The following is a 57,671-nucleotide window of genomic DNA, read 5'->3' on the forward strand; positions in this document are numbered from 1 at the left end:
TCAGGTCGCGACCCGGATACAGCGACAGCACTACCGAAGCGGTCGGAGACTGGCGATCACGCACAAACAAGGTTTCACGCGGCATGGCCAGGTGAACGCGCGCTTCCTTGACGGCATGCACGGCCTTGATGGAATTGGCCAGCTCGCCCTCCAGAGCGCGCTGATAGGTGACTTGTTCGGTGAACTGGCTGGCGCCAAAGCGACTTTGATCCAGCAGCTCGAAGCCGGCATTGCCACTGCGCGGCAAGCCTTGCGAGGCCATTTGCATGCGCACATCATGCACACGATCTTGCGGCACCAGAATGGCGGTACCGTTGCTGTTGAACTGGTAGGGCACGTTCATCTGGCCCAGGGCCGAGACAATCGCACCGCCATCGCGGTCGTCCAGATTGGAGAACAGTACCTGGTAGGTAGGGCCGCGGCTCCACAGCAAGAGGGCGACAATCAGAGCAATCAGTGCGGCACCCAGCCCGATCAGCGCTACCTTGGGCAAGGCGCGCAGTGTGTCGTAGCCAGGAAGTTTGTTCAGCAACTGTGCTGTCTGACTCATGGGTGAGGCAGAGGCAGGGTTCTGCATGGAATCAGGGGAGTTCAAATCAGGACGTGCTCAGGCAGCATTAAGGAAAGGGCGGCGGGCATGAAAGAATCAGGCGCTTATACCGGCATACTGGCAATTTCTTGGTAGGCGGCCACTAAGCGGTTGCGTACCTGGACGGTGGCCTGAAAGCCAACGCTGGCTTTTTGCAGGTCAATCATCACGTCGTTCAAGGAAATTCCGGGCTCGCCCATTTCAAAGGCCTGAGCCTGGGCATTGGCCTCGTTCTGCGCCTGGGAAACCCGGTTCAAAGAGCGGGCCAGCTCGGCGGCAAAACCACCGGGAGCGGCGCTGCTGGCCGAGGAGGACACAGAACTGGAAGCCCCGGCCGCTTGCGCAACTGCGCGCATCTGGGCCAAAAGGTTTTCAATGCTGGAGAGATTGGAAATCGACATATTCGCTTGCCAGAAAGTCAGGATGGGCCACGCGCACAGGTGCGGGCAGCTTGCCGTGCTTAATGTAACGTTTAGAACGCGAGGCTAAGCAGGGTATCTAAGCCCAAAAACAGGGGCTTTTCAGCCCTTATAAATAGCAGGCTCAAGTTTTTGGGGCGTCGTGCAAAGCCTGCAAGGCTTGTGTGGCCTGGGGATGGCCTTGTTCCAGGGCGTAGAGCCAGGCCAGCAATTCAGCCACGGCTTGATAGAGCTGAGGGGGGATATGACGGTCCAGATCCACCTGCATCAGCAGGCCGACCAGTTCGGGGGACTCGTGTACGTACAGACCGTGCTCGCGGGCGGTCTCGACAATTTTTTCGGCCAAGGTGCCGTAGCCTTTGGCAACGACACGCGGGGCCCCGTCTTTGGGCTCGTAGCGCAAGGCCAGGGCCTGCGGGCGATGGGAGGGGGAATCATGACTCATCGGGCAGGTCCTGCGGCAGGGTCGGGTCGGCTTCAATCTGCAATTGGCTCAGGATCAGGCCCTGGTCTTGCAGACGTTCGCGCAAGGGCAGGCTGTTCTCGTCCAGATAAGGGGCGGATTGATCGGCCTGAATATGGACCAGCAATTGCTGGTTCAGGAGGTTGAGCCGTAGGGTGATCGGCCCCAACGTGGGCAGGTCCAGTTGCAGGGTACTGGACCAATGTTCGGTTTCGTCCTCTGACTGGGCCTGGTGACGTTGCACGCTCCAGTTCATGTCGGCATCCGGCCAGGCCTGACCTTGCCATTGCAGGTTCTGATGGGCCAGCGTATCCAGTTGCTGACGCACCAGCAGGCTATTGGCCGGGTCCTGGGTGCCGGCCTGGGTCTGAGGATTCTGGCTTGTGCTGGTATGTGTTTCGGCCGCGGGGCGATTCAGGTTTTGCGGCTCTTGCTGTAATTCGCCAACGCTGCGTTGCCCAAAGTGCAGATCACTAAGATGAGACTCGTAGAATAGCCCGCTTTGTTGCAAGGCCTGGGGCAAAGCCTGGCTGAAATGCTGGGCCAGAGCAGCCGTGCTGCCTGTAGGCAGGGGGCTTGGGGTTGCGGCGCCGGTGGTCGTAGTGCCCGTGCTGGGCGTGCCTGCGGCAGTGCCTGTTCCCACAGCACTGCTGCCTGTTGTCATTGCACTGGTAGAGCCCGCGTTTGCACCGCTTGTTGCTGTGCTACCGGGCAAGGGCAGGCGCTGCTGAGCCACGGTGGCGATTGTGCTGGCGGTACTCTGTGCTGTGTTTGCGCGTCCCGCCGTCTGGGTATCACTGCCGGGGCGCGTGGGTTCCTTGCCGTCTGCCTGCATCGTGGGGCGGCCAGGTAACAAGGTCTGTCGTCCCTGGATAGCAGGGGCACGATCCGGAAAGCGCTCCAGCAAGGACAGGATCAATTGGGCAGTGCGCCCCAGGGTTGTGGGGGCCGAGCTCGTGGTGGCCGTATTGGGGCCATGTGGATTCAGAGCCGGGTCGGTCGAGGTTTGACCGCTTTGTGTGCGGATATTCCGGCTATCGCGACCCTGGGTGTGGGCGCGGGCTTGATCTACGCTTTGGCGTTGATCTCGAGCCGTTTGGTTTTCGGCGCGCTCGGGGCGTTGGCTGCCCGGTGTCTGGCTGATGGCGTCCGGTCGGGCGCCCGTGGCGATATTGCTTTGCTGTCCAGTGCTGATACCCAGAACGGCATCGAGCCGTTGAATAAGCAGCGTCCCCAAAGGGGAGGGGCCGCCTATGCTCATGGATGAACGCTAGGGCTGTAATACGCTTGCAACACGGTTTGCTGGCGCTTCATATTGCCCAGCAGTGCACCCAGACGCCCCAGTTCGGGGGTGGCCAGATGGCGGATCTGGGCGTCGTCTTCCAGAATTTGGGTCAGCAACTGACGGCGTGCCTGTTTTTCAGTAATAGACAGGTCTTCCATGTTCTTGAGCTTTTCCACGGCGAGTTGATAGTGTTCGGATTGTTCAAACACATCCTCCCAGCGAGCCGTTTGGGCAAGCTCCAGCATGTGACGGGTGATGCTGGCGATAATTTGATATTGATCGACGATCGGGTTAGAGGTATCGCTCATGTTCGTACCAGGCGCTAAAGGCGCAAAGGAGGTTGGAGGTGCAGGTCAGGAACAGAACCTGTCCCGCGAGCCCCGGAGTCAAGCTGGCTGCTTGGCACGTTGGGTATCAACATTGCTGCGCCAGGCATCGGCAATATCGGTCAGCAAACGCTCGGCCAGCGTCAGCTTTTCCGCGTCATTGCGAAGGTTGGCCAGCATCAGATTGTGCAAAATCAGGTCATAGGTAGCGACCAGATTGCGGGCCAGCTCTCCGCCCTTTTCGGTATCGACCGCCATTTTCAGGCCGCTATCGACAATATCAATAGCCTTCGATAAAGACTGCCCCCGCCCGGCAATATTGCCCTGTTCCATATGCAAGCGCGCTTGCAGCATGGCGGTGCGAGCACCGTTAAATAACAGGGTAATCAGATGTTCGGGACTCGCGCTCAGGACCTCGGTTTCCAGACCTACTTGAGCGTAGGCGCGAACCGATTGTTGGCCAAAGCGACGGGAAGGGGCAGGATAGCTCATAGGGGTTTATTTATTGCTGTTCATATTGCCCAGCATGGACAGTTGCTGGCTTAGGTAATTGCTGGTGCCTTGCATGCGGTTGATCATGACGTCCAGTTGGACGAACTGCTTGCGATAGGCTTCCATCTTGTTCTCGATACGCTGGTCAGCGGCTTCGAACTGATCTTGCAGTTTTTTGCCGACTTTCTCAGCGCCTTCCTGGGCATTATCAATACGGCCACCCTTCTTGATAAATTCCTCTGCTGCGGCCTCAACGCGACCGGCAACGCTGTGTTCGCCCACAAACATGTTCTTGACGTCGACCATATTGGTCTTCAAGACTTCGTTCAGCTTTTTCTCGTCCAGCTGCAGATCGCCTGTCTTGGGATCGATATTGATGCCCAGGCCTACCATGGAGCGGATCTCGCCTTCGCTGGGAACGTGCCCCAGGGTGGCGTCACGCATGGCATTTTGAGCCTCACGTGCCATGGAGTCGCCCGTCAGGGCGGCGCCTTTTTTCAGCTCAACGTTATAGGCTGTCAAGGAGCGAATTGACTTGTTGAACTTGTTGTACGCCTCGACATAGTCCTTGATTGCCTTGGCGGCCACGCTGTCGTCTTTGGCAACTTCTACATTGACCGGGTCACCGCCAGCCTTGTTCAGCGTGATCTCCAGGCCCTCAATAGTGTCTTTGAGGGTGTTGCTCTGGCTTGTGATGGCAATGCCGTTCACTGTCAACTTGGCGTTGAGGGCCTTGGTTTGCTCAAAGCCGCTGGCAGCCGGGTCGGCAGCATCAAAGGTAAGTACCTCGGCCAGTTCATCATTGCCACTGACGCTGATGGAGCTGATCGACGCTGCTTCACCCGTTGCACCGGCTGACAGTTGCAGGCGGTATGGCTCGTCCGGATCGCCAGTGTTGATAATGGTCGCTTTCATGCCCAACTCAGTGTCGGCATTGATCGCGTTCATCACGCCTTGCAAGGACGTGTCCTTGCCTTTCATGTTCAGGACGTGTTCTGTGCCATTGGCCAGGCGAACGGTAATTTCCCCGCCTTCGCCCATGGCCTCATCACGCGAACTTTGAGAGGCCGCCGTCAAGGTCTGGCGGGTAGCCAGATTATCAACCTTGATCACGTACTGACCGGGCGCTGCTTTGGAATTGCCGGTCACCTTGATGTTTTCGCTATTGGCGGTGACTTTGACCGCGCCAAACGAGTCTTCCGAGTTCAGGGCCTTGGCGGCGGTTTGCAGCTCTGCCAGACTGCTTTTGAGCTGACCGTAGGCCGAGATCTTGTTGGTATTGGCCACCTGGCGGTTCTGGATGACAGCAAGACTCTTCTTTTCCGTCTTGCGCAAATCTTCCAGCAGCTCGTCCAGCTTCAGACCTGAGCCCACGCCAATTGAAGAAATAGCCATATCAAATACTCCTGTAGTGTCCTATTTTGTCGCGAATGTGTCGCGCGCAAAGCCCATGTCAATGGGAAGTTTCGATGCCAGTTTGGTTTTTAAACCTTCACGCTGACCGCGTTGCCCTGCAATTGCACGATCATCTTGGCAATCTGGATCACCGCGTCAGATGGGACGGTGCGCAGAACCTCGCCGGTCGAGTTGTCCACAATCGAGACCACCAGACGCTGGGCCTCGTCGTCCATATTGAAGCGAATGCCGGTGGACCAGGCCTGCAAGGAGTTGTTGATCTGGTCCAGGGTGTCGTCCAGCGTGTTGACCATGCCGGGCACGGGTTCGCGTTTTTCGGGCCAGCGTTGCTGCAACTGGGTATCGGTACTGCTTTCCTTGATGGGGGTCACCGTGGTGGCCGCCGAAGGCGTAGGGGTGCCGGGATTTTGCTCCACTGGGGAGGCTAGGGGCACCAAGGCCGTCGTTTGAGATGAAACTGAGTTGATCATGACATCACTCCAGAAGGGGCTTGGTGGCAGGCCTGCTCAATGGGGGGGCTTGGCACCTGTAACGATCCAATTACGGCACCTGCGCCTGTATCTTTAGGAGATATTTTGGTTTTTTGCCGCTTCAGACCCGTTTAAAGCCTGAATAAGATGGCGAAAGACTGTTTGATTTGGGGACTGTCGGGCAGGGCGGGCAGGCAAAATAGCTCAATCTTTATTGTCCGGATTCTTGCCTGTCCATGCCTCGTTCAGAAGACGTCCTGGTTGAGCAGTACGCCCCATTGGTGCGCCGCCAAGCGCTCCAGCTTGTGTCGCGCCTGCCTCCCAGCGTTGAACTGGATGATCTGATGCAGGCGGGCATGATGGGCCTGCTGGACGCCGTGCGTCGTTACCAGGTGGTGGCCGAGGCCCAGTTTGACACCTACGCGGTCACCCGAATTCGTGGCGCCATGCTGGATGAGTTGCGCAGCCAGGATTGGCTGCCGCGTAGTGTGCGCAGCAAAGCGCGCCAGATCGAAGTGGCCGTCAGTACCTTGCGTCAGGAACTGCTGCGCGAGCCCACCGAGCCGGAAATTGCTGAAGCCTTGTCCATGAGCATGGACGACTACTACGAACTGCTGGATGAGGCGGTCGGCGTGCAGGTGATTCATTACGAAGACCTGAAACGTCATGCCGATCCTTCCGCTGATGCGCTGGAGTTTCTGGAAGACAGCACGCGCGAGCAGGCGTACTTCGATAATCCCCTGAACCTGCTGACCTCCCAGGGGCTTCGGCAAGCCTTGATTACCGCCATCGACCAACTGCCTGAACGTGAGAAGTTGCTGTTCGCCTTGCAGTTTGAGCAAGATTTGAATCAGAAAGAAATTGCTCTGGTGCTGGGTGTGACAGAAGGGCGCGTATCCCAACTGCGTAGCCAGGCCGTGACCCGTATCCGCGCCAGTCTTGCCAAAGACCAATGGGATGCCATTTCCGATAGCGCGGAATTTCAGGTGTTGTTGTAAGCCTGCGCTTGCTAGCTGCCAAGCTTTCACTTTTCGAATGATACAAGGGCCTCTTCAAGGCCTTGCTTCGTAAACGTTTGGATGCACCACACGTGCCGGGGTCCGCCTTGCGAGGTGATTTGCAGCATTGCTACAAAATCAAGCTTCTTAAGCAGGGCTATCGTCTGGTTTATGCCGTTGAGGATGATGTTCTGGTGGTTTTGGTCTTGGCGGTAAAAAAGCGGGAAGACATGGCGGTGTAGCGCGCTGCTATTCAGCGCTTAAGTGAGGATTTGGATTAAGTATCGAGTGGGCAGTAACGGCAGTTTGCTTCCGCTGTGATGTTTTGCTGTGTCTATTCAGGTAAAAAGCCAGCCCTAGGGCTGGCTTTTTTATTGCAGAGGATGCTGCTTACTTCTTGCGTTGCAAAATCCAGAACTCCCGGTAGTTAATGCCGTCATCGCACAGGCTGCCTTTGCGAATGACGGTAAATCCGGCACTGGCCATGGTGGTGGCTTTGGCCTCGAAATCCACTTCCGTACGTGTGGTCTCGCGTGTGCCCTGACTTTCCAGCAGGACCAGGCCGCCGGGTTTGCAGAAGTTGAACAGCTTGGTGCCAAATTCTGACAAAGGCACGCCAATCCAGTGATGCACCGCGCAGGCAATGACCAGGTCAAAGCGCTGTTTGGATTTGAAGTCATCAAAGGGCTGGCTGCTCAGTTCAATGTGCTTGTGCCCCAAATGTTCTGCCACCGCCTTGCCAACGTCAATGCAGCTTTGGCTGATATCAAATCCCAAGCCATGGGATAGATGTGGAGCCAGGCCCATCAGCAAGAAGCCATGGTTGCAGCCAATATCCAGGGCGCTGGCATTGGCGGGCAGCAGTTCTTGCAGGCCGTAGGTTTCAAGTCGCTGCATGGCCGGTCGTGAGCCTGCCAGTTTCAGCGGCTCAAAGCCTTGATAGGGCAGGCCGAAGTCGCCGAAGGCGTACTGCAGATTATCTTGCTTGTAACCTGCCCAGATTTGCTCGATTTTCTGGTGCAGGGCGGCAATGCTCTGCAGATCTGCCTGCGTGCTTTCGGGCAGGCGCGCATTGAGCTTGCGGTAGGCGTGGACGGTGTAGGGCGAATAGCGATAGGTCGCGCAGGCTTGCCACAGGTGCTCGCAGCTTTCATTGATCAGGCCTGCTTCGTACAGGCTATCGGCCTTGGCAATCAAGGGGCGGGCCAGTTCGGGACCCTGGCTGTTCTGCGCCAGAAGCAAGGCTTGTTCGTGCTCTTGCCAAGCCTGCTCCCATTGCTGGCTGTGCGCGAGCAAGCGGCCACGGGTGGCATGGTGCTGTATCTGCTCCGCTGTTGTCATGTGTGGCTTGGCAGACTGGCTGCGGGACAGGGCATCGTTCAGTTCTTCCGTGTCGGGCTTGACCTGTGCAGCCAGTGTGTCCCACCACTGTGCCTGAACGTCTTGTTGATCGGGGTAGCGAGCATACAGCGCGCGGGCGATGTCTGTGGCCTCCCACCACATGCCGGCGCGATTCATGATGTCTATATAGGTTTGGCGCAGGATCAGTTCGTCTGGAGCTTTGGAGATGGCTTCCTGAATCGTCACAATGGCTGAACGATGATGCCCTGACCAGGACAGGCATTCGGCGTACAGACTCTGAACGAGTGGGTCGGCTGGATATTGCTCGATCCACTTGCGTGTCTGATGGCGGGGGACAGGCAAGTCGCTAGTGTGCAGCATTTGACGGATATGCTGAATTTCGCGCAGATCCGGCCCATTACGTTTGAGCTCAAAGTAGCCTCGGGCTTTCAGGTAGCCTTCGGCTAGTGTCGGGTCGATTTGCAGCAGTAGCTCGTAACTGAAATCATGGATGTCGTGCACCGTATCCAGCAGGAAAGCCTGCTTGAGGATTTGTGTGGGGCTCAACTGGGCCTGGCGTTGATAGCTGGGGACCAGCAAGGCAGAGGCTCGGCGCAGTTGGTTGCCGGCAGGTTGCACGGCCAGATCCTGGCGGGCAGGCATGTGTTGTTCGAACTGCTCATCGATCAGACGCAAAAGACGGAAACCATGTTGCTCGGCCCATTGCAGCAAGGCGGCCAGATCCGTTTGTCCCTCTTGTGTTGTGACCAGGGCGACGCTGACCTGGATCAGCAAGGCATTGGCCAGGCGCTCAGTGCCATGTTCCAGGATCTTGGCATGGTCGTAGACGCCGTCCAGGATCAGATAGTCCAGCCAGTCCAATCCCTCAATGGTGTCCAGCGCATAGGTGGCGACGGGCAACTGAGCCAGCGTCATGGTTTTTTGGGCCAGATAGGCCGGGCCTTGTTGCTTGGCGACAGGAGGCAGGGTGCTGTTATAGGCCGCGTCCAGCGCCAAATGCAAGGTGCCGGGCTGACCATCTCCCAGCAGCGCCTGGGAAATGTAATGCAGGGATGGCTTGCTCAGTGCTTGCGCCAGTGGGGCGAGCTCACCAGAGGGATCGAAGCTGAGCAAGGTGCAGGCACCAGACTCGACCAGGTCCTGCGCCTTTTGCTGACGCAGCAGATACGAGGTGTTGTCCGCTACGGTGATCACCTGTGACAGCTGCCAGCTGAAGTCGGCTTCTGCCGGGCTGTTGTCAGGCTTGGTGTTGCGGACCTTCAGTTGGGCGGGCAAGTCGGCCATGTTGGCCTGCTGCTCCTGGGCCAGTTCCTGGCAGGTGGACTGATAGCGCTGAACCATAGGTGCCAATTGTTCGCGGAAGCGCTCGCCAAAGCCGATGAAGCGGTCGGTCATGGGCATGGCAACGTCAAAGGAGCTGATCGGGCCAATCTCGGCAGCCATGCTGGCGTTGGCTGCAACGGCATCTGTATAGGACTGCTGGCGCTCCAGGCCCAGCTGCTCAAACAGATTGTCCATGACAGTCTGGGGATCACGGACCAGGGCTTCATAATCAACCAGAAAGACGGGGTTGGGCAGGACCTGTGCCCAATGCGCCATCATGTGCTCGTAAAGTGCGATATGTTCGCCCAAGGTCGGCAGGTCGTAGCTGTAGTGGTTGCCCTCGAAGGATTTGTATTGCTGGCAGTACACCGTGGCACCCAGATCCAGCAGGCCGCGTACACAAAAAACAATAGGGGCTTTGGGTAACCACAGGCCGATAAAACCCAGGTTCCACAAGTCTGAGGGCAGGGTGGAGATGCTGACCTCTTCGTCATTTCCCAAGCTGCTCAGGTAGGTGTGCGCATCGTGCTGAATAGAACTGGGAGTCTGAGCGGTCAGATAGTTTTCAAGATTGTTTTGAAAGCGGGCCAGGACGTTTTGTCTATATTGGTCCAGTTGCAGGCTCTCGCCTGTCAGGCGCACTTTGGCGGCACTGCGGAACAGGGATTCGACCAGGCTTTTTCCTGAGCGGGAAAAGCCCGTGATGAAAATCTGTGGGGCGGACTGCACGCCAAACGGGGACAGAGCGTTGAACAGCTCCGCCGTAAAGTTCACTCGTAGCCCGTTAACTTGAGGGATCAAGCTTTTGTGAGGGCTGGCAAATGCCCCTTTTATGAGATTATTCGCTTTTTGATAATACGCGAATGCCTTGTCGGTCTCTTGCGCATCCAGCCAGATCTTGCCCAGGGTGGCCAGTACATTGGCACGGTCATTAATGGGCTGCTCTGCATCGTTCGTAAACGCTTCCAGGGCTTGCAGAATGCCGGGTTCGGGCGCCAGTTGAGTGAAAGGGGCCAGCTTGACATAGAGCAGCGCATCCAAGGGAGCGACGGCGTGCTTGAGCGCTTCCAGATAGGCATCGCGGGCCTGTGCCAGCAGCTCCTTATCTTTATAGATATCCCCTTGCAAAGCCCAGGCGCCTGCGTAGTCGGGGCGCACCTGAAGAACCTGACTGGACAAGTGCAAGGCCTCATCCAGTTGGCCCTCTTTGCGCAAACACATGGCCAGGCTCAATGTCAGGCTTTCATTGTTCTGTGGCTCCAGCGCCAGTGCCTGGCGATAAAGCCCAATTGCTTCTGGGAAACGCTCCAGGCCTCGCAGCGCATCGCCATGCCAGACCAGCAAGCGAAAATCGTCACCGTGTTTTTGGCGCAGTTTGATCAGCAGGGGCTCGACCTGGTCCCATTGATTGCGATCAAGCAGATTCAGGATGGTTTGTGCCGTCTGGGGAGAAATACCGCTTGCGGAGCGGTGCTGCTTGGGGCGCGTCATGGGGCTGAGTTCCTGCGGGATAAAAAGGCTCATTACATCAAAAAAAAACGCTCCCTTATCCGTGGATAAAGGAGCGTAATACCTGCTTGATCAAGCAGGACTAGCCAAGGCTAGACTATCGAGCGGCTTAGCGCAGCAGCGACAGAACAGTTTGTGGAACCTGGTTGGCTTGAGCCAGAACCGAGGTGCCAGCCTGTTGCAGGATCTGAGCACGAGTCATGTTGGAGACTTCGACTGCGTAGTCGGCGTCTTCAATACGCGAACGCGAAGCGGACAGGTTGGTAACCGTGTTGTTCAGGTTGGCGATGGTGGACTCGAAACGGTTTTGCACCGCACCCAGGTCGGAACGCAGGTTGTCCACGTCTTGGATAGCCTTGTCGATGGCTGCCAGTGGGGTGACTTTGGCCAGAGTGGCTTCGTCGGTAACTTCAGCGCCAGCCGTAGCGGTAACGGTGTTGGCCGTTGCATCACCGGTAACGGTGGCAGAGTAGGCTTTGCCGTCTTTCACGATGTAGTGAGCGTCAGCAACAGCGCCGGTACCACCAGCGGTGCCAGCAGTGCCCTTGATGGTCATCAAGGAGCCGCCGCCAGTAACGGTCACGGCAGTTTTGGAGTCGCCCATTTGAGCAGGAACGGCAGCGGTGCCAGTACCAGTAGCAGCAGCCAGTTCGAACGAAGTAGCGTCGAATTTCTTGGCCAGGCTGGACACGTCCAGACCTTCCAGATCCAGGGTGCCGGAGTCGATTTGCTTCAGGTTAACCGAGATGGTTTCGCCGTCGTTAGCACCAACTTGAATGGCCAGGGACTGGTCTTTGGCCAGAACTTTCACGCCGTTGAACTGAGTTTGCTCAGAAACGCGGTTGATTTCGGCCAGACGCTGGTTGATTTCAGCCTGGATCGAAGCCAAGTCGGTTTCGGAGTTGGTGCCGGTGGTAGCTTGCACGCTCAGAGTACGGATGCGCTGCAAGTTGTTGTTGATTTCGTTCAGCGAACCTTCGGTTGTCTGAGCGATAGAGATACCGTCGTTGGCGTTGCGGGAAGCTTGTGTCAGACCGTTCACGTTGGAGGTGAAACGGTTGGCAATAGCCTGACCGGCGGCGTCGTCTTTAGCGCTGTTGATGCGCAGGCCGGAGGACAGACGCTCAATGGCTTGACCCAGTGCGCCTTGCGATTTGCTCAGATTGCCTTGGGCAACGAGGGAAAGCGAGTTCGTATTGATAACAGACATGGTAACTCCCAATGTTGAGTAGAGCGGCGAAACGGTTTCGCCCTTTGCCCAGGAAAGCGTTGGCGTTCTGCTAGGCCCCAGGGGGCTGATCGCGCATTCGACACACTGCGTTCTTCCTGTACAGCACCATTAACGGATGGGGCAAAAAACTCTTTAGGGGCCTGTTGAGAAAATTTTCTCCACTTTGTCTTGAAGCCTTGAATTACGCGGCTTCAAGCATGACGACCCGGTGTGCCCAGCGGCCTGTTTGCTTTCGTTTTCCGACTCTGAATTCTGATTTTTCCATTTCGCTGCCTGGAAATGGAGCAGATAGCTCTGTGCCGCAGCAGACAATCCAGAGGCCTTGTTTGAATTGCGCAGTCAAAAAAAGCAGCGGGGCCATCTATTGACGGCCCCGCATTGTAAAAACTTAAAAAAAACTGGCTTGGGCGGATTCAAATAGCGAACCCGCCCTTGCGCTTACACGGCAATAGGCTTGCCATCCGCACGTTGGATGACGACGGTCGAAGAACGCGGGCGTACCGTGTTCATGCTGACTACCGTGGCGTCATGCGTGTCGTAGGCAGGCCAGTTCACGGGGTGCTGAATGTTCAGGAACAGACTGGTGTGGTCCGGTGTCATGGAAAAGCCCGTAATTTCGGCTTCGTTCGGGCCTACAAAGAAGCGACGCAGATCGGACTGGTTGCTGGCGTTGATGGCCGGGCCGGTGCCCGAGCTGTCCGCCAAGGCACCTGGAATCACGGCCAGCATCTGGTCGTTGGTGGCACGCGCAACATTGTTCTTGCGTCCGCCGTCGATGCCGTTGTCGGTCTGAATCCACAGAATGCCGCGGCTGTCGAAGCCCAGGCCGTCGGGGCTGGCCAACTGGTTCAGGTCGGTCAGGCCGGAGCGGTTGGTATCTGCGTCCGCACCCGAGTCCGAGCCGAATACGAAGATATCCCACTTGAACTTGTTCGAACCGGGTTCGTCGTGCCAGCGGATGATGTGACCGTTGACGTTGTTCAGGCGCGGGTTCGCGGGGTTGGTGCCAGTGGACGCGTTGCGGCTGGTGTTATTGGTCAGCGTCAGGTAGATGTCGCCATTGCTGGGGTGGGTGGCCGTCCACTCGGGGCGATCCATCGGGGTGGCACCGACAAAGTCAGCGGCGCCACGGGTATTGATCAGGATTTCTTCCAAAGTTTTGAATTTGTCAGCCAAGGTGCCGCCATCCTTGCCTTTGGTAGAGCCCGTCAGTGCCAGCCATTCGCCCGAACCGTCTTCGTTGAAGCGGGCGACATACAAGGTGCCCTTGTCCAGATACTTGGCGCCCACGGCCAGGCGATCCGTGCGTTGGGCGTCTTTAGGGTCCCAGTTGGCTTCGGACACGAAGCGGTACACGTATTCAAAGCGCGAATCGTCGCCACTATAGAAAGCCAGGGGTTTGCCGGCTTCGGGCTTGCTGTAGGCACAGCCTTCGTGAGCGAAGCGACCCATGGACGTGCGCTTGGTGGCAATGCTGCTGGGGTCGTAAGGGTCGATCTCGACCAGGTAACCAAAACCGTTGACTTCGTTGCGCCAGTCCTCGGTGGCACTGGCGCCTGTTTCGGTCACGTTAAAGCGGGCGAATTCGCCCAGAACTTCCGAAGGATCCTTGGCAGCCGTTTCCCACTGGTAGCGGCCAACGGGGCCAGCCGATACGCCCACGCGCTGCTGGTGAGGCGGGCGGATACCGGTGTTGACAAAGCAGGCTGCCCAGTTCTCTTCAGCGGTGATGTAGGTGCCCCAGGGCGTGGTGCCGTTACCGCAGTTATTGTTGGTGCCGCGCACTTGCGTGCCGTTGGGCGAGAAGGGGGTCTTGACCCAGTCCGTGCCACCCACAGGGCCTGCCAGTTTCATGGCCGTGGCCGAGGTGAAGCGGCGGTTGTAGCGCGAGTTCTGAACGATGTCCCAGCGGCCATTGGTGCGACGAATATGGATGATGGCCACGCCGTGGGCGTTGATTTCCTTGCGTACTTCTTCTGCCGGGCGCTTGCCATTGACCAGGGTCGGCCCATTGGGGTGCAGGGCTTTTTCATCAATGTATTCGTGGTTGACGGCCAGCAAGCCCTCGGTAGAGCTTCCTTCCAGAGGGAAGAAGTGCATGCCGTCATGGTGCATGCCCATGGAGTTGAGCAAGTCGTTGGAGCTGTTATTGCCGTTCTTGTCCCAGGGCAGGGCATTGTCATTGATTGGCGTACCCCACGGGGCCAGTACATGGGCGATGTAGCCGGGAGGTACGACACAGCCGTCGGTCATGGAGGTGGGCAGGGATTCAAAACCCAGTTTGACGCTTGCTGGTGGTTCCGGATCAGGGCCGGGACCGGGGTTCGGGTTCTCGCCGCCGTTATCAGTGGAATTGCCTCCTGTGCTGCTGCTATCGCAACCAGCCAGACCAAAGCTGCTCATGGTGGCCAAGGCGGCTGCCAGGCCACCGCGCATCACGGCGCGGCGAGTCATGCTTCGTTCCAGGATTTCGCTAAAAGGGGTGTTCTGACTAACGTTACGAACAGTCTTGTCGGAGATATGTTTGCTCATAGTGATAAATAGCGCCAAGGCTGAGTTGTGGGGGTAGCGCTCATGCTAGTGGCCCAAGGTGAAAGGACTATGACAACAAGCTGAATAACCGGGATGGTGATTTTTTGGCGGCTTACCCGTATCTGGTGAGGCTCGTTGGCAAGCGGGCAGGGTCAGGCGTCGTTTTCGCGATGCAGGTTTGGACGCCGGATCAGGCCGGAATTGGACTTTTGTTTTAATTAAAAAAATCAGTGCCTTGGCTATTTGGCCAATAACAATTTTGTTTTATGTACAGAGTCGTACATTTTTTATGTTTGTTTGCCGTAACCCTGTTTGCTTATTTCCCTATCTATTTAGAACACAAGGACTAAAGCGACCTTGAGTTCTTTTTGGTGTTCAGCAATCTTTAAGGTTCAAAGCTTGTTTTTTCCCTTGTGTACGCCCTATGAATGGGCATTTCCCACAGGCTTTGATACTTCCTATTTGTTGTACTATGTTTCTTTTTTTTCTTCGGGAACTCAATGAAGCAAGGGGTTTTACTGCGCAGTGGCCGTGCCGATGCTTTCATGGCTTTAGGTGAGGGCGGCCGACCGGTATTTCGCTCCGCTTTACAGTTGCGAGAAGCCTTGCGCCGTCGGGCAGGCAACTTCGCCGACCATCTGGCAATTCCGCAAAGCAATGAAACGGGTTCCACGCTGGACTGGTACAGCCCGGTCTCCGGCCAGGTCGTGCCCTGGACTGCAGCCACCGAGCAAGAACGCGAAGAAGGCTTGAAGCAATTAAGTGCTTTTCAGGCCCGGCTGAACGAAATGGCCCCAACGATGGATGCCCAAGAGCAAGAGGCTCTGGGCGACAAGGCTCTGTTTTCCAGCTTGCTGCGCCGCGTGCTTTATTTCCCGGACGACAACTTTGTTTATCTGGTCAACGGCAAGCCCGTGTTGACCTTCTGGGGATTTCTGCACCATGGTGCGGATCAGAACCAGGACCCCTTATTGCCGTTGAGGCCCACGCCTAAGCCCGCAGCCGTGGTGGCCCCGCCGGTAGTGCCGCCTGTCGAGCCTGTGGTAGCCCCTGTTGTGGCCCCGGTGGCCGCCAGTTGGTGGTCCCGTTGGTGGTGGCGTTTGCTGGCTTTGCTCTTGTTGCTGGCCTTGCTCTTGTTTGGTTTGCGCTGGTGCACCACGCCGGTCGTGCCTGACACACCGTTGGGTTCTTTCACCTCCAGCGTAGGCAGCTATTTACCCGAGAAAGTCCGTAATTGGCTGGGCTGGTCCTTGCCCAAGCTGGATGCGGGTGCCTTGCTGCCCAATGGCCGTGTTGATGCAACAGGAGTTCTTCCCACGGGGACTGTTCCCGTGGTTCCTGGCGCTACGGGTGCTGGCACCGCTCCCGGTGTTGACGCTCCTGGTGCCGTTGCTCCGGGGACGGATGCCCCTGCCGCACCGGATGCGGGACAGGCTTCTGACACCCCACCGCCCGCACCACCCGCCGACCCGACAGCAAACCCGGACGCCAATCCTCCGCCGCCCGAGTTGCCACAAGACCCGGCAAACCCGCCCGCTGATCCCGCTGCTCCTCCAACACCCGATACCAACCCGACTGCTCCGTCTACGCCTGCTGCAGTCCCGCCCGGTTCCTTGGTGGTGCCGCCCGATGCCTTGCAGTCTGGCAAGATGGATTTCCTGAATGGTCAGTGGGCTGCCCGCATGGGTGTGCAAGACAGTCAGACCGGCAAACCCGTGCAACTGCAATATCAGTTGAAAGACGGTGCAGGCAATGTGCAGATCAAGCGGGGTGATGGCGTTCAGTGTGAAGCCCCCGTGTCTGCTTCGTCGGAGCAGGGCCGCCTGATTTTGAATGCCAATTCCGCCGCAAAGTGCACGGACAATGCCGCTTACGATATGCCCAAGATTGTGTGCGACCCCGGTGCGGCAGGTGCTGCCGCCCAATGCGCGGGCATGTACGGCTCCAATGCCTTTCCTTTGATCTTGCAGCAATCCGAATGATGAGTGCTTGAATCTTATGTTGCCTGAATTACTCAAACACGATGGCTTGGTTACCTTGATTGAAAATACCGGAGTCCAGTTCATGGACTTCGGTTTTGACATCAATGCTCCCACTGTGGGCAGCAAGAAGCTGGGCACCTTGAACCATTCTTTCTTCAGCACGAACGGCCAGAACTGGCGCTTTCTGTTTGAAGGCTTGCAGTTTGGTCAGGAGCAAACCCTGTTCCATCAGCCCGAAGGCGAGGTTGGGGTGTACCAGGGCGGTGGCCGCAATGATCAGGAATGCGATGTCTCCCTGAGCCGTACTCTGGACCTGTTCGATGGCCTGTGGCTGCCTGTGCCCTATGTGCGCTTTGTGGCGCCGCATCGCTTTGACCATGGCCCGGCCAGTTGGAGCCGCCTGCGCGTGGTGCGCCTGGAAACGCCTGATCGCGACGGCAATACGCACCGTATTACGCTTGCCTGCGATACCAGTGTGGTGGACCTGACCGAGGGCGCGGCTTACCTGGCCCCCTTGCGTGAAGATATCAATGCCGGGGCCTTGTTCCGCATTGCCTGCGACAGCGCGCATATGGACTGGTTCCTGAACCGTGACTGGGTGCAGGAATGGTTGCTGGAAGTCTATAAAGACAACGTCAATAAAACGCGCAACATCGATTTTGGTGAAGATGTCAGCGCCTTGCACTCGGCACAGCTGCATTTCCTGAATTTGCTCAGCCTGTTCGCCCCACCGCATGAGTGCGTGGATGGCCGCTCCGAAGCCTGGGTGCGTCTGCCGGACATCAAGGTGTTGGCTGCCAACTGGCAAAGTGAGCAGGTCATTCCTGTGGATCTGGTGTTGGACGTGGGGAATTCGCGCACTTGCGGGATTCTGATTGAAAACCACGGTCAGGACGATTCCGGCTTGCGGCAGAACTATGTGCTGCAACTGCGGGACTTGTCTCATCCGCATCAGGTGTACAGCAAGCCTTTTGAAAGTCGCGTGGAGTTTGCGCAGACGGATTTTGGCAAGAACCACTTGTCCCTGAAAAGCGGACGTCCCACCGCCTTTTCCTGGCCCACTTTGGTGCGTGTCGGGGATGAGGCCGCACGTCTGGCTGCCCGCCGTCGCGGCACCGAGGGCACGACCGGGCTGTCCAGCCCCAAGCGTTACTTGTGGGACGAAAACGAATACAAGCACGGCTGGCGGTTCAGCCAGCAGTACGACCGCTCCGATGCAGAACCGCGTGCCCTGGCGGCACCGTTCTCCCTGCATATCGACGAGCGTGGCGAAGCCCTGTACACCCTGGACGAAGACGATCGTCTGCCGGTGTTCGAGCCTTTCTATTCACGCAGTTCGGTCATGACCTTCATGCTGACCGAGGTGCTGGCTCAGGCGCTGCTGCAAATCAACAGCCCGGCCCAGCGAGTACGCCAAGGTCACTCCAACAAACCACGTCGCTTGAGCAATATCGTTCTGACCGTACCGCCCGGCATGCCGCTGGTAGAGCGCAGCCTGCTGGCCGAGCGTTTGCGTCAGGCCATTGGTTTGCTGTGGACCAGCATGGACTGGTATCAAGGCGAAGAAGACCCTTATGGTCTGGAGCCTTCCGAGTCGGGCCGCATGCCGGAGAACCTGCTTGTGCCTCTGCCCGAGTTCCGGGTGGAGTGGGACGAAGCCACCAGCTCTCAACTGGTCTACCTGTTTACCGAAATTACCCAGAACTTTGCAGGCCATGCTGACGAGTTCTTTGACGCGGTTGCCGCTCCCTACAAGGAAGATCGGGAAACCCTGACGCTGGGCATTATTGATATTGGTGGCGGTACCACCGATATCGTGATCAGCGACTACACCTTGCGTCGCCCGGCAGGGGCAGGCGGTGGCAGCAATCTGACCATCTCGCCCAAGCAGCGTTTCCGCGACAGTTTCCGCGTGGCTGGGGATGACATCTTGCTGGACGTCATTCAGCGTTATGTGCTGCCTGCTTTTGAAGACGCCTTGAGCCATGCGGGTGTGGAAGACACGGATGTGTTCTTGTCGCGACTGTGTGGCAATGAAAAGGCCGATGCTGATAAAGCCGTTTTGCGTCAGCAACTGGCCCTGCAGGTTTTTGTACCACTGGGCCTGGAGTTCCTGAAACGCTACGAAGCCTACGATCCGCATGAAGACCCGCGCGCCGTCCAGTCCTTGCCGTGGGGCGAACTGCTGGAGTTCGAGCACTTGCAGGGCGATCAGGCCAATGCACCGCTGTCCCATGCCTCGGCAGGTTCGGCGGATGCTTTGCCACGAGTCTCCAGCAAGGTCGTTCAGTACGTTCTGGACGAGCTGCACAAACATGCCGGTCAACGCGTCGACCTGGAGTTGGCCAAGGTTGAACAGCCTTTTGATCTGGCTCATTTGCATCAAGGTCTGGTCAGCGGTTCCTTGAATATCAACGACCCCTTGCGCGCCTTCAGTGAGGTGCTGAACTACTACGATTGCGACATTGTGCTGATGGCCGGACGTCCTTCGCGTCTGCCGGGTGTCCAGGCCTATATGCGCTCGCAAATGCCGGTATCGCCAGCGCGTCTGCTGCCTTTGCACAATTACCGCACGGGTAGCTGGTATCCCTTCCATACCAATGGTCGGATCGACGATCCCAAGAGCACGGCCTCGGTAGGCGCCATGTTGTGCCTGCTTTGCTACAACATGAATATTGACCAGTTCAATTTCAAAGTATCGAATCTGCGCCCGCGTTCTACCCTGCGCCACATCGGGATTATTGACTCCAACAATCAGATCAAGGATCAGGACATCGTCTACAAGGACGTGCTCCAGATGGACCCCGATACCCGCGAGGAAATGGTGACGCTGGAGAGCGTCAGCAGCGAAGACTCGGACGGTTATCACCTCTTGATGCAGGGCAGTTACCTGCGCCTGGGTTACCGACAGCTGGATGTGGAGCGCTGGCCCGCTTCGCCCTTGTACTACCTGCACTTGAACGAAAAGGTGCGTCGTCAGATGGCCGATGCGCCCGACGACGATGGCCAACTGCCATCCATGGAAGTGACCTTGATGGTGGATAAGGCTTCCCAAGGTGGGCAAGGCCGCCGTTTGATCAGCGATCGTCTGAAGATCAAGAACTCGGCACCCCGAGACTTCAAATTGAGTGGCGTGTCCAAAGGGGCCGTCCGTATCCAGCTCAACACCATGCTGGAAGCAGGCCTGGGTGATTCTCCATATTGGCTCGATAGCGGGAGCGTAGTGCTCAAATGATGGACATGACGACCTTACAGCAGGATTTGTGCCAGGACTGGCAGAACGTATATCAAGGTGCCGGAGAGGCGATTGACTGGGTGATGCAGGCGCGCGCTTCGTCGCAACGCCTGAACGCACAGGCCGATAGCCTGGTGCTGGAACTGCGCCGTGCCCGCAATACCGCCCGCAGTCTGGGTGTGGTCTCGGGCCGCCCCATGACGATTGGTTTCTTTGGCCTGTCGCAGGCGGGCAAGTCTTATCTGATTTCCAGCCTTGCTGCGGGTGGCAATGGCCGTCTGGAAACCAATTACGGCGGTGAAACCATCGACTTCCTGCGCCACGTGAACCCGCCAGGGGGCGGTAAGGAGGCTACGGGTCTGGTAACGCGCTTTAGTCGCAATGCCACCGCAGGCCCTGATGCCTATCCCGTCGAACTGCAGATTTTCTCTGAAGTCGATATGGTGAAAATCCTGGTCAACAGTTATTTCAATGACTTTGACAAGGAGCAGATCGGCTACACCTTTGCCGCAGACCGCATCAAGGCCTTGATCGAATCGCTCAAGAGCCGTGCCGGTGCCAATGATGCTGGTTTGAGCGCCGATGACGCCGTGTCCTTGTGGGACTACGTGCGCAGCAGCTTTGGCAATACCACCCGCTTGCTGGACAGCACCTACTGGCCGGAGGTCATCAATCTGGCCCCCGCCTTGCGTCTGGAAGACCGGGCACAGTTGTTTTCCATCTTGTGGGGCGAGCAGGCTGAGCTGAGCGAACTTTATATTGGCCTGGCTAAAGTGCTGCAGGCTTTGGGCCATCCCAGCAAGGTCTACGCACCGCTGACAGCATTGATCCGTCGCGAAGGCGATGGCTTTGTACAGCAAGACAGCATCATGAACGTGGATGTGCTCGAATCGCTGGGCAGCCCCACGGAGAAAAGCCTGAGCGTCTTGCCCGTGCGTGAACAGGATGGCCAGCCCGTCGTTGCCGCCCAAGCGGTGGAAGTGCCTTTGGCTCATCTGGCGGCGTTGACGGTGGAGCTGACTTTCCCCCTGATTGGTGAAACCCAAGGCGGCGGCGTGGACAAGGTCGATCTGCTGGATTTCCCCGGTTACCGTGGTCGCCTGAATATTCGCTCCGTGCAGGACGCCGGTGCGGCGTCGGAAAGCAGTGGCGGCAACCCCGCCTCGCAACTGATTCTGCGTGGCAAGGTGGCTTATCTGTTTGAGCGCTATACCGATCAGCAGGAAATGAACGGCCTGGTCATGTGTACCGCTTCGGACAAGCAAAGCGATGTGAAAGATGTAGAGCCCGTGCTGACACGCTGGGTCCATCGCACTCAGGGTGCCACGCCGCAGGAACGCCAGAACCGTAAAGTGGGTCTGATGTGGGCCATCACCATGTTCGACAAGCGTATCGGTGCCTCCCTGATTCAGGACGACGCCCAGGTACGTGACAGCTGGGACGGTCTGATGAAGATGAGCTTCAAAGAGCGTTTCGGCCACTGCGAATGGTTGCAGCAATGGCGTCCGGATCAGCCCTTCTCCAACACCTTCCTGGTGCGCAAGCCCGGCATGCCCACACCCTTTATTGATCTGGACACCGAAAGCCGGGAGCTATCCATTACGGCATCCGTGGCCGACAAAATGGATCGCATGCGTGGCAGCTTTATTGAAAATCCGCTACTGGCGCAGCAATTAAGCGATCCGGCCGAAGCTTGGGATGCCATGCTGGCCTTGAATGATGGCGGCATGCAGCGTTTGCGTGCGTATGTGGCTCAAATCGGTGGTCTGGACTTCAAGCTGATGCGCTTGCAGGAACAGTTCCGAAGTTTGCATGACAGCCTGGTCAAGAAGTCCCTGCATTCCTGGTATAGCCAGGACGGCGATCAGCAATCGGTGGTCAAGGAAGCCCTGGCCAAACAGTTCCGGGAGGAGCTGCCTGCTTACCGCGCCATTGTGGGCGAGCTGCTGGCTGCGCTGCACCTGCCGCAAGATACCTTGCGGGATCTGTTCCTGAGCCTGGGTTCCAGCAAGTCCGAGCCGGACGAGCCGGGCGTTCTGACCCAGGAGCAGCCCTTCGAGCAGCAGTACGCCGATCTGGTGTACCGCAGCTGGGTCAGCCAACTGCGCGAGTTGCCTGCCAGTCGTACCAATCAAAACGTGTTGCGCATGCCGGTGGACTTGCTCTCCAGCCTGGTTGAAGAGCTGATTGTGGCCTCGGACCGTTGGGCCTTGCGCGACAAATTGCTGGCTGTGCTGACCAAGCGCCGTCAAAGCGGTGTGCGTCGTGAGCGTCTGGCTGATCGCCAGGTTTGCAATGTGGCCATGACGATCAGCGAGTTTGTGACCTGGTTCTACCTGAAAGGCGGCAGCGACGACTTCTTCAAGAGTCCCAAAGCCTTTGCCCAGGATGGCATGCCGGTCCTGCCGGCAGAGCCCCAGGATCACGGCGCAATTTTCTTTGAACAATGGTTGGCCGCTTTGGCCCATACCACTTTGCATAACGCCGGTTATGAAGGTGGCCGCGAACTGAGTCTGGAACAGAATCAGGCTTTGGGACGCATTCTGGAACGATTTACCGATAAGAGCGTGGCATGAAATTAAGATTTAGTTTGCAGGCTTTGGAGCCCGCGGTCCCTGGCCGCGCTCGTCTGTATGTGCGGGATCTGGATGAAGAGCTGGACCTGGGCGAATACTCGATCGCCATTCAGCGCAGTCAGAACAGCTATTACTTGCACTCGGCCCAAAGCTGGGATGCGTCCTTGCGCTGGTTGCCGCAACAAGGCTGGACCGAGCATGAAGAAGGAATTGCCGTTCTGCTGAACGCTGACATTGTGGATTCGCTGCTGGCCAATGCCAGTGATGCGTATCAAATCACTCTGGCCGATAGCACTGGCGAAGAGCTGGGTCGCAGCCCGCTGAAGCTGGACAAGGCGATCTTGCCTTCCACGGCCGGTGGCAATGCCCAGGCCATGGAATTGACCATGCCGGCAGCTGCTGCGCCCGAGCCTCCCGCTCCGGAGCCAGTTGTTGAAACACCGCCCGTGGTTGAGGTGGTGGAACCTGTGCCCGAGCCCGAGCCGGTCAAGGTAGAAGCACCTGCTCCCAAAAAGGAGACGGTTGCTCCTGTCGCGCCTCCCGCCAAAAAAGGTGGCATGGCCAAATGGATCGTCTTGCTTGTTCTTTTGTTGATTCTGGCAGGCGCTGCAGGCTACTGGTTCTACAGCCAATCCGCCAAGGGCGACAGCCCGGCCGTGCCCGATGCTCCAGAGTCCAGGCCTGCAGTGGTGGAAACAGACAATTGCACCATGGACAAGTTGGCAGACCGTCCCGGCCTGCAATTTGTGCAAGAGTGCGTCAAGGAGAGCAAAACCTCCGAGCAATGGCTGGCCGTAATCGAAGAAGCCAAAAAGGCGGAACAGTGTGACGTGGCCCAGCGTTTGTACGTGAACAAGGCACAGTCCGGTGATGTGAAAATTGCCATGGCTTACGCCCGTGAGTACGACCCCAAAGATCACCAGGCCAACACCTGCTTTAGCAAGCCCAATCCTGCTACCGCTGCATATTGGTATGAAACCGTCTTGCTGTCCGAGCCTGATAACGCGCAAGCCAAGGCCCGCTTCCAGGAGTTGAGTCAATGATGATGCGTCCCCTTGTTCGATTCAGTTTGCTTGGTGCTCTCCTGTTGGGCGCAAGCCAGGCACAGGCCGCGGCTCCCTTGCTGCAAGAGGGCAAGAAGACGCTGTATCAACGTGTTCTGACCACACCTTCCTGCCGCCTGTTCTCTTCGGAAACGGATCAGCAGGGCAAGCCGGTTCCTGCGTTCAGCCGCTTTTACATTTATCAGCGTACCGAGCAGGGCGGGGCAGAGCGCGTGCAAGTTGGCCCGGATAGCCAGGGAAAGACCGTAGGTTGGCTGGACAAGGCCTGCACGGTGGACTGGAAAATGCAGTTGACCCTGGCCTTCACCAATCCGGCCAACCGCGATCGCATGCTGTTTTTCAAGGATCGCGCCTTGCTGGAAAAAGTGCTGGACACGCCAGACCCGGCCACTTTGGTGGCCCCTATGCGCCAGGCTTTGCGTAAGGACTCGCAAACAGAGGGCGTATTGGCGCAAGAGCCCGAGTACTTTGTGGATGTGCAGGAACAGTTCTACCTCTTGCCCGTTTTGAGTGGCGAAGAGGTCATGACTGAAAACGGCTTCCGTACTCGTTTGCTGAATGTGGCGTCTGTCACCAAGCACACCGCAGATCAGAAAGAGCCGGAAGCCGCTAAACAAGAATCTGAGCAAACCCAGGATCAGGACGCCGCCCAACGCACGTCCCAGATCAAGGGCTTTAGTGCGGCCGTGGTCTTTGTAATTGACTCCACCATTTCCATGGACCCCTACATTGATCGCACCCGCGAGGCCGTGCGCAAGGTCTATAGCAAGGTGGAAGAGCAGGGCTTGTCCGATCAGGTCAAGTTTGGTCTGATCGCGTTTCGCTCCAATATGGAAGCCGCGCCAGGGATCGAGTATTTGACGCATGTGTATGCGGACCCCAATACCGTAACCAGTAGCGAGGACTTCTTGTCCAAAGTGTCGGACTTGAAGCAGGCCAAGGTATCCACCGTTGCTTATGACGAAGATGCCTACGCGGGCGTGCTGGAAGCGCTGGACAAGGTGAACTGGAACAATTTCGGCGCACGTTATGTGGTGCTGATTACCGATGCCGGGGCGCTGGAAGGCAATAACAAGTACTCTTCGACCGGACTGGACGCACCGCAACTGCGTATTGAAGCGGCCAAGCCCGGTGTGGCGATTTACACCCTGCATTTGAAGACACCATCGGGCAAGAACAACCATGCCAAGGCCGAAGACCAGTACCGAGAGCTGTCCACTTACGGTGGCACACAGACCTCGCTGTACTACCCGGTTAATGCCGGTGACGTGAACCAGTTCGGCAAGATGGTCGATAATCTGGCGACCGCGCTGACCGAGCAGGTCAAAGTGGCTTACCAGGGAGGGGATGCGATTGGCAGTGCGGCGCGTGCCCAGGAGACCGGCGACTCCACCACCGACCAGATGCTGACCGACGCCGAGCTGATCGGCCATGCCATGCGCCTGGCGTATTTGGGCAAAACCACGGGCACCACCGCGCCTGAAGTATTCCATGCCTGGATCAGCGACCGGGACCTGGTGCGCCAGAACATCCCGACAACCGACGTCCGTGTCTTGTTGACCAAAGCCCAACTAAGTGACTTGAGCGATGTGGTCAAACAGATTCTGGATGCGGCTAATGAAGGCATGATCTCGCCCACTGATATGTTCAACCGCCTACGTTCCGTAGCAGCGGCGATGGGGGCGGACCCCAGCACCCTGAAACAGGAAAAGGGCACCAAGCTGGCCGAACTGGGCCTGATGAGCGAGTACCTGGAAGATCTGCCTTACCAAAGCGCGGTGCTGACTTTGGATGAAGATACCTGGACCAGTTGGGATGCCTTGAGCCAGGAGAAATTCATTCGCGATCTGAGCACCAAGCTGCGCCACTACGAGCGCTATAACGCCGATGCGGATCGCTGGGTGTCCTTGGCTGAAGGCGCGGATGCACGTGATGACGTTTATCCCGTGCCTTTGGAGATGATGCCCTGACATGCTCCGCATTCAGCAGCTAGAGGTCTCCCGGGGGCAAGGCTCCCACGCTTTTCGTGTGCAACTGCCCGAGCTTGCTCTGGACGCAGGGCAGATTGTGGCCGTAACCGGCGTCAGCGGTTGCGGCAAAAGCACCTTGCTGGAAACCCTGGGGCTGCTCCTGCGGCCCGCTCAGGCCCAGGTTTTCACCTTGGGTCAAGAGGCCAGGGATATCAAGGCCTTGTATGCCAGCGGGCGCGAGTCTGAATTGGCCCAATGGCGGGCCAGAAACCTGGGCTTCGTGCTGCAAAACGGTGGTCTGCTGCCGTATCTTTCGGTTTGGGAAAACATGGTTTTGCCGCGCCGCTTGCTGGGCTTGCCGATCAAGGCGGACCATCTGGATGCGGCCATTGCTACCCTGAAACTGGAGCGGCTACTGAATCTGTACCCTTCAGCCTTGTCGATTGGGGAACGACAGCGGGTGGCCTTTTCTCGCGCTATTGCACATGCTCCCGGTCTGGTGCTGGCCGATGAACCTACTGCCGCTCTGGACCCTGAAACGGCTCACAATGTGTTCCAGCTGTTTTTCAGTCTGGCCAAGGAGCTGAACTTGGCGGTCTTGTTGGTCTCGCACGATTGGGACAGTTTGAGCCAGTTCGCTATTCCGCGTTTGCAAGCCAAGCTGGAACCGGGCTTGAGCATTTTTGTTCCCGAGGTTGCCGCCCCATGTTTGTAAACGTCTTTCGTCTGGCCTGGGCCGACTTGCGTTTTGACTGGCGCATCTCGTTTTGCATGGTTGCAGCCATGGTGGCCGTAGTGGCCCCTTTGCTGCTGCTTTTTGGCCTGAAGCACGGTGTGGTCACCCAGTTGCAGCAGGAGTTGCTGCAAGATCCGCGCAATTTGGAAGTGAAGATGTTGAGTAGCGGCAGCTTTGACCAAGCCTGGCTGAACACGCTGCGTGAAATGCCCGGCGTGGGCTATGCCATTGGCATGACGCGCTCCTTGAATACCCAGGCAGATCTGCGCCTGGACCGACGCCGCTTTCTGGAAAATGTAGAAGTACTGGCCAGCGCGCAGGGCGATCCCTTGTTGCAAACTCAGGCCCGTAACTTGTCTCCCAATGAAATCATCCTGACTCAGGAAGCCGCCCGTCGCTTGAATTGGACAGCGGGCGAGTCCGTACATTTGCGCCTGAGCCGCCGTCTGGATGGACAATTGGAGCAGGGCAATAAAGCCATGACCGTGGTGGATGTGCTGGCGGAACACCGCTATTCGCGTCCCGCCGTGTTCGTGGCCCCTGAAACCTTGCTGGCCCTGGAATACGCCCGCGATGGTTTTCAAATCCCCGACTTTTCCCTGCTGACTGGCAAGCCTTTGGCTGCCGATATGCCCGTGCTTTACGCCCGCGCCCGTGTCTATGCCAGCACGATTGATCAGGTTGGCGAGGTGGCAAAAGGACTGGAGCAGCAAGGTATTCCGGTCGCCAGCCGTTACGCCGATATTGAAAACGTGCGTGCTATCAACCGGGTACTTAGCCTGATTTTTGGTGTGATCGCTCTGACAGCCATTGTGGGCTGCGCCGCCTCCTTGGGTGGGGCCTTTTTGGCGAACGTGGATCGTAAACGTAAAGATCTGGCGGTCCTGCGTTTGCTGGGTATTGATAGCGGTGGCGTCATCCGCTACGTGCTGATTCAGGCCATTTTGCTAAGCCTGATCGCCTATGCCTTGGGACTGGGCCTGTATGGCCTGGGCAGCACCTTATTCAATCAACTACTGGTGGGAGATGGCCTGCAGACGGACTTCGTGTGTCGCATTACCTTGGCCCATGCCCTGTACGCCTTATTGATGGTGGCAGGGTTGGCTTGTGTGGTGGCGGCAATCGGAGCTTGGCGGGCCGTTCGTGTTCAACCTGCGGAGAGTTTGCGTGAAATTTAGACCATTGTTCAGTGCAGCCAGCTTGCTGCTGGGTTTCAGCGCTGTGGCGCAGGCAGCGCCCTGGGACGAGAAGTACTACAACCCCAAGCCAGCCGAAGGTGATGTGGTTCTGCCCATGCCTTGCGAAGGCGCCATGGTGTTTCGTCGTGTGGCCGTGCCCGTGGCCGGTCCTTTGGACGATATGCGAGTGGTGGTGGGGCAGGAAGCCGAGGAGTGGGGCTATATCGAACACAAACGCCCCGAGTTCATTGCAGGCAGCTTTACCGATAGCAAGGCGGGTTCGTCGCGTTACTACCTGATGGCCAAGTACGAACTGAACAAGTTGCAGTACCAGGCCTTGACCGAAGCCACTTGCCCTACGCCCAAAAACAACTTGGTGGTGCCGCAGACCGACATCAGCTGGATGGATGCGGTGCATTTCTCCGATCTGTACAACCAGTGGTTGCGCGAGAACGCCGCCGACAAGCTGCCCAAAGAAGATGGCTTGGCCGGTTTTGTGCGTCTGCCTACCGAAATTGAATGGGAATATGCCGCCCGCGGCGGCTCAGCCCTGTCCTCTGCCGAGTTCCGTGATGTGCGTTACCCCATGCCTGAAGGCATGAATGACTACGAGTGGTATGCCGGTGCCCAGTCCTCCAACGGGGCGGTTCAGTTGATGGGACGGCTCAAGCCCAACCCGCTGGGCCTGCATGACATGCTGGGCAATGTGGACGAGATCATTCTGGAGTCTTTCCGCCTGAACAAGCTGGATCGTCAGCACGGACAGGCCGGTGGCTTTGTGGTGCGTGGCGGCAATTTCCTGTCCAAGCCCGAAGCACTGCGTTCTTCGGCTCGTAAAGAGCTGGCGTACTACGGACCTAAAGGACCAACAAAAGCCAAAACAACCGGCATGCGTCTGGCCCTGGTGTCGATTGCCCTGACTTCGCGCGAGCGTGTGCAGGCGATTGAAAAGAGCTGGCAAGCCCTGGGCACCGAGCAAGGCACGGTGAATCCGAATGAGCCAGCCGAAGAGTCCGCGGTGCAGCGCCTGGGCTCCTTGGCCAGTACGCTGGAAGACGACAAGCTCAAAGCCCAGTTGAAGCAGTTGGAAGGGGATTTGCGAGCGGCCAATCTGCGTCAGGAAGAGATGCGTGACCAAGCCATTCGCGCCAACCTGGAGCTGGGCTCTTTCCTGTGCACCAAGCTGAAGGACGACGTGCTGTTCGTGGAATTGCTGCACCGAAATTACGATGCCTTGTGTGAAGCCGATACAGACGACAAGCAATGTGCGAGCCGCAAGGTGAAGTTGGACGAACAGGAAGATCGTGTCGCCAAATTGGCCCGCTATTATGCGAGCAATTTGATTGACGCCTCGTCCTTGTATGGCCTGAATTTGCTGGAAAAACAGGTGCCGGTAGAGCGCCAGATGATGGAACAAAACAAGAGCCTCAGTGCCCTGAAACCCTACCTGGAAGTGCATTGGAAAAATCAGAAGGACTATCTGAAAACAGATGCCATTGATATCAATGCCTGGAAAAACAGTTGTAAATCCGTGCCCAACTCGTAAATCACGAGTCAATAAAAATAGACGTACTTCAATTGGAAGAGGAAGTTATGCAACACGTGCGCCGTTTTACCCCTAGAACTTTGCTGGGCAGCCTGATGCTGGGCGTGGCCTTGCTTTCGGGTTGTGCCAGTACTGGCAGTAGTTTGCTGGGCGGTACCCAGGCCGATGACCGTCTGACCAGTGGTCAGGATGCGAAATTCTTTAGCCGCTCGGGCTTTCAGGCGTGTGCTGGTGCTGCGGCAGTGGGTGTGCTGGCTTGCATGTTGTCCAACTCCAGCAATAAAGCGGCTTGCGCGATTATTGCCGGTGTGGCCGCTTGCGGTGTTGCCATGGGTACCAACTACTATCTGGACCAGCGCCGTACGGAATACGCCAACACCTCCGATCGTCTGGCCGCCATGCAGCGCGACGTAGAAGCCGATACGGCCAATATCATTGAGCGTACCAATACGGCTCAACAAGTGATTGCTGACGACAAGCGGCAGATTGCTGAAATCGAAAAGCACATGAAAGAAAAAACGATGGAGAAAAAACAGGCCGAGAAGCAGTTGGCCCGTATCGATAAAAATATCGAAGTGCTCAATCGTGATCTGAAAAACATGAACGAAAAGGTCAGCCTGTACCGCGACGTGGCCGATGCTGAACGCAAGGACGGGGGCAAGAAGTCCGAAGTCCAGCGTCTGGATCGTCAAATTGACCAGATGAATGTGAAAGTGGCCGTGCTGCAGAAAGAAGTAGACGACCTGTATTCCATGCGTTCCGCCGTTACTTTGGGTTAAGGATTATGCGAGTATTTCTGCGTTGGACCCCTTTGGCAGCCAGCCTTTTGCTGGCCGGTTGTGCCACCACCATGAGCGAATGCGATCCTTCTGATCAGGACGCCGGCTTTTTTACCAAAATCAGTTGCGACACCTCGGGTGCGTATCGTCAGCATATTGATGCGCGCGAACAAAGCCTGCTGAGCGCGCAGGAAGCCAATGCGTTGTTTCATCAGGTCTACAAGGATATTCAGACACAGCAAAGTCTGAGCAAGGCCAGTCTGGCCCAGCAACGTCAGGCACAGACGGCGTTGAACCGCTCCATGGGGCAACTGGTTCGCAGTTTGCAGGCCAGTAAAGGCAAGGAAGCCGGTTTGCAAAACCAGCTCAAGGACCTGGATAAAGGCCTGAAAGACGTGAACCGTTCTACCGAAGACAATAGTCCGGCCGCGATCGCCCAAAAGCAGCAGCAATTGCAGAAGCTGCAAAAAGACGTCAGCCGCCTGCAGTCCAGTTTGGGATACGACGAGTAAAAGCCTATGCAGCGCGTCATTCTTGATTCGGTTGGACCATCCTCGGCGTATCAGCAGCATCAGCATGCGCTCAATGTACTGAAACGCCAGGACGAACCCTTAACGCATCTGTTTTCCACCTATCAGGCTGATGGTTCCGAGACCACCGCCTGGTGGACGGGCATGCAGGGCCAGGCCGTGCCCAAAAGTAGCTTGTCGGCGGCACAGCAACAGGCTCTGGATGCGCGTTACCAGCAATCGCTGGACCGGATCGAGGTCCTGAGCCGCCAGCTGCAAGAGCAGGGGGCGACGCAGGACGCGCAAGCGCTGCAAGCCTTGCTGAAAGACGTGTCGGCCAAAGGCGCGGTTTACAGCGTAGGCGGCAAGCCTTTGCTGCTCATGAGCGAGAACCCGGCGCTGTCGCCCGAGCCCTTGTTCGAGTCCTATCAGAAGCGGGTGTCACCACCACCGCCTGTGTCTTCTGCGGTGCCTGCGGCAGCAGCCGTGGGGGCAGGGGCTGCGGCGACGACTGTGGCCACCTCCAAAGGTCGTCCGTGGCTGTGGTTCTTGTTGGCTGCTTTGCTGGCTTTGTTGCTGGCGCTGTTCTTGTCCTGGTGGTTCAAGTGGCCCCCAGGTTGGTGGGATAAGGATGTGGTTCCTGTAGAGCCACCCGCTGTGGTCAAGCCTGATCCTGTAGTGGAAGAGCCTGTTGTACCTCCTGCTCCACCGCCAGAAGAGCCGGTGACGCCTGTTCCCGAACCGGAGCCCGAACCAGTCAAAATAGAGCCTGCGCCCGAGCCCGTGGTGGAAGAGCCGCCTGCGCCGCCTCCTGCACCGGAGCCACCGCCCAAGCCCGAGCCACCACCCAAACCTAAGCCTGAACCCAAACCGGGTCCCAAGGTGTCGTCTGATCCTAATTTTGTGTGTGCTCAGGACGAAAAGGGGGAGGTACTCAAGCCCGAGGTCTACATCATTTTTGATTCCTCCATGTCCATGTTGCTAAGCGTCAATGCCAAGATTCAGGACGAGGAGTGGTTCTTCAGCCAGGATCTGGACGATATGGGCTCCTGGAGTGATTACGCTACCCAACGTGCTCGAACCTTGTTTCAGGGCACCTCGCGTATCGATGCGGCACGCAGTGCTTTCTCCAGTATGGTGGACAGTTTGCCGGCCGGGCAGGATCTGCACTTGGTGACCTTTGCGCAGCAGTGTGCAGCACCCAATTACCAGGGCCGCTTTACGACTGCCCAGCGTGGACGCTTGAAGAGTCTGATCCAGAATATCGAGGCCAAGGACAGTACCAACCTGGTGCAGTCTCTGAATCTGGCGGCTAGCCGGGTCGATGGGGTGAACCGGGATGCCTTGATCGTCTTGTTTGTGGATGGCAATGACGGTTGCGATCAGGATATTTGTGCCGTGTCCCGCAGCATTGCGCGTGCCAAGCCACGTTTGCGCATTAACGTGGTGGATATCACCGGGCAAGGTTTGTCGGCTTGCGCGGCAACGGCAACCGGCGGGGTCACGCTGGCTCCCAAGCAGTCTGGTCAGATTGCCAAAGCCCTGCGTGATGCCACAACGGACTTTGTGAAGCGCGCCGAGCAAGCCTGCAAGTAAACACATAGCTTGTTGATGTGCCGTGATCAGCCTGGGTTCGCCCAGGCTGATTCGTTTCTGGACAGGCAGAAAAAGACAGGGTCACAATAAGGGCCTGGTGACTATGTGTGAACTTGCCAAGAGGGCTGAGGTCTGGCTCTGTCTGTGTTGACCGTCAGTGATGCCCAGCTTGTGATGAGATTTCTGTGGCAGAACGGGAGGTCTGAGGCCTGGAATTGTTTTCCCCGAGACTTGGCTCCGCACTATTCAATACCGCTTTTGCGCTGAACTACGCATAGACTGTGGAAATGTCTACATCGTCCTCTCGCCCTGACTCGCCCGAACGCCGCCTGCGTCGCATGAAGCGCAGCGCATTGGCTTTGCTGGCGCTGACTATCTGCCTGTTCCTGCTAAGCCACGCCATGATGCGGCAGGGCGAGGCGGCGCCCATTGCCGGATTTTGGCCCTGGTTGCGTGCCTTTAGTGAGGCCGCCACCGTCGGTGCGTTGGCAGACTGGTTTGCCGTCGTGGCCTTGTTCCGCCACCCGCTGGGCCTGCCGTTTCCACATACTGCGATTATTCCCAACAAGAAAAACAGCCTGGGTGAAAGCCTGGGCGTCTTTGTACGCGACCACTTTCTGGACTCCGCCATGTTGCTGGAAAAGCTGCGCAGCCTGGACCCGGCCGCGCGTTTGGGGCAGTGGCTGTCGCAACCTGAACAAAGCGAACGTGTCAGCCGTGCCTTGCAAACCGCCATGGGCGAGGCTCTGCGCTTGCTGGACGAGCGCAGCGTTAAACAAGCACTGACCGATGGCGTACGTGGCTACTTGATGCGGGTGGACATGGCCAGTTCCAGTTCCCAGATTCTGGGGCTGCTGACGCGCAATGCCCGACACCAGCGCCTGCTGGACGAAGTCTTGCAGCAATTGGGTGGCTATTTGTCCAACGAGGCAGTCAAACAGCGTGTGGCTGATGTATTGGTGCGCTACGCTCAGCGGGAGTGGCCCAAGCTGCTGGCCATGGTCGGGGTAGTGACCTCGGTAGACGAGTTGTCGGGCAAGATGGCCGACCGTCTGGCGCGGGCTCTGGTGGATGAAGTGCAAACCATTTTGAGCGAGCCCGAGCACCCCTTGCGCAAGGATTACGAGCAATGGGTACACGACTATATTCAGCGCCTGGGTCAGGACCCGGACTTGATGGAGCAGGTAGAGGCGATCAAGCAGCGCTTTTTGCACCATAAAGATGTGGGTGAGTACATTGATGGCGTCTGGACGGACGTCATGCGTGTTGTACGCAATGATCTGGCCAAAGAGGATTCGTCTGTGGCGGCCCATCTGCGTCAGGTGGCGCAGGATTTGGGGACACGCTTGAATACGGATGCGACGCTGCGTGAAACCTTGAATGAACACATGCTGTCCGCAGCAGCGGGCCTGGCCGAGCAACTACGTGAAGGGGCCAAAGACCATATCTCGCGCACCGTGCGTCAATGGGATGACAGGCAACTGGTGCGCGAGCTGGAACTGACCGTAGGCACGGATCTGCAATACATACGCTTTAATGGCACGGTGGTTGGCGGTTTGGTTGGCGTAGGCCTGCACGCGATTCTGTTACTGGGTTTGGTTTAAAAAGAGCCTGCCAGATCAGCGTCCTGTCAGCACCTTGGCCGTGCTTGGAAAACAGGGCAGAGCATTTCTGATCAGGGTTAGCTGAATCCGCTGCCTTATCGAGGCAGGAGTAGGGGGGCGGGGCAGCGAGACGCTCAGCGCTTTGCCCCCACGGCTTTCTTATCAGGCAACTTTCAGCAAGGGAACTGGCTCCTGGGTGGCATTCGGGTCGGGGGCGTAGGTAGAACGGCCAGTCGACCCCGTATTCAGAAGCTGGATGGACAGTTTCAGCTCTTGTGCCTGACGGCTGAGCTCATGCACTGTCACTCCCAAATTTCGAGCCAGATCGGCGTTGTCATTGGTATCGCTGTCCATGGTGGAGACAGCGTCGTTAATCTGCGCCAAACCGCTGGCTTGCTCATTGGAGGCCGTGGAGATTTCGCTGATCAGATGCGTCACATCGGAGACGGACTGCATGATTTCATCCATGGTAGAACCGGCCCGTTTGGCATGGTGGGCGCCGGTTGCCATGCGCTTCAAGGAGTCTTCCACCAGGTTCTTGATTTCCCCGGCGGCCTGCGCACTTTTCTGCGCCAGACTGCGTACTTCACCGGCCACGACCGCAAACCCTTTGCCAGCCTCGCCCGCACGGGCGGATTCCACGGCGGCGTTCAGTGCCAGAATATTTGTCTGAAACGCCAGCCCTTCAATAATCGACACAATATCGCCAATGCGCTCGGAGCTATTGTGGATGTCCTGCATGGTGCTGACCATGTCCTGCACCACTTCGCCCCCACGCCTTGCGGTAGACAGGCTCTGGTCGGCCAGTTGATTGGCCAGCCTGGCATTGTCCGCTGTCTGCTGCACATTCATGGTCAGCTGCTCCATATTGGCAGCCGTGCGCTGCAAGGAGCCGGATTGGGCGGCGGTACGGTGGGATAACTGGCGGTTGCCGTCCTCAATTTGTGTGGACACATCCAGCGAGGCCTGTATGCCCTGATGTACATCGCGGGCAAGGCTCAGCAGGCTCTTGCGCATCATGTCCATATAGAAATACAGCTGTGCAATTTCCTGGCTACGGGTGTGTTGCGGGTTCAGGTCGATCAGCAGATTGCCCGTCGCAATTTGTTGAGCAATATGGGTGGCACTGTGCAGGGGCTGCATCATGCGCTGGGTCACGATCCAGCCGTAGGCCAAGGTGGCCAGACTGAGCACTCCCAGCGAGGCCAGCCCGGCGGTCAGATAGGTGCCGGATGCACCACTGCCCAATAACAAACCGACGCTCAAGGTTACCAGGCTGCCCGTCAGAATCCCGAAGCGTAGCAAGCTGGCGCGCAGGCTGCGGTTCAAGGGTTGGAGCAGGGTATTCAGGGCAGAGCGCCAACCTCTGGCTTGCAACTGGCCTTCATGCAGACGAAAGCCGCGCAACCCTTGCTGCTGGATGGAGTGGTACAAATATTCTGCTTCCTTGATCTCTTTGGGCTGGGCGCGTACCCGTACCGAGGCATAGCCATTGACGCGGCCATTTTCTATTAAAGGAATGACGCGGGCCTTCACCCAGTAAAAGCCGCCGTCTTTGCGGCGGTTCTTGATCAGCCCCGACCAGGATCGTTGTTGCTTGAGGGTCTGCCATAAATCCTGAAAAATCACGGCCGGCATGTGGGGGTGACGCACGATATTGTGGGGCGCCCCGATCAGCTCATCATGGCTGTAGCCGCTAACCTCGATAAAGACCGGATTGGCGTAGATGATGCGCCCCTTCAGGTCTGTTTTGGAGATTAAATAGGTTTTTTCGGGTACCTGTGTTTCATGAGACGTAATGGCTTGGTTTTCACGCATGATCTGGCCCTGTTAAAGACGTAGGCGGAAAAGGACAGATCATTATGTTGCATATTGACTCAATTTTGTTACCTGGTATTTGTATTAGAGTCTAAATGTGTCAAGGTAGTGACAAGCAAAATCCAGGGTTTCAGAGCAAGGTTCCCGTGATCTACTCCCTTGATTTTATTATTAATTATTATTTTCAAGTATTCCGGGTATCAAAACCGATCCCGGAATTATTGTTTTGTCTAGCTGTCAGTTTTATCAGGATCAGCAGAGCCGCTGCCGATCCTGATTTTATGGTTTAGCGGCGAATCGCTTCCAGGCGGGCATTCGCTGTTTTGGCACTTTGAGCCTGAAAGGGCTGCGTGTTCTGGTAGGACAGTACCTGCATGGTGGGAGCCTTGCTCAACTGAGCCAAAGCAGGAGCACTTTGGTTGGAATCGACAGAGCCGGTATTCAAGGCCTTGATGGCATCGGCCAGCTCGGAGGCTTCGGAGGCCAGGTCGCTCATGGTGTTGCCCAGATCCTGTACCAGGGCGGCATTCTGCTGGGTGACCCCATCCATCTTGGCCATCGCTTCGTTGATCTGATCCAGACCGCTGGCCTGCTCGATCGACGCGGTGGAGATCTCGCCAATAATATCCGTGACACGTTTTACCGAGTCCACGACCTCACCCATGGTGGCGCCTGCGCGGGCAGCTTGTTCGGCACCCACGGCCATACGGCTTACCGAGGCATCAATCAGGTTCTTGATCTCGCCAGCAGCTTGGGAACTCTTCTGGGCCAGACTGCGCACTTCACCGGCCACCACCGCAAAGCCACGGCCAGCCTCACCGGCACGGGCCGATTCCACCGCCGCGTTCAGCGCCAGAATATTGGTCTGGAAGGCAATGCCTTCAATGACGGTGACGATATCGCCAATGCGGCGCGAGCTGTCGTGAATGCCTTGCATGGTCTGCACCACTTCATTGACCACTTCGCCGCCACGCTGAGCAATCTGCATACTGGCATCGGCCAACTGGCTGGCCTGATTGGCGTTATCGGCGTTCTGACGCACGGTTACCGTCAGCTCTTCCATGCTGGCGGCGGTCTCCTGCAAGGACGCAGCCTGATCTTCGGTGCGCGATGCCAGATTGGTATTGTTGACTTCCAGAATGCGGGCCGCATGGATAGAGGCATCAATCCCGGTGCGAGCATCACTGGCAATTCCCACCAGACTCTTGCGCATCAAATCCAGACAGAAGTAGAGCTGACCAATTTCCGAATTGCTTTCGCTGGAGTTGATGTCAATATCCAGCTGCAAGTTGCCGGTGGCAATTTGCTGGGCGATCAGGGAGGCCTGGTCCAGAGGGCGGATCACACGCTGGGCGATCAGCCAGCCGTAACCCATCATCACGGCACTGGCCAGGCACAAACCACCAGTCAGCCACAAACCCGAGCCTTGAGGTACGCCACCTGTCAGGGCGAAGTACAGGGCGGTGCCGGTCGTGGCCAAAGCCAGGGCGCCCATACGGAACAGGCTGGCACGCAAGGAATTGCTGAAAGGGCGGCGCAACTGACTCAAGGCCTTGCGCCAGCCGGTAGGCACAGCACGGCCTTCATGCAGGCGCACACCTTTGGCGCGGCCTTCATTAATGGCGGCGTACAGGCTTTCGGCCTCGTCGATCTGTTCCTGACTGGGTTTTACGCGCACCGAAGCATAGCCAGCGACGGTGCCATTTTCGTAAATAGGCACCGCCATGGCGTACACCCAGTAAAAACCACCGTCTTTGCGGCGATTCTTTACCACGCCCATCCAGGGGCGTTTGTTTTGCAAGGTGTCCCAGAAGTCCTGGAAGGCCTCGGGCGGCATGTCGGGGTGACGGACCAGGTTATGGGCCTTGCCAACCAGCTCCTCACGGGTGAAGCCACTGATCGCAATAAAGGCTGCATTCGCGTAGGTGATCCGACCTTTCAGGTCAGTTTTTGAAATAAGGTACTGATCGGCCCGGACGCGAACCTCGTCCTGGGTAATGGGGAAATTCTTACGCATTCATCATCCTGGAGGAGAACAACAAAGGGGACGCGGGGGGCCGTCAAGCCCGCATGGGCCATGCAAAAACGGGGCATAGGCTTCTGTCTGTCCGTAATCGACCTGAATTGTCAGAAACCTTCTATTTTTGCGAATGGCGGAGCAGAACAAAGCGTGAAACTGTTGTCTGATCCGGCCTCTGACTGAGCGCTTGCTTGTCATTTATGGCAAACACATACAGTTCGAACGCTTAACGGCAGGCAGGTGAATTTCTTTAGGCTTAGATGTTCATGGGTCATAATTTGATCATCTGAAAATAAGGTACCCACTGTATTTTCGGATAGCGCCCCTGCCGCCCGCCGGAGCAGGGCGGGCCTCGCTTATAATCCGCCAGATGCGCGCTGGCGCGATTCAGAAGGAGAATATGTGATCGATACGCAGGAACCTGTAGTCAGTGCTGAACTGGTGGCTGTTTTAGTAGCTGTCAGCGACGGCGAGCCCCGTGTCTTGACCACGGACGCCGGCCAAGCCTTGCCCGCCGGGCCGTTTCAGCACACGCACCGTTCTTTGCAAACGGGGCTGCGCGATTGGGTGGAAACCCAAACCCATCACCCGGTGGGATATGTGGAGCAGCTGTATACCTTTGCAGACAGGGACCGTTTTGACGCGCAGGGCACGCGTATTGTGTCGGTCAGCTATGTCGGGCTGACGCGTGAAGTGGGCCAGCCGGATGTAGCCCAGGTGATCTGGCAGGACTGCTACCGCTACTTCCCGTGGGAAGACCGACGCGATGGTGCACCGGACATTATTCAGAAAACCATCGTGCCTGCCTTGCTGGACTGGTGCGAGCAGGACGAATCCTTGCGGGCCTTGCGCCGCCAGCGCGTCAATTACAGCTTTGGCCTGGAAGGGGCGATCTGGAACGAGGACTTTGTTTTGCAGCGTTACGAGCTGCTGTATGAAGCGGGCTTGTTGCCCGAGTCCTGTCGCCGTCGCCAGCGTGAACAGCAAGAGCTGGGCAAGCATTACGAGCTGGGCCTGGGCATGCGTCACGATCATCGCCGTATTCTGGCCACTGGCTTGGCACGTCTACGCGCCAAAATCAAATACCGTCCTGTTGTGTTTGAACTGATGCCGCCAGAATTTACCTTGCTGCAATTGCAGCAGGCCGTGGAAGCCCTGGCAGGGCGGGGACTGCATAAGCAGAACTTTCGCCGTTTGATTGAACAGCAAGCCCTGGTGGAAGAAACCGGCGCCATGAGTGTGGGTGGTTCAGGCCGACCCGCCAAATTGTTTCGCTTTCGTGGAGACGTTTTGTTTGAACGGGCCATCTCGGGCAGTAAATTGCCGCTGGCGAAACAAGCGCGTTAAAAAGCGGGCCTATGGCTTGACAGTGCTTATGCTCAGGAATAGCATAAATGCACCGTGCCATTAGGCCTTATTTTTAGCGATTTAAATACTCATAATGAGCATAATTAATGCCCCCGAGCCGACAGCGCAAGCTGCAGAGACACGAGCTCACCGTATTCCTTCCTTGCCCGACGTCATCCTGGAACCCTTGGTGCGCGCCACCTTGCAAGAAGACTTGGGTCGCGCTGGTGATCTGACGACGGACTCCATCGTTCCCGCAGCAACGCGCACGCAAATGCGCCTGGTGGCCCGCGAGGATGGTGTGTTGGCTGGCCTGGATCTGGCTCGTCTGGCCTTTACCTTGCTGGACCCTACGTTGCGCTTTGAGGCTCAACTGCAAGATGGCGATGTCCTGACTCCGGGGGCGCAGATTGCGTTCATTAGTGGCTCGGCCCGTTCCATGCTGACGGCAGAGCGCTGCGCCTTGAATTTCCTGGGGCATTTAAGTGGCGTGGCATCGGCTACTGCCTCCATTGCCCGCGCGATTGCGCCTTACGGCACTAAAGTCACTTGCACCCGTAAAACCATGCCTGGCCTGCGCGCTGTGCAGAAATACGCAGTTCGAGTCGGGGGCGGCAGCAACCATCGCTTTGGTCTGGATGACGCGGTACTGATCAAAGACAATCACATTGCCGTTGCCGGGGGCGTCAAAGCCGCCGTGGAAGCAGCTCGTGCTTATATTGGCCATCTGGTTTGCATTGAGGTGGAAGTCGATACCCTGGAGCAGCTGGATGAAGTGCTGGAACTGGGTGTGGACAGCATTCTTCTGGACAATATGGACACCGCAACCTTGACCGAGGCCGTGGCCCGCGTCGCAGGCCGAGCCAAAACAGAAGCCTCTGGTCGTATCACTCCGAAAACAGCCGTAGAAATAGCCCGTTGCGGTGTAGACCGAATCGCAGTGGGCTGGATTACGCACAGTGCCCGTGTGCTGGATATTGGTCTGGACGCTTGAGTAGAGAAACGTGTTATCTGTAATGGCGGGTTTTCAGGTGGGGAAGCGGGCGGCAGCAGCCACCTTGCTGGGAATGGTGGCGCTAGGCTTGGGTAATCCAGCGGCGCAGGCAAGGGAGGTGGCAGTCGAGCAGGCTGTGAAATATCCCCTCAAGCCGATTACCGTGATCGTCACCTTTCCGCCTGGCGGCGGGACCGACTTGCTGGCCCGCAAACTGGGCCCCCGGCTGGAAAGAGCGCTGGGCCAACCCGTTATTATCGACAACCGACCTGGTGCCAGCGGCAATATTGGTGCGCGGGCGGTAGCTTATGCCCGCGCTGACGGCTACACCTTGCTGATGGCCAATAGCTCTTTTGCCATCAATCCTGGCGTATTTCGTAACCTGGGCTTCAAACCCAAAGAAGACTTTGCGCCGATTGCGAATATAGGATTTGTGCCCTCCGTGATCGTGACCGGACACGGGTCGGATATTCAGAATCTGGAACAAGTTCTGGAGCAGCAGTCCGAACCGGCCTTGGCTTATGCGTCCTGCGGAAATGGCACTCCTCAGCATCTGGCCGGAGAGATGCTCTATGACTTGCGAGGCACGGCCTTGCTGCATATCCCGTATCGCGGCTGCGGCCCCGCTTTGAACGATGTGGTCGCAGGCCAGGTGCCTTTAGGCATTGTGACCTTGTCCAGCGCGGCTACCTTGATCGAGTCAGGACACTTGCGCGCCTTGGCCGTCACCTCTGCCCAACGCAGCCCCGTTCTGCCTAAAGTGCCAACCGTGGCTGAAGTCAGTCATAGTGATTTCGAGCTGGACCAATGGCACGGCCTGTTGGCTCCGTCTCACACGCCTGAACACATTATCAATACGCTGAACCGCGTCGTGCAAAAAGCCCTGACGGACCCGGCCATGCAATCGCAATTGCTGGCATTGGGTTATACGCCGCAAGAAGGCAATGAATCAGCACAAGCCAGTGGCTTCAAGGCCATGATCTGGAACGACATCGACCGATTTGGGGCCTTGGCTTACAAGATTGGTTTGCAGGTGGATTAGGGCGGGTAGGGCCCTGCTTTGCGGACTCGTTGACTCCTGGAACGCAAGCGACGGGTTTTCCTCTGATGGTGTTCCGGCACCCGCAGGCATCAGATCATGCGGCAATATGCCCAGTTTCTATATGAATCTTATTGGTCCCTCAGACAGTTTGAGGCCCAGGCAGCGGTTTGGGCTTACCTGGGCCAATATCTATAGAGAGACGAGGGGCCGATAACTGAGCTTGTGTCTGTCTGACAGTTGGTCAGTCGATTGTGAACTGACAGACAAGCCCAGCTTCTATTTAGAAGAAGCTGTCTTCACTGGGCGCCTCAGGAACAGGCTGGGTCGCAAACCAGTGTTTTTCCAGTAGCAGGGTATGCGTCAAACCATCCTTGCTGCAGTTGGAATCGATCTCGATCTGGCCGCGCTGGCTGCCGCCCGCATTGAAATTATCGGCCTCTACTTCGGCAGCGGCGATATAAGCCTGCAGGTTCAGATCAGGCTGACCACGATCCAGAACAAACTGACGAATCGCTTCAGTGCCTAACTCATTAAGGGTGTAGGTGTAGTTCATGGTGTGCTCCTGATAGAGGGCCTTGAGAATATGCAGCCATAGATCCAAATCCTAGCACAGGGTAAAAGGAGCCGTGTGCTTCGAGGCACTGTACTGCGCGATGTAAGCCTTCCCTCTAGCTAACCATGTGAGTGACAAGCAGACAGATGGCGTTGCAGCGGAAGGCGTACTGTCGAGTACTCGAACGCCACGATACCAGCGTGGCTAAGCCCAGAGTTTTGCCGTGCAGTTGCCAGGGGATCACCAGCTAGATCCCCCGCAGCCTTTATGAGCTAACTGACCATGCCTGGAGTGGCGAGAATCAGGTCCCTCATTGCTTGGTGGTAACGGACATAGCCGGTACAGCGGCAGATATGGTTTTGTAAACCTTCCGATACTTTGGCTTCAACTTGTTCACGTGAAACCGGCTGCTTTTGCAGGGACTCGTACAGCACAATTCCCGCATTTACAAAGCCGGGGGTGCAGTAACCACACTGAAAGGCAAAGTGCTCCAAAAAGGCTTGTTGTACAGGGTGCAGTTGCGTGACCTTGTCCTGTGCATCCCGCTGGGCATGGGCCTCGATCGTGCGTATTTTTTTGCCCTCAAAGTAACTGGCTGGCGTGATGCACGTTTGTATTTCTTCGCTACGCCCGTCCGGGTGATCCACGATGACAACGCAAGCATGGCAAATCCCCATTCCGCAGCCCAAATGCGTGCCGGTCAGCCCTGCATGCTCATGCAGAAAGTCGATCATGGGCAGATCTGGGCTGACGTCCATTGTTTGCAAGTCCACCCGATTAATGTTGAGGTGTAAGGTCTTAGTGGGGCTGCTCATGCCAAGCGCTCCTTGATTTTTTCTGCGGTCACAGGCAGTTCACGAAAGAACTGTCCTGTAGCGTGGTTAACACCGCTGACAGCGGCAGCAATGATGGGAATCATCACCACTTCGGCAATTCCCTTGGGAGAGTCCGTCTCGGAAATCTGGTCCAGTAGTTCGAAACTGGTGTTCCAGACGGCCACATCCTTGGCGCGAGGTAGGCGATAGCGGTGAAAATTCCAGGAGCCATCGCCGGGGCCACCTTCGTGCAGCGGTAGATCCTCGAACCAGGCCTGACCCAATCCCATGGCTAGCCCCCCCTCGGCCTGACTCATGACTAGTTGGGGCACGATGGGCTTGCCGCAGTCGATCCACGTATGTGCTGACAATAAGGTCTGCTCACCACTTTTGCTGTCGATCTCCACTTCCGTTAACACGCCAACGGCGGAGTAATACAGGTAACCGCCTCGACGACGTGACACAGGCGGGTAGCTGATATTGCGACGCTCCAGTCGCTGGTAGCCATTACGCGCCTTGGCCTGTTCGGTCTTGGTTCCTGCTCCATGGCGCAGTGCCAGCCCATCCAGCGGCAGTCGCAGGTTTTGGCCAGCTACCTCAAAGTCGGCCTCGGCCCACTGGTAGCGGTTAAACGCATGCAGCACAACACCGGTAACCAGGCCCAGCTCGTGGGCGCGCTTGGCCAGTTGTGGCAGCGTGAGGGGTTCCAGGCCTCCGGTGCTGAGCAGGCCATCGTCGGTCCAGCTGGCGTCTTCAGGGCGTACGGTCAAGGGGGCGATTTGACCACCACCGTAACCTTCCCCCCAGATGGACAGGGCGGCTGGCCATAGTCCATACAGAAACAGCAAGCGAGCCGCCTCCGAGGTGCCGTGAGAACCAAAGTAGGAGGAGCTGCTGGCGTAGGAGCCGGAGGATAGAACCGGTGTCCAGCGTGGATTGGCTTGATGCTTGTCTTGATCAGGCTGTTTTAAGGTGTAGGGGTTGTGAGTAGCCTGCATATCCAGCTCGGGCCAGTCAAGATGTGAAGCCTTTACCGTGTGTGCAGCGCGGCCAACCCACTTGGCACAGATCACTGCTTGGGACGTTGCCGAGCCCGTACCAATTTCTACCGTAGAGGTGCGAAGGTGGACTTGCCCTTGCTCATCAATTTCGATACCAGAATGGTCTCCTTGCGCGCCGGTGCCATAGTTTTTCATAACACAGGCAAAGCCCACGCCATACAGCTTGCCTGGGTTGCTGGCTTCAAACTCTTTCTTTTTCTTGTCCCGCCCGGTCCACAATGGATGTTGATGTGCTTTTTCTAAAATCTCCCGGGCACGCAGGGAGCCCGCCGGAATCCCTCCTTCCATATTTTTCTGACCGCTGCGCATGACGTTCTTGAGGCGCAATTCGATGGGGTCCATGTTCAGGCGAGCAGCTGCTTCGTCCAACATCAGTTCCATGGCCGTCATGGTCTGTCCCTTGCCATAACCACGCATGGAGCCTGCCTCCACCGCGCGCGAGGCCAGTGCAATTCCCCAGGAGTCGCTCTTGGGCAGATAGTAAATACCCTGTGCGCTTTGTGCACCGCCTGTGGTGACCGCCCAGCTGCACGTAGCCCTGCCCCCACCGTCCGTGATGCTAAAGCTCTGGTACTGCATGATCTTGCCGCTCTTTTTGTCGATAGCAATGCGGTTGTTCATGCGGTTGGAGTGTCGTTTTTGACCAGCTTGAAACTGCTCAAAGCGGTCATTGGCTAGCCGTACGGGCATATTGTCTGCAAACAGGGCAGCAACAACTCCGTAGTGGTTGAAAGCGCTGTGCTCCTTGACCCCGTAACCTGTGGCCGTACAGGGGTGGACAATGATGTTCTCCAAACCAAATTGGGATGCGGCCACTATGCCCGCAGCTTCTGCACCATCCGCCCCCGGGGTTTGGGAGCCGACCACCATTTGCAGCTCTTTGTTTTTGTTGTCATACCAGCAATTGATGCACTCCGGTTCTAAAGGGGCGCCGTCGATCGATTGGGAGTAGTACTCACCATCGAACACGAGCCAATCATCAGGCGCTTGGTCGAAACGTTCTTGCATCGCTTCGCTCAAGGCGATGGCCTTCGCTGTATTGGTGTTTCCCTTGCTGGACGGCCATACAGGTGAGTTTCCCTGAATTTTTTCCGGAAAAACGACTCCGTCCTTCATGCTGGAGAATATATCGTCGGCCCCTGGCGTATCGCCCTCTACACGGATATAGCGTGCTCCACCATAGGCATCTATTTCCCTGAAGCCTGTCTTGTCCCCATACTTCAGCACGGCGGATCTCTTGCTGGCATTTTTAGCGCGGCGGTAGCGATCAAAGTCTTTGTAGATCAAGATGGCGACCGGGTGCCCTAAAAAGCGTGCCGTCTTACCGGTGGCCAATAGCATCTCGTCGTTGTAGTAGTCAGGCAGTTCCAGTTGTGCCTTGGCGAGGTCTTGGGCCTGGATCAATATATCGGGCTGTAGGTCGGCACCTAGTGCTTCCAGGTCCAAGCCGATGTAACGATGATCAGCCTGAGCGGCGCGCAGGATAAAGGCGTGAGCCTGATGCTCTGGCCAACCGGGCATATCTTTGGCGCGAATATCACGCACAAAAAATTTGCTGCCGGTGACTTGTCGCGTACCGTCAATCTTGAAGGGTACTTGTCGCTCTACGCTGTTCCAGGGCGTAGGTCGGGAGTCTTGTTCTCCCAGAAGTGTGGCCTGTGCCGTTTTGGGTAAAAAAGGCGCCATATAAATGGATACGCCGGATACGACACTAAATTTTAGGAACTGTCGCCGATTAAAAGGCGCTGTGCTCATGCAGGACCTCCGGATAATAAAAGATACGTCGCGATATTGAGAGCAACACTCCGCCTTCAGATGCGTAGTCGTACAGCATCGTTGAGCGTGGCTGATGATAGGGACGTGTTAGAACCCGAAGTTGGGCTTTTGGCCAAATTTCATATGTGTGTCTCCGAATCTTCGCTATTAGGTAGGACCTCGCTTCGCTTTTTTGTAGATGGCGTAGCGGGACCTGATTATTTTTTAGTTAGCTGGCTAGCTTCATAGGCATGAAGCATTTCTGATAGTGGCGGAGAATATCTGAAAATAGCGTGATAATGGTTATATTGTTTATGTTATGTTGATTTTTATTGTTGTAAATCAGTTGCTTATGGGAGCGCTTGTTGTTGCTGGTGTTTCTACTTATGCAGGTTTAAATGGTTCTTGGGTGTGGTTTTAAAGTCCTGACTCTACGGTCCTGGTGTGTCGGCTGTCTCCATGTGGACTAAAAAGCCAGCCCAATGGGCTGGCTCGATGCACTGATAAGAAGAAAATCTAGAAGCTGCCAAAAATCGTACCCAACGTAATCACGGTGATCAGCGCAAAGATAGGGGCAGCCATTGTCACCATGGCGATATTGCCATAGGACTGACGGTGGTTCAGCTTGCAGATGGACAGCAAGGTAATGATCGCGCCGCAATGGGGCAGGGTATCCAGACCGCCCGCTGCCATCACCGCCACTCGGTGCAGCAGTTCAGGGCTGATGCCAGCTTGCTGAGCCATCGCCAAATAATCCGAACCCAACGTCTGCAAGGCAATACTCAAACCACCTGAAGACGAGCCTGTAATCCCGGCCAATGTCGTCATGGCGACTGCTTCCGAGATCAGTGGATTGCCAGGAGCCACGTTCAACACAAAGTCCCGAATAATCGCAAAGCCTGCCAGGCTGGCAATTACCGCGCCGTAACCAACTTCAGAGGCGGTATTGAACAAAGGCAGCATGAAACCAAATACGCCTTTATTGATGCTCTCGCGCAGACTCTTCCAGTGACCCAAGCGGCTGATGATCAGCACCAGGTTCGCGGTAATCAAGGCAATAATCAGCGCCCACAGACCCGTAATCTTGGCTGGATCAACCTGAGGGAAGCGCTCGGCCATGAACTCGAAGTTCGTGCCGGGGAAAATCCCATAAGTGAACAAGGCATTGACGCCAATCACCAGAATCAGCGGCAAGATAGCCAGGAAGATAGGCATGGGTTTCTGACCATGCGTACTGTGATCGTCGCTGGCATCAAAATGATCCTGACCGTGGTCGCCATAGCCTTCGCCATTCGCAATAGCTTTGCGCGCACGCGACTGCAGCCACCACAAGCCACCCAAAGCCATGATCAAACCACCAATAATCCCCAGCCCCGGTGCAGCAAACACGTTAGTGCCGTAATAAGGAATAGGAATCGCGTTCTGAATGGCAGGCGTGCCAGGCAGAGCCGTCATGGTGAAGGTAAAGGAGCCCAAAGCAATCGACGCGGGAATCAGACGCTTGGGGATGCCTGCGGCGCGAAACAGATCCTTGGCGATCGGATAGATGGCAAAGGCCACCACGAACAAGGACACACCACCATAAGTCAGTACGCCGCACACCATCACAATGGTGGCAATAGCATGACGATGCCCCAGCTTGCGCGTGATCCACTGAGCAATCGCCTGAGCCGCTCCGGAGTCCGCCATCAACTGACCAAACAAGGCACCTAACAAGAAGATCGGCAAGAACTGAAGCACATAGCCGCTAAGCGCGCTCATGAAGGTGGAAGTATAGATGGGCAACAAAAACCCGGAGTCCCCCGAGAGCAGCACAGCCAGGGCGGCCATCAAGGGGGCCAGCAACAGAACCGTCACCCCCCGATAAGCGAAGAACATCAGCAGCAAAAGCGAGACAACAATAGCAAGCGTACTGGCCATAAACAAAGTTCCTGTGGAAAGTCCGGATCACGGACGTCAGTCAATTAACAAGGACGGATCAAACGCCAAGCAGGCAGTGTAGCAATAGGGGATGACAAACAGGCTTGATAGGGCGCAAGGAGGAGGAGTAGCAGGGAATGGCTAGTGTGTTTACTTTTTGTATCATTTGATTGAGTGGCCGGAACCGGCATTGAAGAAGGGAAGCTCAATGAATACAAGGGCTTAGCGTTTTCATAGGAGAGAATCATCAAAAAGATGAAAAAAGATCGAGATAAGTGCTTGCTAAAAGACGAAACCTTGCTATAATTTCTTCTTCGGCGCATTAGCTCAGCAGGTTAGAGCGACGGAATCATAATCCGCAGGTCCCCTGTTCGAATCAGGGATGCGCCACCAGAATTATCCTTGTTTATCAAGGTTTTAAAGCCGCCTTCTTAGGCGGCTTTTTTCTTGCCTGCTGTTTGCTGTGACCTAAACGTGACGTGATTGGCGTACTGTGCCAGATGGCCTGCATCCAAGTGGGCGTACTTCTTCACCATGTCCAGCGTCTCCCAGCCGCCAAGCTCTTTTAATACAAAGAGCGGGGTGCCGTTCTGAACATGCCAGCTTGCCCAGGTATGCCGCAGATCGTGAAAGCGGAAGTCTCGTAGCCCAACCTCTTTCATTGCCGCAGTAAATGCTCTGCGGTCGATCTGTTCAATTTGTGATCCAGCCCACACCCGAGAGAACACCAGACTGGCATGGGTGCCTATCCTGCGCTGAACCACCTCCACGGCATGCTCGTTCAATGGGACCGCTCGTGCACGGCCCGACTTGGCCAAGTCATTCGTGACCCAGGCCAGACTCCTATCCAGATCCACCTTATCCCAGGTTAGCGAGAAGATTTCTGCAGCTCGGCAGCCTGTGGCTAAAGCAAACTCGCAAGCGTCTCGCACCCAATCCAATCGGATAGCGTTAAGAAATTGATCGGCTTTTGCCTGGGTAAGCCAGCGCACACGTACGGCAGCTTCCCTGGCCATTTGCAGCTTTGGTTTGCGGTCAATCCATCCTGCATCTGCGGCCAGAGACAGAATCCGCGTCATGCTGGCCAGATAGCGATTCTGAGTCGCTGGCTTCAGTTTTGTTGCCGGGCTCCCCCCATAGGTGCGGTGAGTGGGCAGCCCGTTCATAATGTCGTCAGTGGTTAAAGAGCAAATGGAGCGGCCACCGAATACTGTTAGCCAGTACTTCACGTGACGCACTTTGGTCCGGTAATCTTTCTGGCCTTGGCTGGCATTTAGGAATTGCACGCAGGCCTCTTCAAAACTACGCTTCGCCTGTTCACCGAAATGGTGCTGGCGCCAGAGATCGGCTTTCAGTCGGTCGTGGAACTCCTGCGCGGCTGCTTTATCGGTTGTCCCAGTAGAGCGCCTAACTCTTTGGCCACCTGGTGCTGTGATGTCAACCCACCAGTAGCCGGATTGTTTGTGTTTGCGAATAGACATTGTTTCTCCTGTCCATGTCGCAGCGATAATCGGATCAGATTGTTGCGCGGCTGTCCGAGTGCTGCAAGTGTTTCGGGCCAAACGCGCCAAACCCGAGAGCCAGGTAGTCGAAATCCTATGGCGCGGCGCTTCATAAATACGGTGTGATATGACAGGCCGAGCTGGTCTGCCACTTGCTGTAGGGTCAGCGCACGTCCTATGTCCATACGTCCTCCCAAGAAAAACCCGGCACAAGGCCGGGCAGGTTCCATTCTTTAGCTGTCACGGCGATCATGGCCGTGATTGTGTCGGTCACTGAGCTGGCCCCTTTGTGATCAGCTTCACGCGCAACTTTCTATGCTTGGGCTTGGGTTTTCGTGCAAGCCAGAGAGCCATCAAGTAAGCGAGAATGACGGCCATCATGAATCCAATACCTGGCAGGAAGCCATCTAGGAACTTGTTGAGCATCACCAGCCACTGAAACTCGTAGCCGAATGCGGTGAATGTCATGCCTGCTCCTTACGGGCTGCGATTCGATAGACCCCTTGGCGTTTTGGTATGCGGGTGATTAGACCGGCTTTGGCTAGCTTGAATAACTCCATACTCACAGCCTGCCGTTTCTTGATCTGACCAGTTGATCGGTAAATGTCGATCATGATTTGATCGATGCTTGCAATCTCTCGCTGACGTATGCTGGAAATGACTGGGTTTTCCGTCTGGGCAATTGCTTTTTTGCTGAGCTGGGCCAGCAGCTCCGGCGGAAGTCCTTCAATGTCTTTTTTCTTAAGCATTGCTATGCTCCTTACGGGCTGCGTCGATGGCGTCGTCAAAATGACCCGCTACGCTGCCTTTCATGGGGTTGCTTAGCGGCGTCGGCAGGTTGTCATAGTGGAATGACCAAGACTTCCGGCCAGTGGCGTTGCTCGCGTAGACCTTTGCCCTTATGAGCCTATACCGCTCGGCATCCACCTTGTCGGCGTCCTGCTGGGCGAGTGCGGCGCGGGCACGCTTTCCGCCGTCAGCGTCAAGTGCCTGCCGTGCAGTGTCGCCAGGGCTTCCAATCTTGCGGCATCCAGCCACCTGCTCGGCGTACCAAGACAGCGCTTCAGACCAATCAGCACCGCTTACAGGTTGCTGCGCTGCCTGCAAGTTTCGCAATGCCTGCACCAGCTCATAGTGTGTTTGTGCGGCTTCGTCACACGATTGCCCATGCGGCTTCCCTTGCTCCTGGATGAGCGCCGACTCAACACGGGCATCGGCCCAGGCAACCGCTTTGGCAAAAATTACGGATGCGTGACCTTGCAAATCGAGGTGGTTGTCAACCGGCTTTCCTTGCATTTCGGGTGATCTGTCAACCTGCTGCGTCTGGGCGCCAATCAACTCTTGAAGCTGTCCCAGCTTTTGAGCGCCTTCTTTGATGCGCTTGGCCTCTTTGCTCGGTGTTACCTCATACTCATAGTGCCGCTGCGCTGCCGCAATAACGGTTGACCATTTAATACCCACACCAAACCGACCGTTGCCTACCTTCGCGGGCTTGTCGAGCGTCGGCTCTTTCGCCTGGGCGGCAACGGGGGCGGAAGTCGCCTCCGCATCCAGCATGATCGCGCCCTCGTCGGGATAGTCCGTGCAGTAACAGTAATAGCCGCCACCCGCTGGACCATCGGCAAACGAAATTGTCAGTTCGCATTCCAATTGCTGTGGATCGGTGCCGCGGTCGGGGGCGATGAAATCCAGAGCCTGGAGCAGCTGAGCGCCGTTCAGGGTCACAACCGGCTCCGCGCTCATAGGGGCTTTCATGTCCAGAAGCTCTCTATCCGCTGCTAAAGAGCGCACGATCTGGAGCATAACTTCTTCTGATTCTTTGTCGCTCGCTTGTAGTGTCATTTTCGTTTCCCTATGAGTTGCGGGTAATTAGGATTGGGGCCGGCTTTTGAGGTAACGGGGATGAATGCGCGTGTTCCGTATACCTGGGCTGCGCGGGCGAGGTTGAACGCTTCTTGCGGGGTAGAGCGTGCCTGGTTGTGTGGGTGGGTGTTCATGGTTTTTCCTTCGTGTCAGCCGCATAACCGATCATGCTGACCAGACAAATGGTTCCGCAGGTGGTGGCAGCGTTGAAGATCAGATAACTCATTTGGGATAAGTGCTTCTCTGCCAGTGCTGCGATAGCCACGCAGCCTAGGATCAGGGTGGCTTCTTTGATAAAGCTGCAGGTAAAGGTGGTGACTTGTCTCACGGCCTGGCCTCCCATCCGTTCTCACCCCAGGCCACACAAGAGCGTTCCAGCTCATGGCACAGGGATGCATATCCGTTATTGAAATGACCGTGATGCTTGGATTTGTGCAGCAGAATCCGAGGCGTGGGGTCATGGCGAAGGGTAAAAAATTGCCCCGGTTCGATGTGTCGAAGCCGGGGCAGGGGTTTGTTGCCTTTGTGGCGTGTGTGCAGTTCTTCACTGAGGGCCATGTGGCGCTCCTGATTTTCGATATGCTTTGGTTGCATCCCAGGCGATGGCGTGGCCGCGCTTTCTGGCTGCGGCGCTTACCCTCGCTCTGTCTCTGTGCCCGTCGCTGTGCCGCATAAGCCCCAGATAGCTGTTGATCGTTTCCAGCGACCTCTCAGCGGGAATGGTTTCTATGCGATTCAGTGCAGTGCGAACAGAGCGACGGCGCACCTGACGCCGCCAGGGCTTGATAACGTGACCAGCGAAGTCCACGCCTCTGTTGATGGGTTGAAGGATTGTCTTGGTAGGGTTGAGTTGCAGGCCCAAGGTCGGCAAATACTCATTGATGCTTGCCAGGGCGCCATTAAGCCACTGAGGTGAGTCATGTAAAAGAACGAAGTCATCGACATAACGCACGTAGTGCTTGCATCGAATGCGGTGTTTGACATGTTGGTCCAGCCCATCGAGCAGCACGTTTGCAAAGAACTGGCTGCTCAAGTTACCAATGGGTAACCCATGGTGCCGTGGTGCAGTCATCAGGCGCTTGTGTGGTGGAACGAGCTGCAGCAACGCCTGCTCCCCGCGTATCTCCACGTTGTTGCGTGGGTCGTGAAACAAGATCAGCTTGGCCAGCATGCGCCACCAGCGTTCTGGGATGTGCTTGGCGAGCATCGGCCAGACCACTCGTTTGTCGATGCTCACGAAAAAGTTGGCCAAGTCACATTTCAGATAGAAGCCCGGCTTACTCCAGTTCTGCGTCTGGCCCCTGATTTTGGATTCAAGCCGTTGAGCGGCGTACAGAGTTCCTCGGCCAGGGATGCAAGCACTGGAGTCGGCAATAAAGTGCCGGTAAAACCGTTCCGAGATCTGGTTATAGAGCAGGTGGTGCACAATCCGATCACGGAAATCAGCCGCCCACACCTCTCGCGGCTTGGGCCGTGTAATAACAAAGCAGATGGACCGGCCTGGGCTGTAAGCCCCGGTCACCAGATCATCATGTAGCTCCAGCAAGTTGCGCTCCAGATCCCGCTCAAACATAAGGGCGCTTGCTGTGTTGCGTTTCAAGCGTCGGCAGGTGAAATACGCCTGCACCAGCAACTCGAACGAATAGCCAGTATCCATAGAAGATCTCGGTTCAGTTTGCGGAAAGGGCGGACACGGAACTCGTTGTTTCGATTGTTGTTGTTCACATTTCCGTTCTCGAAATCGACCGCCCAGGTTCATTCGAGCTATTCACATCGGCCCAGCGAGACTTTGGCTCATTGAGCGGACTGCGCAGGATCACCCCGACTACTGCCGTCGATATCCTTGTTGCGCCTGGCGGTGGGCTTGTGGCCCAGCGGCTCGACCAGATTGATTGGCGCGTTGTCCGGTCTGCCTTGGCAAACCGGCGTCAAGCGCAAGTTCCGAGTGTTTCTGCCATCCGGTAGCTTGCTTACCGACGCTATCCGTGAGGGCTATGGCTTGGGCATACTGCCCGCGTGAAATAAGACGTAGGTCCACTGACAGCCGCAATGACAGATTCACCGCCTCAACTTCCTGGCGCATTTTGCGCAGAATGTCGGCCCGCTCGTCTGAGGTGTTTGCCTCATAAACCCGCATGACCAGATCCATGCAGCGGCGGCGCAGTTCCGCGCCGAAATCCGCCTTGTAGTTCCTGGGCATGTTGGAGACCAATTGAGTGACGAGCTGACACAGTGAGTAAGTGGCTTTGTATATTGCGGTGTCGGTGTGAAGTGCCATGCCTTTACTGCGGGCTGGCGCCCGCTAAATAGTTAAATGGATGAATCGACAATGCTGCGGAAAGGGCGGACACGGAACTCGCAGTCGCGATCGTAGTAGATCACATCCCCGAGCTCGAAATCGACCGCCCAGGGCCAGTTATGATGCTCAGATCGGGACCAGTAAATGCTGTCCCAGCCCTCGCGCACGAACTGCTCTGGTGCATTGATGTAGGCCAGCATCAGATCCTCTTGTTCTGGGGCTCGCCAGTCAGCGTGGCCGTTAATCTCGCCTGCGTCTGCAACTGCTTTATCGACGTTCTTGAACTCGACCTTTTCAATGTCGGATTCGACGCCATCGGCAACGATAATGTGATGGGCTACCCCATCGATCAGACGCTTGCCAATGTAAACGCCGCCTTGCTCGGGCCAGACTTGTCCGAGAGCTGGGGCGCGGGAAATGGTTTCAGTGGTGCTCATTGGGTGGCTCCTGTGCCGGTGTAAAGGGGTAAAGCGTTAAATGGCGAATCTGCGGAAAGGGCGGACACGGAACTCGATGCCTCGATCGTTGTAGCTCACATTCCCGTCCTCGAAAGCGACCGCCCAGGGATACGAACCGCGTAGGCTGCTGGTCCAGTACCAGCTCGATTTCTCGAACAGGTCTGGCACGTTTGCCAGGGCAATCATCATTTCGCGCCGGGAGGGCAGATAGAAATCACAATGGCCGTCTGCCTCGTAATCGCTGGCCAGCTTGGCGGCAGGGTATTTGTCACGCAGGGTGTTGGTATTGCTCAGTCCGTCCCAGTCGGACAGATCAAGTCTGCCGTCAGGCCCCCAGGCTGCGGTCCCGACATCCTTGGGTTGAGAGATGATCAGGCCATACAGAACGCCGTCATCGCCTTGGATGTCACCGGCATAGATACCGCCCTGGCCTGCCAGGTATTCACCGATCTTGCGGCGACCTGGGGCGGGCGCAGTTGTTTGTTTCAAGCTACTGATCAGTTTCTCGGCTACGGTATGGGTAGGTAGCGCGAGCATGGCTCCGCCACCCAAATCGAATTGGAGTGTGTTCATTTCTTGGTATTCCTTGGTTTGTGGCTGCTGTGGTGGGCTACTTGATATTCAGGCGAACGCCTTGAACGATTCGAGCGCCTGGAACTTCAGCGCCATCTTTGATGGCCTGGGCGATCAGCTTCTTGTCTGGCTGAGGGGCTGGTGGAGCAGGGGCCGTCAAGAAAAATGAAGGGATCTGCCGTTCATCGAAAATATCAACGCTGGGCGGGTTCTTTGCGATGCTGATACTAAAGAGAGGGGCGTCTATCCGCTCGATTTCGCTTGCCACCATGTTATCCAGGAGATACTTCCGGATGGCGGTGGCTTTGCCAGTCCGTGATTTCTTTAACTCCTGAAGCCGCTTGATTTCGGCGTCGATGGCTGGCACATCTGCTTCAAGCATCCGGGCCACCATTTCGCAGCCCTGTGCTTTTTCAGAGATTTGTGCTGGCAGCCCTGTTGATTCGATGGTGTCAGCTATCGTTTGGACATCAAAGTCTCGCTCGGCAAGAAGGTGGGCGAGTGCCTGATACTCCGATGTGAGTTTGTACAGTGCGGGTGCGCTCATAGTTGACCTCTAAAAAGGAATGTCATCATCCATGTCCGCTAAAGAGCCAGCGGCTTGTTGTGGAGCTTGCTGGGCGCGCTGTTGTTGACCGCGGCCCGTCGCTTCGGCGTAGTTGTTGCGAGCTTGGCCTGGTTGTCCGGCCTGGCTGCCGTGGCTTGGCTCATCACCGTCACGGCCGCCTAGCATTTGCATTTGCTCGGCAATGATTTCAGTGGTGAATTTGTCCTGGCCATCCTGACCCGTCCATTTACGGGTGCGCAGGCGACCTTCTACGTAAACGGGACGGCCTTTACGCAGGTACTCACCCGCGATTTCAGCCAGACGGTTGTAGAGCACCACACGGTGCCATTCAGTTTCCTCACGGCGCTCGCCGGAGGTACGGTCTTTCCACTGCGAAGTCGTGGCAATGGAAATATTGCAGATGGGTGAGCCTTCTGCGCTGTAACGTACTTCTGGGTCACGACCAAGATTGCCTACCAGAATGACTTTGTTGACTGATGCCATGGCTATGCGGCCTTTTTGAGTTCTTTCATGCGTTGATCGAAGGTTGGCTTTGCTGCCCGTTTTTGTTCGGCGCTGAGCCCATTCATTGCCCGGACAAGATCAGGCACTGTTTGGGCAGAGGCCAGGGCAGAGATATCACCGTCAGTTTCTGCTGCATCGTTGGCTGGCGCCGATTGTCGATTCTGCGCTGGCTGCTGGCGAGGCTGCTTGTCGTGCTCGTTGGTGGCATCTGCGTCTTTCGTGTCGTCGATTAGCAGAAGCCCATTCAAGGCATATTTCCGCGCATAGCTGCTGGTACTGCCTGTGATCTGAGAATCGTCCATGCCTTTTTTGGTCAGGGCCTCTCGGGCGAACGCAGTAGCACTGACGCTTTCTTGGCCGTTGCTGATCGTTGCGGTAGCCTTCACGTACACACGATCACCAGTGAGGACAATGTCGTCAGACACAATCAGGGTTACGCCTTCGGGAAGAAGGGGTTTTACCGCCGCCTGGATGTCCTCGCAGCTTCGGTATTTGTAGCCCCCGAAACTATTGAATTGGCTTTTTGGGGCATTCAGGGTTTTCTGTACTGTTGACAGAATGCTGTGAATATTCACGTTCTTTCTCCTTATTGGAGGCCAGCGGCAGCGCCAAGCCTGGCGAACACGCCGATGAAGATAAAAACTACGAGGGCAGCGCCTACCCAGGCCTTGAGCGGGATCTTGCTGCTATTTGGTGCGTAGCATCCCCGTCCGTCGAATTGATTGCGGCGGCGAGTGCGGGGGAAGCCGGGGTTTTGGCTATGAGGCATTCGTTTTCTCCTTTCGCCGTTCGCGCAGCATAGCTGTGACCATCCGGGCGCTTTCTCCCCACGTTGTGTAATGTTCGGGAGCGTTGTTCCGGTCATATACGATCAATGGGTCTTTGCGACCAGCGTGACGCATACGCAGGACTTCGTACCCGCCTTTGAGCGGCTCAGCTAGCCAGCCGCGTTTTTCGCAGAACGCCTTAAGTTCGGGAAGCTTTGTTTTGTGTAAGGTGGATCGGCTACGCGCCATTTGGTTCTCCCGATAGGGCGGCGCGGCCTTTTGGCTGCGGTCGCAGATCGTATTCGCGCAGCACTTTCATCGCTCTGGCCTTCCGCCTTGGCGAGTGACTGCGCATGTTTTCCAGTGTTTGCCGGGCCTCTTTTGTTCCGTACTGGAAAAGCTCGACACCTAATTCGCAACATGTGACGGCAACTGCAGCCATGCCCGTCCCGACATCGACATAATGAAAAGGGTCGCGCTTGCAGAATGGGCAGGTAATCATGGCTGTCTCCAGATACTGATTACTTCTGAAATTAGGTAAGCAAAGCCCATGCAGCCAAAAACGATGGCTAGCGCTGTGACGATGACGAGAGTGAAAGCAGCCAGGTCTAGCACGGCAGCGCCTCCAGCTCTTGGGCTGTCATCGCGTCGTGGCTTGCGTCGGCCCAACTCAGAATCAGAGCGTTGATGTGGGCGTTCAGGCCGTTGGCGTAAACCGGGTCATTGGTGAGCATGGCTTTCAGGAAAGGGCCGATTGCGGCTGATTTCTCGTATGCAATAAGCTGGTCGCTCATTACTTCCAGCAGATCGGCGCGGCTTTTGAGGTTGGGAAGGTCGGGGCGGCCCCAAGACATCAGCACCGCCTGGGACTTTCCGATCAAACAATCTTTGATCTGCCGTGCAATAACTTCGCGGCGGCGCTCCGCCAGCTCGTACGCGCATACCTCGCGTTCTGCGATAGCGTTCATGTTTAGCTCCGGGGGATTGCGCCGCGTCCGGCGCCATTGAAAGAGGGGAGGGTTAGCCTGCGTCTGCCGCCTTCACTGACATCTGCGCAAATGCAGGTATTGGCGGGTTCCGGGGTTCTATGCCCTCTGATAGCAGCCCTTGATCGGATAAAGCACCGTTACTCGGACTTCACACGTATGGAGGGGGTTAGGGTTTGCTGCCGTCGCTAACACGGCAACCAAGGGCCGCTATCAGAGGGTGCCGGTTACGTCTCCGGCGCGGGCTCACACCGCCGTCTTGCTTAATCCCCATTAGCTGGGGCTGCCTCCGTTCGTCGGCTTTCGCATAGTGAACGGTCATACCCTATTTGATGGTGGCCAGTGCTGATCCTGGCCTGCTCTGCTATGTGAGAGCGCTGGTCGGCGAAGCCGGAGCGTTTAGGCATGCCTGCCGTTCTTCCTCGTCTCCCTCGCCACTTCAACTGCTGCGCATCAGCCTGCGCATTCACCATCATCAAGGCGGGCCGGGCTTGATACCGGCTCGGTAAAGGCTGCGCTCTGCGACCTCCCAGCGCTACCCGGCTCCACACATAAGGTCCGGACGGTGTAGTGTGCTCCGCTTGCCAGCGCGTGTCCTTCCACGCCGCCGCCTTGATGATGCCCCTCATAAGAAGGGCTGCCTGAGCCTGGGTGATGCTTATCCCAGCTTTGCAGGCGTTGATGGGTCTTTGTCATGCTTGCCCGGAAAGTCGCTGGGCCAGCGCATGGGTTTTGGGTTATTCATTTATGGCTCCTTTAGCTGTGCTCTTGTAGTCTTAAGTCCTTGATCAATTCATTTCTTTGAGAGCGCCTGGCTCTTTCTCCGGAGAAGGATGGAAACGATGACAGCGAGTGAAAAATTAACAATAGCTATGGCGGCGATAGCGACGCTTATTGCGGCAGGCCAATTGGCTATCATGTTGAAAAGCGCCCAAACAAGTAAAAAGAGAGTCAAAACCCGGTGGGCCAGAAGTGTTTTTCTATCCATGATTAATGCTGTTATTGCGCTGGTCTTGGGGGTTTCCATGCTCATCGTTTTTTTCTCCGATCAAGCTGACATCGACAGGCAGCAAATAGGTGCTTTAGTTCTGGGCCTACTGTTATTGATTGAGTCAGTCGCATTGTTTTCGTTAGCTCTGTGTCGGATTTGCATCGACACTGCTAAAAGGGACCTCGCGGAGTCAGAAAGACGGATTCTCGCCACTATTAATTTGCACTCCACGAGATAAAAGTCATCCGGCGCGGCTCTCAATGAAACCCGCCTCGGATAACTCCTGCCCCTGCGAGATGCCACGACGCTCGGGGCAGGCTGCCGACTTGCACGGCACATCCCGGTTGGGCCGGGAAGGTTGCTCGGTTCCGTAAATGTTGCGGTACGGTTTCCTGACCGTCCCCTACCAACTTCTTCAGGGGAGCGCCGGACCCCACGCCTGTTAAAGGCCTCGCGCCAATCGTGGGAATGTATCTATCCGGTTTTTTCTGCCGTCTTTTTGCCAGGGCATACGCAGCGCGTTTCCCTCTGTTCACCAGGCGCACCTACACCTCACGGCAGTGCGCAGCGTCTTTCGTGTGCCGTTATTCACCAATCCGTAGGACTGGTGTGGACCACACTGCTGATTTTTAAAGAGCCTCCGCC

The 57,671-nt window shown here is 56.6% G+C and carries 49 protein-coding genes and 1 tRNA gene (1 of these 50 only partly in view); 18 read left to right on the forward strand and 32 right to left on the reverse strand.

Annotated features, from left to right (window positions below; translation table 11 throughout):
- The 8 genes from fliF to NIZ92_RS06300 all read right to left on the reverse strand — a co-directional run.
- Positions 1–550: the beginning of a flagellar basal-body MS-ring/collar protein FliF gene (gene fliF / locus NIZ92_RS06265; RefSeq protein ID WP_254002866.1), read on the reverse strand. Its footprint begins 1,184 nt before the window's first position; 550 of the gene's 1,734 nt are visible here — the first part of the coding sequence; it begins with the start codon at positions 548–550; its stop codon lies beyond the left edge, outside the window.
- Positions 551–654: 104 nt separating this feature from the next.
- Positions 655–990, reverse strand: coding sequence for a flagellar hook-basal body complex protein FliE (gene fliE, locus NIZ92_RS06270; RefSeq protein ID WP_009458068.1), 336 nt, complete (start codon positions 988–990; stop codon positions 655–657).
- Positions 991–1,132: 142 nt separating this feature from the next.
- Complete coding sequence (locus NIZ92_RS06275; protein WP_035269091.1) at positions 1,133–1,453, reverse strand: EscU/YscU/HrcU family type III secretion system export apparatus switch protein; 321 nt, start codon at positions 1,451–1,453, stop codon at positions 1,133–1,135.
- Positions 1,443–2,732, reverse strand: a complete 1,290-nt coding sequence (locus NIZ92_RS06280; RefSeq protein WP_254002867.1) for a flagellar hook-length control protein FliK — start codon at positions 2,730–2,732, stop codon at positions 1,443–1,445. Before NIZ92_RS06280 ends, NIZ92_RS06275 begins: the two co-directional genes overlap by 11 nt.
- Positions 2,729–3,064: a flagellar protein FliT gene (locus NIZ92_RS06285; protein WP_026484538.1), complete on the reverse strand. Its 336-nt coding sequence runs from the start codon at positions 3,062–3,064 to the stop codon at positions 2,729–2,731. Before NIZ92_RS06285 ends, NIZ92_RS06280 begins: the two co-directional genes overlap by 4 nt.
- Before the next feature lie 78 nt (positions 3,065–3,142).
- On the reverse strand, positions 3,143–3,574 hold the full coding sequence (gene fliS, locus NIZ92_RS06290) for a flagellar export chaperone FliS (RefSeq protein ID WP_026484537.1): 432 nt from the start codon (positions 3,572–3,574) through the stop codon (positions 3,143–3,145).
- 6 nt (positions 3,575–3,580) lie between these two features.
- On the reverse strand, positions 3,581–4,969 hold the full coding sequence (gene fliD / locus NIZ92_RS06295; RefSeq protein ID WP_247965757.1) for a flagellar filament capping protein FliD: 1,389 nt from the start codon (positions 4,967–4,969) through the stop codon (positions 3,581–3,583).
- A gap of 89 nt (positions 4,970–5,058) precedes the next feature.
- Positions 5,059–5,460 (reverse strand): flagellar protein FlaG, encoded by a 402-nt coding sequence (locus NIZ92_RS06300; protein ID WP_254002868.1) that lies wholly within the window; start codon positions 5,458–5,460, stop codon positions 5,059–5,061.
- A 236-nt stretch (positions 5,461–5,696) separates the two neighbouring features.
- Here NIZ92_RS06300 and NIZ92_RS06305 point away from each other — a divergent pair, with 236 nt between their 5' ends.
- Positions 5,697–6,458: an RNA polymerase sigma factor FliA gene (locus NIZ92_RS06305; RefSeq protein ID WP_254002869.1), complete on the forward strand. Its 762-nt coding sequence runs from the start codon at positions 5,697–5,699 to the stop codon at positions 6,456–6,458.
- Between the two features lie 62 nt (positions 6,459–6,520).
- Complete coding sequence (locus NIZ92_RS06310) at positions 6,521–6,700, forward strand: type II toxin-antitoxin system RelE/ParE family toxin (protein WP_301555094.1); 180 nt, start codon at positions 6,521–6,523, stop codon at positions 6,698–6,700.
- A 148-nt stretch (positions 6,701–6,848) separates the two neighbouring features.
- Here the strand turns inward: NIZ92_RS06310 and NIZ92_RS06315 are convergent, their stop codons facing one another.
- The 3 genes from NIZ92_RS06315 to NIZ92_RS06325 form a co-directional block, all read right to left on the reverse strand.
- Complete coding sequence (locus NIZ92_RS06315; RefSeq protein WP_254002870.1) at positions 6,849–10,634, reverse strand: sulfotransferase; 3,786 nt, start codon at positions 10,632–10,634, stop codon at positions 6,849–6,851.
- Between the two features lie 127 nt (positions 10,635–10,761).
- Entirely contained in the window at positions 10,762–11,862 is a 1,101-nt protein-coding gene (locus NIZ92_RS06320) for a FliC/FljB family flagellin (protein ID WP_083053872.1), read from the reverse strand.
- A gap of 459 nt (positions 11,863–12,321) precedes the next feature.
- Positions 12,322–14,337, reverse strand: a complete 2,016-nt coding sequence (locus NIZ92_RS06325) for a PhoX family phosphatase (RefSeq protein WP_254002871.1) — start codon at positions 14,335–14,337, stop codon at positions 12,322–12,324.
- A gap of 578 nt (positions 14,338–14,915) precedes the next feature.
- Between NIZ92_RS06325 and NIZ92_RS06330 the strand changes: the two genes are divergently transcribed.
- The 12 genes from NIZ92_RS06330 to NIZ92_RS06385 all read left to right on the forward strand — a co-directional run bounded on the left by NIZ92_RS06330 (position 14,916) and on the right by NIZ92_RS06385 (position 33,190).
- Positions 14,916–16,397 carry an SrfA family protein gene (locus tag NIZ92_RS06330; protein ID WP_035269119.1) on the forward strand — a complete coding sequence of 494 codons (1,482 nt, stop codon included), beginning with the start codon at positions 14,916–14,918 and terminating at the stop codon, positions 16,395–16,397.
- A 16-nt stretch (positions 16,398–16,413) separates the two neighbouring features.
- Positions 16,414–19,632 carry a virulence factor SrfB gene (locus tag NIZ92_RS06335; RefSeq protein ID WP_088452403.1) on the forward strand — a complete coding sequence of 1,073 codons (3,219 nt, stop codon included), beginning with the start codon at positions 16,414–16,416 and terminating at the stop codon, positions 19,630–19,632.
- A gap of 5 nt (positions 19,633–19,637) precedes the next feature.
- The gene (locus NIZ92_RS06340; RefSeq protein ID WP_254002872.1) at positions 19,638–22,208 is read left to right on the forward strand and encodes a virulence factor SrfC family protein; all 2,571 of its coding nucleotides are present in this window, start codon (positions 19,638–19,640) and stop codon (positions 22,206–22,208) included.
- Positions 22,205–23,251, forward strand: a complete 1,047-nt coding sequence (locus NIZ92_RS06345) for a hypothetical protein (RefSeq protein WP_239055317.1) — start codon at positions 22,205–22,207, stop codon at positions 23,249–23,251. Before NIZ92_RS06340 ends, NIZ92_RS06345 begins: the two co-directional genes overlap by 4 nt.
- Positions 23,248–25,242, forward strand: coding sequence for a vWA domain-containing protein (locus NIZ92_RS06350; RefSeq protein ID WP_115634962.1), 1,995 nt, complete (start codon positions 23,248–23,250; stop codon positions 25,240–25,242). Before NIZ92_RS06345 ends, NIZ92_RS06350 begins: the two co-directional genes overlap by 4 nt.
- 1 nt (position 25,243) lies before the next feature.
- A complete protein-coding gene (locus NIZ92_RS06355) occupies positions 25,244–25,957 on the forward strand; it encodes an ABC transporter ATP-binding protein (protein ID WP_083053868.1) in 714 nt (237 codons plus the stop codon).
- Positions 25,948–27,156 carry an ABC transporter permease gene (locus tag NIZ92_RS06360; RefSeq protein WP_254002873.1) on the forward strand — a complete coding sequence of 403 codons (1,209 nt, stop codon included), beginning with the start codon at positions 25,948–25,950 and terminating at the stop codon, positions 27,154–27,156. The genes NIZ92_RS06355 and NIZ92_RS06360 overlap by 10 nt, the downstream gene beginning before the upstream one ends.
- Positions 27,146–28,702 (forward strand): SUMF1/EgtB/PvdO family nonheme iron enzyme, encoded by a 1,557-nt coding sequence (locus NIZ92_RS06365; RefSeq protein WP_254002874.1) that lies wholly within the window; start codon positions 27,146–27,148, stop codon positions 28,700–28,702. Before NIZ92_RS06360 ends, NIZ92_RS06365 begins: the two co-directional genes overlap by 11 nt.
- A 47-nt stretch (positions 28,703–28,749) precedes the next feature.
- Entirely contained in the window at positions 28,750–29,481 is a 732-nt protein-coding gene (locus tag NIZ92_RS06370) for a hypothetical protein (RefSeq protein WP_035269133.1), read from the forward strand.
- 5 nt (positions 29,482–29,486) lie between these two features.
- Complete coding sequence (locus tag NIZ92_RS06375; RefSeq protein ID WP_035269134.1) at positions 29,487–29,993, forward strand: hypothetical protein; 507 nt, start codon at positions 29,487–29,489, stop codon at positions 29,991–29,993.
- Between the two features lie 6 nt (positions 29,994–29,999).
- Positions 30,000–31,586, forward strand: coding sequence for a VWA domain-containing protein (locus tag NIZ92_RS06380; protein WP_254002875.1), 1,587 nt, complete (start codon positions 30,000–30,002; stop codon positions 31,584–31,586).
- 287 nt (positions 31,587–31,873) lie between these two features.
- Positions 31,874–33,190, forward strand: coding sequence for a DUF445 domain-containing protein (locus tag NIZ92_RS06385; protein ID WP_035269137.1), 1,317 nt, complete (start codon positions 31,874–31,876; stop codon positions 33,188–33,190).
- Between the two features lie 162 nt (positions 33,191–33,352).
- Here the strand turns inward: NIZ92_RS06385 and NIZ92_RS06390 are convergent, their stop codons facing one another.
- Both NIZ92_RS06390 and NIZ92_RS06395 read right to left on the reverse strand, forming a co-directional pair.
- Positions 33,353–35,008 (reverse strand): methyl-accepting chemotaxis protein, encoded by a 1,656-nt coding sequence (locus tag NIZ92_RS06390; RefSeq protein ID WP_021446811.1) that lies wholly within the window; start codon positions 35,006–35,008, stop codon positions 33,353–33,355.
- 286 nt (positions 35,009–35,294) lie between these two features.
- Positions 35,295–37,025, reverse strand: coding sequence for a PAS domain-containing methyl-accepting chemotaxis protein (locus NIZ92_RS06395; protein ID WP_035269140.1), 1,731 nt, complete (start codon positions 37,023–37,025; stop codon positions 35,295–35,297).
- A 405-nt stretch (positions 37,026–37,430) separates the two neighbouring features.
- Between NIZ92_RS06395 and NIZ92_RS06400 the strand changes: the two genes are divergently transcribed.
- The 3 genes from NIZ92_RS06400 (at position 37,431) to NIZ92_RS06410 (ending at position 40,411) form a co-directional block, all read left to right on the forward strand.
- Complete coding sequence (locus NIZ92_RS06400; protein WP_035269142.1) at positions 37,431–38,375, forward strand: membrane protein; 945 nt, start codon at positions 37,431–37,433, stop codon at positions 38,373–38,375.
- Between the two features lie 94 nt (positions 38,376–38,469).
- Complete coding sequence (nadC, locus tag NIZ92_RS06405; protein ID WP_254002876.1) at positions 38,470–39,369, forward strand: carboxylating nicotinate-nucleotide diphosphorylase; 900 nt, start codon at positions 38,470–38,472, stop codon at positions 39,367–39,369.
- Positions 39,370–39,391: 22 nt separating this feature from the next.
- On the forward strand, positions 39,392–40,411 hold the full coding sequence (locus NIZ92_RS06410; RefSeq protein ID WP_203145897.1) for a tripartite tricarboxylate transporter substrate binding protein: 1,020 nt from the start codon (positions 39,392–39,394) through the stop codon (positions 40,409–40,411).
- Between the two features lie 280 nt (positions 40,412–40,691).
- Here NIZ92_RS06410 and NIZ92_RS06415 read toward each other — a convergent pair whose 3' ends face one another.
- The 4 genes from NIZ92_RS06415 to NIZ92_RS06430 form a co-directional block, all read right to left on the reverse strand.
- Entirely contained in the window at positions 40,692–40,964 is a 273-nt protein-coding gene (locus tag NIZ92_RS06415; protein ID WP_009458345.1) for a hypothetical protein, read from the reverse strand.
- A gap of 272 nt (positions 40,965–41,236) precedes the next feature.
- Entirely contained in the window at positions 41,237–41,779 is a 543-nt protein-coding gene (locus NIZ92_RS06420; protein ID WP_009458347.1) for a (2Fe-2S)-binding protein, read from the reverse strand.
- Complete coding sequence (locus NIZ92_RS06425; protein ID WP_254002877.1) at positions 41,776–44,595, reverse strand: xanthine dehydrogenase family protein molybdopterin-binding subunit; 2,820 nt, start codon at positions 44,593–44,595, stop codon at positions 41,776–41,778. Before NIZ92_RS06425 ends, NIZ92_RS06420 begins: the two co-directional genes overlap by 4 nt.
- 516 nt (positions 44,596–45,111) lie before the next feature.
- Positions 45,112–46,515, reverse strand: a complete 1,404-nt coding sequence (locus tag NIZ92_RS06430) for a GntP family permease (protein ID WP_035269147.1) — start codon at positions 46,513–46,515, stop codon at positions 45,112–45,114.
- A gap of 316 nt (positions 46,516–46,831) precedes the next feature.
- Between NIZ92_RS06430 and NIZ92_RS06435 the strand changes: the two genes are divergently transcribed.
- A tRNA-Met gene (locus tag NIZ92_RS06435) sits at positions 46,832–46,908 on the forward strand.
- A 38-nt stretch (positions 46,909–46,946) separates the two neighbouring features.
- Here NIZ92_RS06435 and NIZ92_RS06440 read toward each other — a convergent pair.
- From NIZ92_RS06440 to NIZ92_RS06510, 15 genes are all read right to left on the reverse strand, one after another.
- On the reverse strand, positions 46,947–47,996 hold the full coding sequence (locus NIZ92_RS06440) for a site-specific integrase (protein WP_254002878.1): 1,050 nt from the start codon (positions 47,994–47,996) through the stop codon (positions 46,947–46,949).
- 291 nt (positions 47,997–48,287) lie between these two features.
- Entirely contained in the window at positions 48,288–48,485 is a 198-nt protein-coding gene (locus NIZ92_RS06445; RefSeq protein WP_254002879.1) for a hypothetical protein, read from the reverse strand.
- Complete coding sequence (locus NIZ92_RS06450; RefSeq protein WP_254002880.1) at positions 48,482–48,766, reverse strand: hypothetical protein; 285 nt, start codon at positions 48,764–48,766, stop codon at positions 48,482–48,484. Before NIZ92_RS06450 ends, NIZ92_RS06445 begins: the two co-directional genes overlap by 4 nt.
- The gene (locus tag NIZ92_RS06455; RefSeq protein ID WP_254002881.1) at positions 48,759–49,859 is read right to left on the reverse strand and encodes a hypothetical protein; all 1,101 of its coding nucleotides are present in this window, start codon (positions 49,857–49,859) and stop codon (positions 48,759–48,761) included. The genes NIZ92_RS06450 and NIZ92_RS06455 overlap by 8 nt, the downstream gene beginning before the upstream one ends.
- Positions 49,860–50,010: 151 nt before the next feature.
- On the reverse strand, positions 50,011–50,208 hold the full coding sequence (locus NIZ92_RS06460) for a hypothetical protein (RefSeq protein WP_254002882.1): 198 nt from the start codon (positions 50,206–50,208) through the stop codon (positions 50,011–50,013).
- Positions 50,209–50,424: 216 nt separating this feature from the next.
- Complete coding sequence (locus NIZ92_RS06465; protein WP_254002883.1) at positions 50,425–51,537, reverse strand: RNA-directed DNA polymerase; 1,113 nt, start codon at positions 51,535–51,537, stop codon at positions 50,425–50,427.
- A 168-nt stretch (positions 51,538–51,705) separates the two neighbouring features.
- On the reverse strand, positions 51,706–52,158 hold the full coding sequence (locus NIZ92_RS06470; protein WP_254002884.1) for a four helix bundle protein: 453 nt from the start codon (positions 52,156–52,158) through the stop codon (positions 51,706–51,708).
- A 32-nt stretch (positions 52,159–52,190) separates the two neighbouring features.
- Entirely contained in the window at positions 52,191–52,616 is a 426-nt protein-coding gene (locus NIZ92_RS06475; RefSeq protein WP_254002885.1) for a DUF1566 domain-containing protein, read from the reverse strand.
- 36 nt (positions 52,617–52,652) lie between these two features.
- A complete protein-coding gene (locus tag NIZ92_RS06480; protein WP_254002886.1) occupies positions 52,653–53,210 on the reverse strand; it encodes a DUF1566 domain-containing protein in 558 nt (185 codons plus the stop codon).
- Between the two features lie 37 nt (positions 53,211–53,247).
- Positions 53,248–53,757, reverse strand: a complete 510-nt coding sequence (locus NIZ92_RS06485) for a siphovirus Gp157 family protein (protein WP_254002887.1) — start codon at positions 53,755–53,757, stop codon at positions 53,248–53,250.
- A 9-nt stretch (positions 53,758–53,766) separates the two neighbouring features.
- A complete protein-coding gene (gene ssb / locus NIZ92_RS06490) occupies positions 53,767–54,261 on the reverse strand; it encodes a single-stranded DNA-binding protein (RefSeq protein ID WP_301555095.1) in 495 nt (164 codons plus the stop codon).
- A 2-nt stretch (positions 54,262–54,263) separates the two neighbouring features.
- Positions 54,264–54,857, reverse strand: coding sequence for an ERF family protein (locus NIZ92_RS06495; protein WP_254002888.1), 594 nt, complete (start codon positions 54,855–54,857; stop codon positions 54,264–54,266).
- A gap of 430 nt (positions 54,858–55,287) precedes the next feature.
- Positions 55,288–55,551: a hypothetical protein gene (locus NIZ92_RS06500; protein ID WP_254002889.1), complete on the reverse strand. Its 264-nt coding sequence runs from the start codon at positions 55,549–55,551 to the stop codon at positions 55,288–55,290.
- 106 nt (positions 55,552–55,657) lie between these two features.
- Entirely contained in the window at positions 55,658–56,017 is a 360-nt protein-coding gene (locus NIZ92_RS06505) for a hypothetical protein (protein ID WP_254002890.1), read from the reverse strand.
- Between the two features lie 811 nt (positions 56,018–56,828).
- On the reverse strand, positions 56,829–57,068 hold the full coding sequence (locus NIZ92_RS06510; RefSeq protein ID WP_254002891.1) for a hypothetical protein: 240 nt from the start codon (positions 57,066–57,068) through the stop codon (positions 56,829–56,831).
- Between the last annotated feature and the right edge of the window lie 603 nt (positions 57,069–57,671).

The organism is Alcaligenes sp. 1735tsa3, from assembly GCF_024134565.1.
In the GTDB taxonomy this organism is placed as follows: domain Bacteria; phylum Pseudomonadota; class Gammaproteobacteria; order Burkholderiales; family Burkholderiaceae_B; genus Alcaligenes; species Alcaligenes phenolicus.

What these genes read in the sequence shown, in the direction of transcription:
- NIZ92_RS06445 (WP_254002879.1), bottom strand. Translation starts at nt 48,485, where the DNA reads ATGACATTCACCGCATTCGGCTACGAGTTTCAGTGGCTGGTGATGCTC.
- NIZ92_RS06280 (WP_254002867.1), bottom strand. Translation starts at nt 2,732, where the DNA reads ATGAGCATAGGCGGCCCCTCCCCTTTGGGGACGCTGCTTATTCAACGG.
- fliD (WP_247965757.1), bottom strand. Translation starts at nt 4,969, where the DNA reads ATGGCTATTTCTTCAATTGGCGTGGGCTCAGGTCTGAAGCTGGACGAG.
- NIZ92_RS06355 (WP_083053868.1), top strand. Translation starts at nt 25,244, where the DNA reads ATGCTCCGCATTCAGCAGCTAGAGGTCTCCCGGGGGCAAGGCTCCCAC.
- fliS (WP_026484537.1), bottom strand. Translation starts at nt 3,574, where the DNA reads ATGAGCTATCCTGCCCCTTCCCGTCGCTTTGGCCAACAATCGGTTCGC.
- NIZ92_RS06480 (WP_254002886.1), bottom strand. Translation starts at nt 53,210, where the DNA reads ATGAACACACTCCAATTCGATTTGGGTGGCGGAGCCATGCTCGCGCTA.
- NIZ92_RS06350 (WP_115634962.1), top strand. Translation starts at nt 23,248, where the DNA reads ATGATGATGCGTCCCCTTGTTCGATTCAGTTTGCTTGGTGCTCTCCTG.
- NIZ92_RS06395 (WP_035269140.1), bottom strand. Translation starts at nt 37,025, where the DNA reads ATGCGTAAGAATTTCCCCATTACCCAGGACGAGGTTCGCGTCCGGGCC.
- NIZ92_RS06340 (WP_254002872.1), top strand. Translation starts at nt 19,638, where the DNA reads ATGACGACCTTACAGCAGGATTTGTGCCAGGACTGGCAGAACGTATAT.
- NIZ92_RS06430 (WP_035269147.1), bottom strand. Translation starts at nt 46,515, where the DNA reads ATGGCCAGTACGCTTGCTATTGTTGTCTCGCTTTTGCTGCTGATGTTC.
- NIZ92_RS06315 (WP_254002870.1), bottom strand. Translation starts at nt 10,634, where the DNA reads ATGACGCGCCCCAAGCAGCACCGCTCCGCAAGCGGTATTTCTCCCCAG.
- NIZ92_RS06390 (WP_021446811.1), bottom strand. Translation starts at nt 35,008, where the DNA reads ATGCGTGAAAACCAAGCCATTACGTCTCATGAAACACAGGTACCCGAA.
- NIZ92_RS06345 (WP_239055317.1), top strand. Translation starts at nt 22,205, where the DNA reads ATGAAATTAAGATTTAGTTTGCAGGCTTTGGAGCCCGCGGTCCCTGGC.
- NIZ92_RS06485 (WP_254002887.1), bottom strand. Translation starts at nt 53,757, where the DNA reads ATGAGCGCACCCGCACTGTACAAACTCACATCGGAGTATCAGGCACTC.
- NIZ92_RS06325 (WP_254002871.1), bottom strand. Translation starts at nt 14,337, where the DNA reads ATGACTCGCCGCGCCGTGATGCGCGGTGGCCTGGCAGCCGCCTTGGCC.
- ssb (WP_301555095.1), bottom strand. Translation starts at nt 54,261, where the DNA reads ATGGCATCAGTCAACAAAGTCATTCTGGTAGGCAATCTTGGTCGTGAC.
- NIZ92_RS06385 (WP_035269137.1), top strand. Translation starts at nt 31,874, where the DNA reads ATGTCTACATCGTCCTCTCGCCCTGACTCGCCCGAACGCCGCCTGCGT.
- NIZ92_RS06285 (WP_026484538.1), bottom strand. Translation starts at nt 3,064, where the DNA reads ATGAGCGATACCTCTAACCCGATCGTCGATCAATATCAAATTATCGCC.
- nadC (WP_254002876.1), top strand. Translation starts at nt 38,470, where the DNA reads ATGAGCATAATTAATGCCCCCGAGCCGACAGCGCAAGCTGCAGAGACA.
- fliE (WP_009458068.1), bottom strand. Translation starts at nt 990, where the DNA reads ATGTCGATTTCCAATCTCTCCAGCATTGAAAACCTTTTGGCCCAGATG.
- NIZ92_RS06425 (WP_254002877.1), bottom strand. Translation starts at nt 44,595, where the DNA reads ATGAGCACAGCGCCTTTTAATCGGCGACAGTTCCTAAAATTTAGTGTC.
- NIZ92_RS06455 (WP_254002881.1), bottom strand. Translation starts at nt 49,859, where the DNA reads ATGACACTACAAGCGAGCGACAAAGAATCAGAAGAAGTTATGCTCCAG.
- NIZ92_RS06320 (WP_083053872.1), bottom strand. Translation starts at nt 11,862, where the DNA reads ATGTCTGTTATCAATACGAACTCGCTTTCCCTCGTTGCCCAAGGCAAT.
- NIZ92_RS06370 (WP_035269133.1), top strand. Translation starts at nt 28,750, where the DNA reads ATGCAACACGTGCGCCGTTTTACCCCTAGAACTTTGCTGGGCAGCCTG.
- NIZ92_RS06380 (WP_254002875.1), top strand. Translation starts at nt 30,000, where the DNA reads ATGCAGCGCGTCATTCTTGATTCGGTTGGACCATCCTCGGCGTATCAG.
- NIZ92_RS06305 (WP_254002869.1), top strand. Translation starts at nt 5,697, where the DNA reads ATGCCTCGTTCAGAAGACGTCCTGGTTGAGCAGTACGCCCCATTGGTG.
- NIZ92_RS06440 (WP_254002878.1), bottom strand. Translation starts at nt 47,996, where the DNA reads ATGTCTATTCGCAAACACAAACAATCCGGCTACTGGTGGGTTGACATC.
- NIZ92_RS06500 (WP_254002889.1), bottom strand. Translation starts at nt 55,551, where the DNA reads ATGATTACCTGCCCATTCTGCAAGCGCGACCCTTTTCATTATGTCGAT.
- NIZ92_RS06375 (WP_035269134.1), top strand. Translation starts at nt 29,487, where the DNA reads ATGCGAGTATTTCTGCGTTGGACCCCTTTGGCAGCCAGCCTTTTGCTG.
- NIZ92_RS06275 (WP_035269091.1), bottom strand. Translation starts at nt 1,453, where the DNA reads ATGAGTCATGATTCCCCCTCCCATCGCCCGCAGGCCCTGGCCTTGCGC.
- NIZ92_RS06415 (WP_009458345.1), bottom strand. Translation starts at nt 40,964, where the DNA reads ATGAACTACACCTACACCCTTAATGAGTTAGGCACTGAAGCGATTCGT.
- NIZ92_RS06300 (WP_254002868.1), bottom strand. Translation starts at nt 5,460, where the DNA reads ATGATCAACTCAGTTTCATCTCAAACGACGGCCTTGGTGCCCCTAGCC.
- NIZ92_RS06335 (WP_088452403.1), top strand. Translation starts at nt 16,414, where the DNA reads ATGTTGCCTGAATTACTCAAACACGATGGCTTGGTTACCTTGATTGAA.
- NIZ92_RS06330 (WP_035269119.1), top strand. Translation starts at nt 14,916, where the DNA reads ATGAAGCAAGGGGTTTTACTGCGCAGTGGCCGTGCCGATGCTTTCATG.
- NIZ92_RS06360 (WP_254002873.1), top strand. Translation starts at nt 25,948, where the DNA reads ATGTTTGTAAACGTCTTTCGTCTGGCCTGGGCCGACTTGCGTTTTGAC.
- NIZ92_RS06465 (WP_254002883.1), bottom strand. Translation starts at nt 51,537, where the DNA reads ATGGATACTGGCTATTCGTTCGAGTTGCTGGTGCAGGCGTATTTCACC.
- NIZ92_RS06505 (WP_254002890.1), bottom strand. Translation starts at nt 56,017, where the DNA reads ATGAACGCTATCGCAGAACGCGAGGTATGCGCGTACGAGCTGGCGGAG.
- NIZ92_RS06420 (WP_009458347.1), bottom strand. Translation starts at nt 41,779, where the DNA reads ATGAGCAGCCCCACTAAGACCTTACACCTCAACATTAATCGGGTGGAC.
- NIZ92_RS06410 (WP_203145897.1), top strand. Translation starts at nt 39,392, where the DNA reads ATGGCGGGTTTTCAGGTGGGGAAGCGGGCGGCAGCAGCCACCTTGCTG.
- NIZ92_RS06450 (WP_254002880.1), bottom strand. Translation starts at nt 48,766, where the DNA reads ATGCTTAAGAAAAAAGACATTGAAGGACTTCCGCCGGAGCTGCTGGCC.
- NIZ92_RS06475 (WP_254002885.1), bottom strand. Translation starts at nt 52,616, where the DNA reads ATGAGCACCACTGAAACCATTTCCCGCGCCCCAGCTCTCGGACAAGTC.
- NIZ92_RS06470 (WP_254002884.1), bottom strand. Translation starts at nt 52,158, where the DNA reads ATGGCACTTCACACCGACACCGCAATATACAAAGCCACTTACTCACTG.
- NIZ92_RS06510 (WP_254002891.1), bottom strand. Translation starts at nt 57,068, where the DNA reads ATGAGCATGGAAACCCCCAAGACCAGCGCAATAACAGCATTAATCATG.